At 70.8% G+C, this 54,634-nt stretch carries 54 protein-coding genes (1 of these 54 cut by a window edge); 32 read left to right on the top strand and 22 right to left on the bottom strand.

What is annotated here, in order from left to right; genetic code table 11:
- Nucleotides 1-204 precede the first annotated feature (204 nt).
- Nucleotides 205-762 carry a dihydrofolate reductase family protein gene (locus Apa02nite_RS21925; protein ID WP_203826644.1) on the bottom strand — a complete coding sequence of 186 codons (558 nt, stop codon included), beginning with the start codon at nt 760-762 and terminating at the stop codon, nt 205-207.
- Nucleotides 763-830: 68 nt separating this feature from the next.
- Between Apa02nite_RS21925 and Apa02nite_RS21920 the strand changes: the two genes are divergently transcribed.
- From Apa02nite_RS21920 to Apa02nite_RS21910, 3 genes are read left to right on the top strand one after another with little or no spacing between them, the layout of a single operon-like run.
- On the top strand, nt 831-1,949 hold the full coding sequence (locus tag Apa02nite_RS21920) for a phosphotransferase (RefSeq protein ID WP_203826643.1): 1,119 nt from the start codon (nt 831-833) through the stop codon (nt 1,947-1,949).
- Between the two features lie 41 nt (nt 1,950-1,990).
- A complete protein-coding gene (locus Apa02nite_RS21915) occupies nt 1,991-2,755 on the top strand; it encodes an ABC transporter ATP-binding protein (RefSeq protein WP_239164462.1) in 765 nt (254 codons plus the stop codon).
- Nucleotides 2,740-4,566, top strand: coding sequence for a hypothetical protein (locus Apa02nite_RS21910; RefSeq protein ID WP_203826641.1), 1,827 nt, complete (start codon nt 2,740-2,742; stop codon nt 4,564-4,566). The genes Apa02nite_RS21915 and Apa02nite_RS21910 overlap by 16 nt, the downstream gene beginning before the upstream one ends.
- Before the next feature lie 10 nt (nt 4,567-4,576).
- Here Apa02nite_RS21910 and Apa02nite_RS21905 read toward each other — a convergent pair whose 3' ends face one another.
- Entirely contained in the window at nt 4,577-4,831 is a 255-nt protein-coding gene (locus Apa02nite_RS21905) for a hypothetical protein (protein ID WP_203826640.1), read from the bottom strand.
- 294 nt (nt 4,832-5,125) lie between these two features.
- Between Apa02nite_RS21905 and Apa02nite_RS21900 the strand changes: the two genes are divergently transcribed.
- Nucleotides 5,126-5,581: a GNAT family N-acetyltransferase gene (locus Apa02nite_RS21900; RefSeq protein WP_203826639.1), complete on the top strand. Its 456-nt coding sequence runs from the start codon at nt 5,126-5,128 to the stop codon at nt 5,579-5,581.
- 130 nt (nt 5,582-5,711) lie between these two features.
- Here the strand turns inward: Apa02nite_RS21900 and Apa02nite_RS21895 are convergent, their stop codons facing one another.
- Entirely contained in the window at nt 5,712-6,242 is a 531-nt protein-coding gene (locus Apa02nite_RS21895; RefSeq protein WP_203826638.1) for an RICIN domain-containing protein, read from the bottom strand.
- 102 nt (nt 6,243-6,344) lie between these two features.
- Between Apa02nite_RS21895 and Apa02nite_RS52395 the strand changes: the two genes are divergently transcribed.
- The 4 genes from Apa02nite_RS52395 (at nt 6,345) to Apa02nite_RS21875 (ending at nt 8,481) form a co-directional block, all read left to right on the top strand.
- On the top strand, nt 6,345-6,455 hold the full coding sequence (locus Apa02nite_RS52395; protein ID WP_203826657.1) for an RICIN domain-containing protein: 111 nt from the start codon (nt 6,345-6,347) through the stop codon (nt 6,453-6,455).
- Between the two features lie 209 nt (nt 6,456-6,664).
- A complete protein-coding gene (locus tag Apa02nite_RS21885; protein WP_203826637.1) occupies nt 6,665-6,916 on the top strand; it encodes a hypothetical protein in 252 nt (83 codons plus the stop codon).
- 221 nt (nt 6,917-7,137) lie between these two features.
- Nucleotides 7,138-7,863 carry a DUF6082 family protein gene (locus tag Apa02nite_RS21880; protein ID WP_203826636.1) on the top strand — a complete coding sequence of 242 codons (726 nt, stop codon included), beginning with the start codon at nt 7,138-7,140 and terminating at the stop codon, nt 7,861-7,863.
- A 147-nt stretch (nt 7,864-8,010) separates the two neighbouring features.
- Nucleotides 8,011-8,481 carry a hypothetical protein gene (locus Apa02nite_RS21875; RefSeq protein WP_203826635.1) on the top strand — a complete coding sequence of 157 codons (471 nt, stop codon included), beginning with the start codon at nt 8,011-8,013 and terminating at the stop codon, nt 8,479-8,481.
- A gap of 44 nt (nt 8,482-8,525) precedes the next feature.
- On the opposite strand, the gene Apa02nite_RS21870 is transcribed toward Apa02nite_RS21875, so the two are convergent.
- Together Apa02nite_RS21870 and Apa02nite_RS21865 are read right to left on the bottom strand one after the other, a co-directional pair.
- Nucleotides 8,526-9,365 (bottom strand): ABC transporter permease, encoded by an 840-nt coding sequence (locus tag Apa02nite_RS21870; RefSeq protein WP_203826634.1) that lies wholly within the window; start codon nt 9,363-9,365, stop codon nt 8,526-8,528.
- The gene (locus Apa02nite_RS21865; RefSeq protein WP_203826633.1) at nt 9,362-10,348 is read right to left on the bottom strand and encodes an ATP-binding cassette domain-containing protein; all 987 of its coding nucleotides are present in this window, start codon (nt 10,346-10,348) and stop codon (nt 9,362-9,364) included. The genes Apa02nite_RS21870 and Apa02nite_RS21865 overlap by 4 nt, the downstream gene beginning before the upstream one ends.
- A 49-nt stretch (nt 10,349-10,397) precedes the next feature.
- Between Apa02nite_RS21865 and Apa02nite_RS21860 the strand changes: the two genes are divergently transcribed.
- On the top strand, nt 10,398-10,940 hold the full coding sequence (locus tag Apa02nite_RS21860; RefSeq protein WP_067705652.1) for an EXLDI protein: 543 nt from the start codon (nt 10,398-10,400) through the stop codon (nt 10,938-10,940).
- A gap of 59 nt (nt 10,941-10,999) precedes the next feature.
- On the opposite strand, the gene Apa02nite_RS21855 is transcribed toward Apa02nite_RS21860, so the two are convergent.
- The 4 genes from Apa02nite_RS21855 to Apa02nite_RS21840 all read right to left on the bottom strand — a co-directional run bounded on the left by Apa02nite_RS21855 (nt 11,000) and on the right by Apa02nite_RS21840 (nt 15,539).
- Nucleotides 11,000-13,582 carry a NucA/NucB deoxyribonuclease domain-containing protein gene (locus Apa02nite_RS21855; protein WP_203826632.1) on the bottom strand — a complete coding sequence of 861 codons (2,583 nt, stop codon included), beginning with the start codon at nt 13,580-13,582 and terminating at the stop codon, nt 11,000-11,002.
- 141 nt (nt 13,583-13,723) lie between these two features.
- A complete protein-coding gene (locus Apa02nite_RS21850; protein ID WP_203826631.1) occupies nt 13,724-14,185 on the bottom strand; it encodes a hypothetical protein in 462 nt (153 codons plus the stop codon).
- A 26-nt stretch (nt 14,186-14,211) separates the two neighbouring features.
- A complete protein-coding gene (locus tag Apa02nite_RS21845; protein WP_203826630.1) occupies nt 14,212-14,652 on the bottom strand; it encodes a potassium channel family protein in 441 nt (146 codons plus the stop codon).
- Between the two features lie 32 nt (nt 14,653-14,684).
- Nucleotides 14,685-15,539, bottom strand: coding sequence for an NmrA family NAD(P)-binding protein (locus tag Apa02nite_RS21840; protein ID WP_203826629.1), 855 nt, complete (start codon nt 15,537-15,539; stop codon nt 14,685-14,687).
- 101 nt (nt 15,540-15,640) lie between these two features.
- Between Apa02nite_RS21840 and Apa02nite_RS21835 the strand changes: the two genes are divergently transcribed.
- The gene (locus Apa02nite_RS21835; protein ID WP_203826628.1) at nt 15,641-16,576 is read left to right on the top strand and encodes an AraC family transcriptional regulator; all 936 of its coding nucleotides are present in this window, start codon (nt 15,641-15,643) and stop codon (nt 16,574-16,576) included.
- A 93-nt stretch (nt 16,577-16,669) separates the two neighbouring features.
- The gene (locus Apa02nite_RS21830; protein WP_203826627.1) at nt 16,670-17,926 is read left to right on the top strand and encodes a sensor domain-containing phosphodiesterase; all 1,257 of its coding nucleotides are present in this window, start codon (nt 16,670-16,672) and stop codon (nt 17,924-17,926) included.
- 16 nt (nt 17,927-17,942) lie between these two features.
- On the opposite strand, the gene Apa02nite_RS21825 is transcribed toward Apa02nite_RS21830, so the two are convergent.
- Together Apa02nite_RS21825 and Apa02nite_RS21820 are read right to left on the bottom strand one after the other, a co-directional pair.
- Entirely contained in the window at nt 17,943-18,230 is a 288-nt protein-coding gene (locus tag Apa02nite_RS21825) for a hypothetical protein (protein ID WP_203826626.1), read from the bottom strand.
- Nucleotides 18,231-18,235: 5 nt separating this feature from the next.
- Nucleotides 18,236-18,946: a cation diffusion facilitator family transporter gene (locus Apa02nite_RS21820; protein WP_203826625.1), complete on the bottom strand. Its 711-nt coding sequence runs from the start codon at nt 18,944-18,946 to the stop codon at nt 18,236-18,238.
- A 296-nt stretch (nt 18,947-19,242) separates the two neighbouring features.
- Here Apa02nite_RS21820 and Apa02nite_RS21815 point away from each other — a divergent pair, with 296 nt between their 5' ends.
- The 7 genes from Apa02nite_RS21815 to Apa02nite_RS21785 all read left to right on the top strand — a co-directional run bounded on the left by Apa02nite_RS21815 (nt 19,243) and on the right by Apa02nite_RS21785 (nt 27,615).
- Nucleotides 19,243-20,274: a hypothetical protein gene (locus Apa02nite_RS21815; protein WP_203826624.1), complete on the top strand. Its 1,032-nt coding sequence runs from the start codon at nt 19,243-19,245 to the stop codon at nt 20,272-20,274.
- A 122-nt stretch (nt 20,275-20,396) separates the two neighbouring features.
- Nucleotides 20,397-21,047, top strand: a complete 651-nt coding sequence (locus Apa02nite_RS21810; protein ID WP_203826623.1) for a cytidylate kinase family protein — start codon at nt 20,397-20,399, stop codon at nt 21,045-21,047.
- A gap of 143 nt (nt 21,048-21,190) precedes the next feature.
- Nucleotides 21,191-23,362: a pectate lyase-like domain-containing protein gene (locus Apa02nite_RS21805; RefSeq protein ID WP_239164461.1), complete on the top strand. Its 2,172-nt coding sequence runs from the start codon at nt 21,191-21,193 to the stop codon at nt 23,360-23,362.
- A gap of 102 nt (nt 23,363-23,464) precedes the next feature.
- Nucleotides 23,465-23,680 carry a hypothetical protein gene (locus Apa02nite_RS21800; protein ID WP_203826621.1) on the top strand — a complete coding sequence of 72 codons (216 nt, stop codon included), beginning with the start codon at nt 23,465-23,467 and terminating at the stop codon, nt 23,678-23,680.
- Nucleotides 23,681-24,103: 423 nt separating this feature from the next.
- Complete coding sequence (locus tag Apa02nite_RS21795) at nt 24,104-24,379, top strand: Fic family protein (protein ID WP_203826620.1); 276 nt, start codon at nt 24,104-24,106, stop codon at nt 24,377-24,379.
- Entirely contained in the window at nt 24,376-24,759 is a 384-nt protein-coding gene (locus Apa02nite_RS21790; protein ID WP_203826619.1) for a hypothetical protein, read from the top strand. The genes Apa02nite_RS21795 and Apa02nite_RS21790 overlap by 4 nt, the downstream gene beginning before the upstream one ends.
- Nucleotides 24,760-25,002: 243 nt before the next feature.
- Complete coding sequence (locus Apa02nite_RS21785; RefSeq protein ID WP_203826618.1) at nt 25,003-27,615, top strand: S8 family serine peptidase; 2,613 nt, start codon at nt 25,003-25,005, stop codon at nt 27,613-27,615.
- A 215-nt stretch (nt 27,616-27,830) separates the two neighbouring features.
- On the opposite strand, the gene Apa02nite_RS21780 is transcribed toward Apa02nite_RS21785, so the two are convergent.
- A complete protein-coding gene (locus Apa02nite_RS21780) occupies nt 27,831-28,517 on the bottom strand; it encodes a GTP pyrophosphokinase (protein WP_232344954.1) in 687 nt (228 codons plus the stop codon).
- A 219-nt stretch (nt 28,518-28,736) separates the two neighbouring features.
- Nucleotides 28,737-29,735 carry an EamA family transporter gene (locus Apa02nite_RS21775; RefSeq protein ID WP_203826617.1) on the bottom strand — a complete coding sequence of 333 codons (999 nt, stop codon included), beginning with the start codon at nt 29,733-29,735 and terminating at the stop codon, nt 28,737-28,739.
- 39 nt (nt 29,736-29,774) lie between these two features.
- Between Apa02nite_RS21775 and Apa02nite_RS21770 the strand changes: the two genes are divergently transcribed.
- The 3 genes from Apa02nite_RS21770 (at nt 29,775) to Apa02nite_RS21760 (ending at nt 31,244) form a co-directional block, all read left to right on the top strand.
- A complete protein-coding gene (locus Apa02nite_RS21770; protein ID WP_203826616.1) occupies nt 29,775-30,275 on the top strand; it encodes a MarR family winged helix-turn-helix transcriptional regulator in 501 nt (166 codons plus the stop codon).
- 82 nt (nt 30,276-30,357) lie between these two features.
- A complete protein-coding gene (locus Apa02nite_RS21765) occupies nt 30,358-30,894 on the top strand; it encodes a hypothetical protein (RefSeq protein WP_203826615.1) in 537 nt (178 codons plus the stop codon).
- A 113-nt stretch (nt 30,895-31,007) separates the two neighbouring features.
- On the top strand, nt 31,008-31,244 hold the full coding sequence (locus Apa02nite_RS21760; RefSeq protein WP_203826614.1) for a hypothetical protein: 237 nt from the start codon (nt 31,008-31,010) through the stop codon (nt 31,242-31,244).
- 470 nt (nt 31,245-31,714) lie between these two features.
- On the opposite strand, the gene Apa02nite_RS21755 is transcribed toward Apa02nite_RS21760, so the two are convergent.
- Together Apa02nite_RS21755 and Apa02nite_RS21750 are read right to left on the bottom strand one after the other, a co-directional pair.
- Nucleotides 31,715-32,242 carry a sensor domain-containing protein gene (locus Apa02nite_RS21755; RefSeq protein ID WP_203826613.1) on the bottom strand — a complete coding sequence of 176 codons (528 nt, stop codon included), beginning with the start codon at nt 32,240-32,242 and terminating at the stop codon, nt 31,715-31,717.
- Nucleotides 32,243-32,328: 86 nt separating this feature from the next.
- Nucleotides 32,329-33,174: a hypothetical protein gene (locus Apa02nite_RS21750; RefSeq protein WP_239164460.1), complete on the bottom strand. Its 846-nt coding sequence runs from the start codon at nt 33,172-33,174 to the stop codon at nt 32,329-32,331.
- A 917-nt stretch (nt 33,175-34,091) separates the two neighbouring features.
- Between Apa02nite_RS21750 and Apa02nite_RS21745 the strand changes: the two genes are divergently transcribed.
- Nucleotides 34,092-36,350, top strand: a complete 2,259-nt coding sequence (locus Apa02nite_RS21745; protein WP_507762491.1) for a HelD family protein — start codon at nt 34,092-34,094, stop codon at nt 36,348-36,350.
- Here Apa02nite_RS21745 and Apa02nite_RS21740 read toward each other — a convergent pair.
- Nucleotides 36,337-37,152, bottom strand: a complete 816-nt coding sequence (locus Apa02nite_RS21740) for a TetR/AcrR family transcriptional regulator (protein ID WP_203826611.1) — start codon at nt 37,150-37,152, stop codon at nt 36,337-36,339. The genes Apa02nite_RS21745 and Apa02nite_RS21740 overlap by 14 nt on opposite strands.
- Before the next feature lie 95 nt (nt 37,153-37,247).
- On the opposite strand from Apa02nite_RS21740, the gene Apa02nite_RS21735 reads away from it, so the two are divergent.
- Nucleotides 37,248-38,159 carry an SDR family oxidoreductase gene (locus tag Apa02nite_RS21735; protein ID WP_203826610.1) on the top strand — a complete coding sequence of 304 codons (912 nt, stop codon included), beginning with the start codon at nt 37,248-37,250 and terminating at the stop codon, nt 38,157-38,159.
- Between the two features lie 61 nt (nt 38,160-38,220).
- Here the strand turns inward: Apa02nite_RS21735 and Apa02nite_RS21730 are convergent, their stop codons facing one another.
- Nucleotides 38,221-39,288: a DUF2855 family protein gene (locus tag Apa02nite_RS21730; protein WP_203826609.1), complete on the bottom strand. Its 1,068-nt coding sequence runs from the start codon at nt 39,286-39,288 to the stop codon at nt 38,221-38,223.
- A gap of 169 nt (nt 39,289-39,457) precedes the next feature.
- Between Apa02nite_RS21730 and Apa02nite_RS21725 the strand changes: the two genes are divergently transcribed.
- The 3 genes from Apa02nite_RS21725 (at nt 39,458) to Apa02nite_RS21720 (ending at nt 40,818) form a co-directional block, all read left to right on the top strand.
- Entirely contained in the window at nt 39,458-40,360 is a 903-nt protein-coding gene (locus tag Apa02nite_RS21725; RefSeq protein ID WP_203826608.1) for a class I fructose-bisphosphate aldolase, read from the top strand.
- Between the two features lie 81 nt (nt 40,361-40,441).
- Nucleotides 40,442-40,573 (top strand): hypothetical protein, encoded by a 132-nt coding sequence (locus Apa02nite_RS51940; protein WP_275412504.1) that lies wholly within the window; start codon nt 40,442-40,444, stop codon nt 40,571-40,573.
- Between the two features lie 47 nt (nt 40,574-40,620).
- Nucleotides 40,621-40,818, top strand: a complete 198-nt coding sequence (locus Apa02nite_RS21720; protein WP_203826607.1) for a hypothetical protein — start codon at nt 40,621-40,623, stop codon at nt 40,816-40,818.
- Between the two features lie 30 nt (nt 40,819-40,848).
- Here Apa02nite_RS21720 and Apa02nite_RS21715 read toward each other — a convergent pair whose 3' ends face one another.
- Nucleotides 40,849-41,061, bottom strand: coding sequence for a DUF1918 domain-containing protein (locus tag Apa02nite_RS21715; RefSeq protein ID WP_203826606.1), 213 nt, complete (start codon nt 41,059-41,061; stop codon nt 40,849-40,851).
- A gap of 243 nt (nt 41,062-41,304) precedes the next feature.
- Here Apa02nite_RS21715 and Apa02nite_RS21710 point away from each other — a divergent pair, with 243 nt between their 5' ends.
- Nucleotides 41,305-42,063, top strand: a complete 759-nt coding sequence (locus tag Apa02nite_RS21710) for a 2,3-bisphosphoglycerate-dependent phosphoglycerate mutase (RefSeq protein WP_203826605.1) — start codon at nt 41,305-41,307, stop codon at nt 42,061-42,063.
- Between the two features lie 19 nt (nt 42,064-42,082).
- Here Apa02nite_RS21710 and Apa02nite_RS21705 read toward each other — a convergent pair whose 3' ends face one another.
- Entirely contained in the window at nt 42,083-42,823 is a 741-nt protein-coding gene (locus Apa02nite_RS21705; RefSeq protein ID WP_203826604.1) for an SDR family NAD(P)-dependent oxidoreductase, read from the bottom strand.
- A 239-nt stretch (nt 42,824-43,062) separates the two neighbouring features.
- Between Apa02nite_RS21705 and Apa02nite_RS21700 the strand changes: the two genes are divergently transcribed.
- From Apa02nite_RS21700 to Apa02nite_RS21690, 3 genes are all read left to right on the top strand, one after another.
- Nucleotides 43,063-44,700, top strand: a complete 1,638-nt coding sequence (locus Apa02nite_RS21700) for an NAD(P)-binding protein (RefSeq protein ID WP_275412503.1) — start codon at nt 43,063-43,065, stop codon at nt 44,698-44,700.
- On the top strand, nt 44,697-48,236 hold the full coding sequence (nifJ, locus tag Apa02nite_RS21695; RefSeq protein ID WP_203826602.1) for a pyruvate:ferredoxin (flavodoxin) oxidoreductase: 3,540 nt from the start codon (nt 44,697-44,699) through the stop codon (nt 48,234-48,236). The genes Apa02nite_RS21700 and nifJ overlap by 4 nt, the downstream gene beginning before the upstream one ends.
- 333 nt (nt 48,237-48,569) lie before the next feature.
- Entirely contained in the window at nt 48,570-49,442 is an 873-nt protein-coding gene (locus Apa02nite_RS21690) for a universal stress protein (protein WP_203826601.1), read from the top strand.
- 20 nt (nt 49,443-49,462) lie between these two features.
- Here the strand turns inward: Apa02nite_RS21690 and Apa02nite_RS21685 are convergent, their stop codons facing one another.
- The 3 genes from Apa02nite_RS21685 to Apa02nite_RS21675 all read right to left on the bottom strand — a co-directional run bounded on the left by Apa02nite_RS21685 (nt 49,463) and on the right by Apa02nite_RS21675 (nt 52,778).
- Entirely contained in the window at nt 49,463-50,362 is a 900-nt protein-coding gene (locus Apa02nite_RS21685; protein WP_203826600.1) for a universal stress protein, read from the bottom strand.
- Nucleotides 50,363-50,523: 161 nt separating this feature from the next.
- Nucleotides 50,524-51,996: a glycerol kinase GlpK gene (gene glpK, locus Apa02nite_RS21680; protein ID WP_203826599.1), complete on the bottom strand. Its 1,473-nt coding sequence runs from the start codon at nt 51,994-51,996 to the stop codon at nt 50,524-50,526.
- Complete coding sequence (locus tag Apa02nite_RS21675; RefSeq protein ID WP_203826598.1) at nt 51,993-52,778, bottom strand: IclR family transcriptional regulator; 786 nt, start codon at nt 52,776-52,778, stop codon at nt 51,993-51,995. The genes glpK (Apa02nite_RS21680) and Apa02nite_RS21675 overlap by 4 nt, the downstream gene beginning before the upstream one ends.
- A 98-nt stretch (nt 52,779-52,876) precedes the next feature.
- On the opposite strand from Apa02nite_RS21675, the gene glpK (Apa02nite_RS21670) reads away from it, so the two are divergent.
- Nucleotides 52,877-54,340 (top strand): glycerol kinase GlpK, encoded by a 1,464-nt coding sequence (gene glpK, locus Apa02nite_RS21670; protein WP_203826597.1) that lies wholly within the window; start codon nt 52,877-52,879, stop codon nt 54,338-54,340.
- 22 nt (nt 54,341-54,362) lie between these two features.
- Nucleotides 54,363-54,634, top strand: partial view of a glycerol-3-phosphate dehydrogenase/oxidase gene (locus Apa02nite_RS21665; protein WP_203826596.1) — the 5' end (the start) only. It continues 1,453 nt past the right edge of the window; only the first 272 of its 1,725 coding nucleotides appear in the window; its start codon is at nt 54,363-54,365; its stop codon lies beyond the right edge, outside the window.

Here is a 54,634-nt window from a genome sequence, read left to right as displayed (position 1 = left end):
CGTGCTTGCTAAAACGCACTGAGAGGTAACGGCTCCGCGATCACCTGCTCACCACCACCGGGTAGGCCGAGCAGGTCGAGTTCGGCGTACCACTCGCGCATCCGCTGCTTCGACCGTAGCGGCGCCGCACCTCCCGCGCCGTGGTCGACTTGCCGGAGCCGGAGTTGCCGCGGATCACCACGAGGGTCGGGACGCGGCCGGGGGTCACTGTCCGAGCGGGCGGTACCGCAGGCGCACCACGCCGTTGCTGAACCGGCGCTCGTCGATCAGTTCGGCGCGCATGCCGGCCGGCAGCCCTGGTTTGCCGGCGCCGACGACGATCGGCTGGATGAACAGCTGGCACTCGTCGATCAGCCCGGCCTGGTACGCCTGCCTCGCGAGGTCGGCGCCGCCCACGGCGAGATCGCTGCCGGCCGTGGCCTTCAGTTCACGCACCGCGGCGGGGTCGAAACGGCGTTCGATCCGGGTGCCGGCGGTTTTCACCGTGTCGAGGGTGGTGGAGTAGACGATCTTGTCGGCCGCCTGCCAGGCGCTCGCGAAGTCGGCCCGGAGCTCGGACTGCGCGCCCAGCGACGGGTCGGTCTCCCAGAGGGACATCGCCTCGTAGAGGCGCCGGCCATAGAGGAACGTGCCCACCGACCGCACGTGCTCGGTGTGACACACGAACACCTCGTCGTCGACCGGGAACCAGTTGAACGAGCCGTGTTCGTCCTCGATGTAGCCGTCGAGCGACACGTTCGTCACGTAGATCAGCTTTGCCATGCCTCTCCCCTCAGTTGACCAACATGCTAAACGTCGTGGGACGCGGCGGAGCCCCGTACAGTCGCACGGTGAACGACGAGCTAGATCATCTCCGGAGGCTGCTTCCGGGCGTACGGCTGGACGACCTCGGCCTGCTGACCGGCAGCAACAGATCACGGGTACGCCGTGTGCGCGCCGATTCCCGCACTGTGATCGTCAAAGAATTCGTCACCGCCGGTACGGGCTGGGCACGAGAGACCGCGGCGTTGGCGGTCATTCCTCCCGCGGTGCGGGCCCCGCGCCTGGTGGCGGCGGGCAGCAATCCCCCGATCGTGGTGATGACCGACGCCGGACCGGGTACGAGTGTCGCCGGCGCGCTGCTCGGCGCCGACCCGGCCGTGGCGACCTCGGCGGTGGTGGCCTGGGCCTCGGCCATCGGTGAGCTGCACCGCGAGACGACCGGTTCACGGGCGGCGTTCCGGGCGGCGCTGCACGCGCGGGCGGGCGACCAGCCGGTGCCGGAGTCGACGATGCCGGCCTTCCTCGACGACGCGGCCGACGTGATCGCCCGTGCCTCCGCAGATCTCGCCGTGGAGGTTCCGGCGGGCGCGTGGGAGGAGCTACGCACCCTGAACGATCGGCTCGGGGTCGCCGCGCTCACCCCCTCGGACGCCTGCCCGGACAACAACGTGTGCACCGACGACGGCCTGGTGCTGATCGACTTCGAGGGCGCGCAGTGGCGGCCGGTGGCCTGGGACCTCGCCTACCTGACCGTGCCGTGGCCGTCGTGCTGGTGCTCGTGGCGTATCCCGGCCGCCGTCACGGAACGCGCCGTCGACGCCTATCGGGCGGCGTTCCCCGGCAGTGGCGCCGACCCGGCCGCGTTCCGCCGGGACGTCGAGGCGGCCGCGACCGGCTGGGCGTACCTGTCGGCATCGTGGTTCCTGCCGCGTGCTCTGCTGGACGACCCGCCGGGCGCCAACCCCGATCGGCCGCGACCGGGCTACCGCGCCATGATCCTGGACCGGTTCGGTTCGGCCCGCGAGGCGGCCGGCGCCGGGACACCGGCACTGGCCGAGCTCGCCGGGCGTCTGCACGACGCGCTCACTGTCCGATGGGGATCCGTCGTTCTGCCGTACGCCCCCGCCTTCTCCCGCGGAGAAATGGGGCAGCGGGCGCGCGGCCGATCGGGTGAAAATGAACCATGAACGAAGCGACCATTCAGTCCGCCGGATTAGACGATGGCGATGTGGAGGGTCGGACAGCAGCCTTGCGACTGACCGGGCTGCACAAGCAATTCGGTACGAAGACAGCGGTCGATCACGTCGACCTCGTGGTGCCGCAGGGTTCGTTCTTCGGGCTGGTCGGCCCGAACGGCGCGGGCAAGACCACCCTGCTGTCCATGGCCGTCGGGCTGCTGCGCCCGGATGCCGGCGACTCGCGGGTCTTCGGTGCCGGCGTCTGGACCGATCCGGCTGAGGCGAAAGCGCTGACCGGGGTGCTCCCCGACGGGCTGTCGATGCCGGAGCGGCTGACCGGGCGGGAGCTGCTGACGTTCATCGGCGAGCTGCGCGGCATCAACGCCGGCGTGCTGGCCGGGCGGGTGCAGGAGCTGCTCGACGTGATGGAACTCGGATCGGCCGAGCGGACCCTCGTGGTCGACTACTCCACCGGCATGCGCAAGAAGATCGGGCTGGCCACGGCGTTGCTGCACGGGCCGCGGCTGCTGGTGCTGGACGAGCCGTTCGAGGCGGTGGACCCGGTGTCGGCGGCGGCACTCAAGGCGATCCTGAACGGGTTCGTGGCCGGCGGCGGTTCGGTGGTGCTGTCCAGCCACGTGATGCCGCTGGTCGAGCAGCTCTGCGACACGGTGGCGATCATGGCGCGGGGCCAGGTGGTCGCGGCGGGCCCGCTCGGCCAGGTCCGCGGTGACGCGACGTTGGAGCAGACTTTCGTACGACTGGTCGGCGGCGACGAGCATGCCCGGAAGGGGCTGTCGTGGCTGGCGTCCTGATCCGGATGAAACTGGCGGTCATCAAGAACTCGATGACCGGTGGCCGGGCCGCGTGGATGCTGGTCGGTGCCGTGTTCGGGCTGCTGTTCGCGGCGGCCACCATCGGGCTGACGCTCGCCGACGGACCCCATAGATCGGTGGTGGGCGATCTGCTGGCCTGCGTGTTCGTGATGTGGACGCTCGGCTGGCTGATCGGGCCGCTGTGGGGTGGCTCGGCGGTGCTGCGTGCCGACCACTTCGCCCTGTTGCCGGTGCCGCGGCGCAAGCTCGCCGTGGGGTTGCTGGCGGCGGCGTTCGTCGGCATCACCACCGCGGTGACCGCGATCGGGTTCCTGGCCCTGGTCACCTACGGCGCCCGGCAGGGTGTCGTCCCGGCGCTGGTCGCGGTGCCGGCCGCGGCCCTGCAACTGGTGTTCGTGGTGCTGCTGTCCCGGGTGGCCTACGGGCTGTTCGGGATGGTCGCGGCGTCGCGGGCCGGCGCGGCGATCACCGGCGTGCTGTTCGCGGCGATGCTGGTGCTCACCCAGTCCGGCTGGATGATCGTCGTCGCGATCATGTACTCCGACATCCTCACCACCGGCTTCTCCTCCTCGATGACGACCACGTTGCGGGCGATCCCGTCGAGCTGGGGTGTGGTCGCGGTGGACGCTGCCGGGCGCGGTGACTGGCCGCTCGCGATCGGCGCGCCGGCCGGGCTGGCCGTGCTCTGCGGGTTGCTACTGCTCATCTGGTCGGCCGAGCTGGGCAATCCCCGCCGCGCCCGCGTCACCATCCGCGGCAGCGAGAACCATCTTCCCGCTCACGGTGGTCCGTTGTCCGGGCCGACGACCGCGATCGTACGCAAGGAGCTGCGCACCTGGTGGCGCGATCCGCTGCGCACCACCACCGCCGTCGTGCCGATCGTGTGGGCGCTGGGCACCGTACTGTTGCCACTGACCTTCGACGCCCGGGTCCTGCTGCCCTGGGCCGGCCCGGCGCTCGCCCTGTTCGCCATCACCTCGGCCTGCAACCTGTACAGCCAGGACGGCACGGCGCTCTGGCAGACGCTGACGATCGGCACCGAACGCGCCGACGTCCGCGGGCGGCAGTGGGCGTACCTGATCGTCTTCGGTCCCCTCGCGATCGCCCTGAGCGTCGGCTTCACCTGGTGGAGCGGTTACACCTGGGCCTGGCCGTGGGTGGCCGCGCTCGTGCCGGCCCTGCTCGGCGGCGGCGCCGGCCTGATCGTCTACTCGTCGGTGTTCGGCCTGGTCCCCGGCCCGGACGCGCACAAACGCCCGAGCAACCCGCTCGAACGCGCCGACACCACCGGCCAGTCCACCGTGCTGTTCTGGGTCGGTTTGCTGCCCGCGGTGCCCGCGGTCGCCGTGGTGCTGCTCGGCGAGCGCCTGGACCTGCCGTGGCTGACCTGGGTGGGGCTGCCGGTCAGCGTGGTGACCGGCGTGCTCGTCGGCCGGCTGCTGGGCAGTCTGGCCATCGGCCGGCTCACCAGCCACGGACCCGACCTGCTGCACACCATGCGCAGCGGCCGGCCCACCGCCGCCGCCCGCAAGGCCGGTGCGCCGAAGAAGGGTGGCCTGGTCGCCGGGTTGTACTGGACCTTCGGCCCGATCCTGCTGCTCCCGCAGGGGCTGATCCCGCTGGTCTTCATCCTGACCGGCGTCGACGCCAAGTCCTGGTTCCTGGCCATGTACCTGCCACCGGCGTACGGCGTCACGGTCGCCGTGACCAGCATGCTCGGCGGCCTCTACCTGCTGGCCCGCGCCCTGCGGACCACGGTGAACGACCGCGCCGAGGCCGCGTCCGCCTGACCGACGACGGTCACGGTGCACTGCGGTCCAGCGCGCCCGGTGGCAGGCTCGGCAGCGGCCACTCGGCGGGCACCTGCCACGTCGACCAATCCTGCGACAGCGGGCCGGAGCGTGTCTCGACGAACGCGACGGCCCGCTCCCGGGCCTGCTCCACCCGGCGGTGACCGGCGTCGGTGATCATGCCGAGGCGCCGGGCCTGCGCATACGAGCTCCCCGCGCCCGGCGGCCAGGTCGGGAACGGATTGCTCGCGGCTGGCCTCGGCACCGGTCCGGAGCCAGGCGATCCATGAGGTCAGCGCGTAGGTGACGACCCCGGGCCAGGAGACCAGCGTGAGGCGGTCACCGTCGTCGTCGAGGGCGCGGTGCGCGGTCACACCCCAGACGCGGCCGTCCAGCACGTCCCGGCGCACCACCGTCGCGCCGGGCGCAAAGATCGGCACACTCATGGCATCTCCGTTTCAGTGGTCCGAAGGAGCCGCCGGGCAAGGTTGACGAGATCCGGTACGGCGGTGCTGCGACGACCGTTGAAGGAGGAACCCGCAAGGAGCAGGATGACGGCGTGTTGGACATCAGGCTCCTGGTTGACAACGATCACGCCGAGTGGGAGTCGCTGACCCGCCGATACAACGAACACTTCGGCACCGAGGTCAGCGACGAACTCTACAACCGAACCTGGCGACGGCTGGTCGCCCGCGACGAGATACGAGGGATCGCCGCGCGGCTCGACGGTGCAATGGTCGGCCTCGCCCACTACTACTTCCACACCAGTCTCTGGAAAGCCGGCCGCTGCTACATGGCGGATCTGTTCGTGGCTCCGGAGGCGCGCCGGCGGGGCGTCGCCACGGCCATCCTCCACTGGGTGGCCCGCGACGGCCAGGAACACGACGCGCCCCGCTTCTACTGGAACACGACGGTGGACAACGCGGATGGCCGCGCGCTGTATGACACCGTTGCCGACTACAACGGCTTCATCGTCTACAACTACCGCCGCGACGACGAGCCGGGTATTCCATAGCAAGAGCGACTACGCCGCCGGTCGCCGGCGTGCGGCAGCCTCACCCAGCGCGGACTGTCCGGATCCGATCAGCAGGACACCCTGACCGACGCACGAGGCGGCCCGGTGCCGGGCCGCCCGTGTCACGTCACTACCAGAACCAGGACTGGTTGGTGCCGCCGTTGCAGGTGAACTGGAGCAGCGTCGAGCCGTTGGCCGTGCCGCGGTTCTTCACCGTGAGGCATTTACGGCTCTTGTGGTTGATGATCTCGTAATAGCCGGCCGTCTGACCGGAGCGGTGATTGACGTACCACTCCTCGTTGTCGCCGCTGTTGCAGTCGAACTGGATGATGGCGGCGTTGTCCGCAGTCGATGCGTTCAGCACGGTGAGGCACTTCTCGACGGCACCGTAGAGCGTGAAGAGATGGTAGTAACCGGGCTCGCTCTCGGTCTCCCACCACAGCTGATTCGGCACCTGCGGGTACTGACAGGTGTAGATGGTCATGACGACGTTGTTGGCCGGGTTGGCGTGCGGGACGTCGATGCACTTCTTCGACTGCTCCCCCATGTACATGTACGGCCCGAAGACGACGCCGGCAGCGGCCGGCGACGGCACGAGGATCACGCCGGCGACGAACGTGATCAGAGCGGTCATGGCCTGCAACAGATGTCTGCGACGCATGGCAGATTCCTCCGAAGTCAACGATCCCGCCCCAGCCTCGCAAACGTTGGCCCATAGAGGAAGAGCGATGCCCCGGGCGCCGTACTCCCGAGCGTCTACACCCTGCGGAACCGCCACAGCGGCAGGTGCCTGGCCATCGGCGGCGGCTCGGCGGCCGGCGGCGAACAGGCCACCGAATGGACCTGCGAGTCGAACCACCCGGAACAGCAGTGACGCATCATCAACGACCGCTAAACGGTCACCACGACTGTCAGCGGCCAACAACGCCTTCAGAGAACATAAAAACCTATTTTGTACGGATCGACGACCCGAAAACCGGTAGTCCCATCAAGATTTGACTCCGCTGTCAACCGTCTTCATGATCTTGGTTCCCTGATACCAAGGCAGATCAGCCGCGTTCTCGTGGAGATAAAAGTATGGCTATGAGTAGCAGTCCCACGAATCCGCTGTGGAACGGCGTGGTGAGCGCCGTGGTCCCGTTCGCCGGCGTTGGCGTTTTCGCCCTGTGGCGGGACGCGGGCTTCCACTTCTGGATCTGGGCGGCGCCCATGTGCGTGGTGGGCGGCATCTTCTCCGCCGTCTCCCAGGCGCGCCGCAACCAGCGGCTCGACCGCATGGTCAAGCAAGCCCACGAGTGGGACAGCAGATCAGAGGCCGAACAGACCGCACACTGAACCGCCGGACGCCGCGTGGGCGGTGGCGGTCGAGCGGGCTGCTGTGATCAGTCCGCTGGTCCAGGCCGATCGGGTGACCGTCGAGGCCGCAGATCTCGCCGCGGCGGAGCTCAGGACTTCCCGGCGCCGAAAAATCATGTACCGCGAGCTGAACCACCCGTAGCAGGCCGGTGTGTTACCCCATAGATAGAACGCCCCCTGGCAGCCGGCTGGAGGAACCAATGGAAAGCACCACCAAAGCCATCACAGGTTGGCTTGTAGCCGCTTTTGTTGCAGCCGGCTTGCTACTGGTCGTCGCGTTCCTCCTTTCCGCGCCGCACGGCAATAACTGGGAAAAACTTGCTGACATCGGCCAACTCCTGGGCGCAGTCGTCTCCGCGGCGGCTTTTCTCTTCCTCGCGGTAAGTGTCTTCTACCAGATTCGCGAGCAGCGCTTCGCGAACATGTTCAACCTGCTCAACGCCACCAGGGAGATCAACAAGCTGGTCGACGACAAGCCCGCGCTTTATGGAGGGATCATCGTCCCGCGGGATTTCGCGGAAAATTCCACGCACCGGGAGGACGACATCCGCGTCTTCCTTGCGGTTGACATGATCTACCGGCTTCTCGCCACGGGGTACGAGACCAAGACTATTAAAGCAAGCGATCTCTATGGAAGTCCGCAGGTGCAGAGTTTCCTCCAGAGCCCCCAGACCCGCGACTATCTGGCCTACATGGAGAAAGAGTGGCGGGGCCAGAATTTCCCTCGCCCGGGTCGCAAGTTCGCCGAAATCATGATGCAGATCGGCCGGCCGCGGCCGCAGACTGCAACTGAGTCCGCGGGGCTCCGAATGGAGACCGCAGTCGGCGACGACATCATCGGTGGCGAGCAACACCCGCACTCACCGATGGTTGCCGCGTCGACGGGGCCGGCAGGGAAACCCGAGGTCAAACCCGCGGCAGCGTGATGATGTCCAGGTACCGGACGCCAGGATCACCAGCGCCACAACGAAGGCGAGCGTAAGGGCGCGGCGCGGTAGACGCGCGACCGAACGCGCGATGTGCGACATCTCCCTGGTCAGCGCCGATTCGCGGAGTGTCGTTACGCTGAACTCATGCTGATCGCCCGACAGAAGAGCATGTGGCGTGGCAACTACGCGATCGAGTCGGACGGCCGGCCCGTCACCGACTGGGATGCGTCCTGGTGGCGCAGCGGCGGGGACTTCGAGATCGACGGGCAGCGGTTTCAGGTCCGGGCCAAGGGCTGGGGTACGACGTACCGGATGGTCGACGCGGCCGGGACCGAGGTCGCCCGGGTCGAACACGCCGGCCGTAAGCACTGGAGCGTGCAGGCCGACGGCCGTACCTATGATTTCCGCCGCGCCTCCTTCTTCGGCAACCGGCAGGAACTGCTGATCGGTGGCGTGCCCGCCGGCTCGCTGCGCCGCACCAGTGCCTGGTCCGGCGCCATCGAGGCCGACCTGCCCGGTCTGCCGCTGCCGGTGCAGGTCTTCGTCGTCGGCGTGCAGATCGCCCGCTGGCAGGCCCAGCAGGCCGCCGCCGCCTCCTCCAGCGGCGGTTCCTGACTCACGATCCGGCGTGGCGGAGAAAGCTGTCACAAACCCCCGGGTCAGGCGCGGCGGAAGGCCCGCACCGCCAGCGGTACGAAGATGAGCAGCAGCCCGGCGAGCCAGATCAGTGCCTGAACGGTCGGACGGCCGGGCGGGGGCGCCCCGATGGTCAGCCCGCGCACGGCGTTGACGACCAGCGTGACCGGGTTGTGCTCGGCGAACGCGCGGACCGGACCGGGCATCGTGCTGGTGGGCACGAACGCCGACGACGCGAACGTCAGCGGGAACACCCAGATGAAGCCGGCCGACTGGGCCGTCTCCGGGTTGCGCACGGACAGCCCGATCCACGCGCTGATCCAGGAGAAGACGTACGAGAACGCGAGCACCAGCAGGAACGCCGCGCCGAGCTGCCACGCCGGCTGGGTGGGGCGGAACCCGACCAGCAGCCCGACCACGGTCATCACGAGCAGCGTGAACACGTTGACGACCAGGTCGGCGGCGGTCCGCCCGATCAGGACCGCGGATCTGGCGATCGGCAGCGACCGGAGCCGGTCCACCACGCCGGAGCTGAGATCCTCGGTCAGGCCCAGTCCGGTGACGAGAGCGCCGAAGATCGCGGTCTGCACGATGATCCCGGGCATCAGGAAGTTCACGTACGAGGTCGCGCCGGTGTCGATGGCCCCGCCGAAGATGTAGCGGAACAGCAGCACGAAGATGACCGGCTGCACGAACGAGAAAATGATGTAGGTCGGGCGGCGCAGGGTCTTGCGCAGTTGCCGGGCGGCCAGCACCCCGCCGTCGGTCAGCACCGCGCCGGCCGAGAGCCGATGCCGGCCGTTGCGGGTGACCAGGCCGGTCCGGGCCGTCGCCGGGGCGTCGTGCGCGGTGGCGGTGCTCATCGGGACTCCTTGGCGGGAACGCTCGTGGTGTGGCCGGTCAGCGACAGGAAGACGTCGTCGAGGCTGGGCTGGGTGAGCTGGATCGTGGCGACCCGCAGGCCGCTGCCGTCGAGGCGGCGCAGGGCTTCGGCGGAGGCGTCCGGGCGCGACACCCGGATCGCCAGCTCCCCGGTCACCGGGTCCGGCGCGACCGCGGTGCCGTCCGCGGCGAGATCCTCGAGGATGGTCGCCGCGGTGGTCAGCACGGCGGGTTCGTTCAGGCGTACGCGAAGAATGTCGGTGCCGACGCCCGCCTTGAGCTCGGCGGCCGTGCCGTCAGCGATGACGGCGCCGTCGTCGATGACGACGATCCGCTGGGCGAGCCGGTCGGCCTCCTCGAGGTACTGCGTGGTCAGCAGCACGGTGCTGCCGGACGCGCGCAGTTCGTCGACGATGGTCCACAGCTCCTGCCGCGAGCGCGGGTCGAGCCCGGTGGTCGGCTCGTCGAGCAGCAGCACCGGCGGGCGGCCGGTGAGGCTGGCGGCCAGGTCGAGCCGGCGTTTCATCCCGCCCGAGTAGGTGCCGACGCGCCGGTCGGCCGCCTCGGTCAGGTCGAAGCGGTCGAGCACCTCACCGGCTCGCCGGCGGGCCTCGGCCCGGGGCAGCCGGTAGAGCCGGCCGACCATCTCGAGGTTCTCCCGGCCGGTGAGTTCCTGGTCGACGGCGGCGAACTGGCCGGCCAGGCCGATCGCGAGGCGCACCGGCAGCGGGTCGCGGACGACGTCATGGCCCAGCACGCGCGCGGTGCCACGGTCCGGGCGCAGCAGGGTCGCGAGCACCCTGACCAGGGTGGTCTTGCCGGCCCCGTTGGGACCGAGGACGCCGATGACGGTGCCGGACGCGATGCGCAGGCTCAGACCGGTCAGGGCGGTGACCTTGCCGTAGGTGACGACGAGATCCTCGACCTCCACCGCATGGTCTTCATGATCCGTGTACGTATGCATGTACGTAGTCCTACACGTATGCGTACACTGCTGTCCAGGGGTGAGACAGATGCCGAACAAGACGATTTACATCGCCGACGACGACCTGCCGGTGCTGCAACGAGCTCAGGAACTGACCGGCGGCAACCTGTCGGGCGCCATCGTCACCGCCCTGCGGCGGCTGGTCACGATCGAGGAGGCCAAGCACGCCGGGTACGCCGAGATCACCGTGAAGGTCGGGCTCGCCAACTCCTCGATCAAACGGTTCCTCGGTGTGGCGCTGGGCGAGTGGACCGCGTCGAGCAACGACGGCGAGGAGACCTACTCGCTGTTCCGCACGGCCAAGGGCCGCTTCGCGGTGCACCACTCCCGGCCCGAGCTGCACATCCCGGCCGGCCCGAACGCCGAACGCGGCCAGAAGTGGTCCAGCGGCTGGCGCGGCTGGATCGGCGACTGGTCCCCCGACCAGGCCTGGATGCGCACGCCGGCCCAGGCCACCTTCGCCGTCGTCGACACCGTCGAGGAGCTCGAGCCGCTGCTGCCGGCCGAGCTCTACCGGCTGGCGCTGCAGACCATCCACGACGAGCCCGAAGTCGAAGACCTCGACATCTGACCCACCCGGCCGCCGCACGGACCTGTGGTCCAGGCGGCGGCCGCGGCGTCAGGCCGTTGTCACGGCCACTGGATCAAAACATTTCCGGTACGGATGGACAGCGGGTCGGCCACGTCGACGTCATAACCGGCCGACGCGCGACTGTCGTAGAGGACGTCCCCGGTCGGATAGTCACCCTTCGACAGCGGCCACACCACGGTACGAACCCGGTCCGGGCCGATCTGGCACGCGCCGGCCCGGGTCGCGCCCGTGCAGCTCTCGTACGCGTAAAGGACGATGCCGTACCGCTCGGAACTGCCGGCCAGCGTGCCGGTCGTCTTGGCCGCGATCTTGCCGTCCGGGGTGACCACCAGCCACTCCAGGGTGCCGCCGCTGATGTCGTACCGGTACGGGCTGCCCGGCGCCAGCCAGTTGCGGGCCGCTCCGACCGGGGTGCTCTTGTCCTGCGGGTAGTAGTGGCCGGTCAGGTGCAGCCAGCCCTCGGCGCTCACCGTGGGGGCGGCGGGCAGCGCGCCGGCCGGTGAGTCGTACGAGCCGTCCACGTTGGCCCAGCCGCCGTCCGGGTCGTAGACGATCACCATGACCGTGGAGGGGCTGGCGATGCCGCCGTCGTCGTCGGTGACTCCGGTGCTGATCGTGAACATCCCGGGCCGGGTGTAGGTGTGCTCGCGGACGCACTTCCGCCCGTACGAAATGAAGGTCTGTGTTGTGCCGTCGTCCCAGTTGGTCGCGCAGATGTGCGTGTCGTTGAGGCCCGGGTCGGTGAAGTCGGCGGCGAGTTTCACCGGGGTGCCGATCCGGAACACCTGCCACGGTGTGGGTGTGGTGATGCCGGCCGCGGCGACCCGGGCGGTCGGGGTGGGCTGCGGCGTGACCGAGGGCGCCACGTTGTAGACGGTGACCGTCGCACTGTCGCTGACCGAGCCGTTGACCCCGTCGTTGGCCGTCAGCCACACCGTGTAGAGGCCGTCGTCGGTGCAGGTGATGCCGGTGCTGAGGCTGCCCTCGGCGGTGAAGCTGCAGGAGGCGCCCGGGTCGGTGCCGGCACCCGGCGCATACGTCCAGCCGGTCGACGGCGTGCCCTCGGCGTCGGCCGCACTGCCGGTCAGGGTGATGACCGAGCCCTCGTCACCCTCGACGTTCGCACCGGCGTCGACGGTCGGCGGCAGGTCGGTGACCTCACCCTCGTCCGGTTCGTCGACGCACTCGCCGGGCGGGCTGGTGTCCGGCGTGTCGGTGATGTGCACGTAGAACTCGTCCTGCGAGGCGTCCGGGATGCTCGGCTGCCACACCAGGATCCGGTCGTCGCGGTAGTACGCCTTCAGCCCGATCCCGGCGCACCGGTTGTCGGCGGCCGTCACCCCGAGCACCGAGAAGTTCCAGTCCCCGACGCCGGCGCCCTCCTTGGTCGAGGCGAACGGGAACTCGTCGCACTGCTGCACCGGCGGGTTGTACAGCGCCGGCGGCAGCCCGTCGGTGAGGTACGGCGTCCCCTGCTGGCAGGCCTGATCCTTCTGATAGCTGTTCTTCGCGTAGTACGTCACGCCGTCGGGATGGGTCGGCGTCTTGTCGGTGATCCGGTGCAGGCCGGGCGCGTCGCGGTCGTCGACGAACTTGCCCGGGACCTGCTTGCCGGCCTTCAACGGGTACGACGTGCACGAGGTGTCGAGCGCGCACTGGATGTGCCGGGCCACCTCGCCGTGCTTCGCGCTGACCGCCGAGTACTGCAGGTGCGGGATGACGTCGTCGAACACGCACGCCTTGGACCGGCTCTTGGCGAAACCGACGGTCGCCGAGTCACATCGGATGGTGTGCGACTCCGCGAACTTCTGCGCCGGCACGCCGGGCATCGCGTACGAGAACACGCTCGACTTGAAGTGCCACAGGTGCCGGCTGACCAGGTACGGCCCGGTGCCGCTGGTGTCGGACGAGGCCACCGTCCAGGAGCTCCAGCTCCCGTCGGTGTCCCAGTCGTTCATCGTCTTGCCGGCGGTCGCGCCACCGGCGGTGCAGCCGCTGACGTAGTCGTCGCAGTCCACCCAGATGTGCAGCAGGGCGCTGCGCAGCTCGGCCTGGTCCCACGGCCAGCCACCCTCGTACACCGCCGAGCCGGGTTCGGAGCGCAGGAAGACCCGCACGTCGCGGCTGCCGTCGTCCCGGCCGTACGCGGCGGCCCGGAAGATCACGCTGACCCGGCCCACCTCGTCGCCGTCCTCGTCCTTCACGATGCCGCCGATGCGACCGCGCTGGCACCAGTGGAACCGGTTGTAGACCCGGCCGTACTCGCCGCGGCCGCCGTCGCTGTCCCAGCACGGGCCGAGGTAGCTCTCGTCCGGGCTGGCCGGCGGCTTGCGCGCGGAACTGGCCGCGAGCGCCGCGGTCCCCTCACCGGCGCCGGAGTACGACTTGTCGCCCAGCTTCTCGGCCAGGGCGCGGGCGTCCTCCGCGGTCGGCTCGCGCTCCTCCGCCGGCGCGAGTGACCGCCGTACGGCGTCGGGTACCGCATCGCCGTCGGCTTCGATCGGCGAGTAGAACGGCTGGATGGTCCCCGTGCCGACGGACACTTTTTCCGGTGCCGCCGCGGGTGGCGGCGCCAGCCCGGCGATCGCCAGCGTGGCTGCCAGCAGGACATGAGGTATCAACTCTTGCTCCCTTCGAGCGCCGTCTCATTGACGGCTATAGATCCGAAGGGGCAAATTAACGTGAACGAGGGCGATCGCACCGCCCCGCCGTGACCGGGTTGCTTCGGTAACTACCGCTTTGCCGCCGGAAGTTCCAACTCGCTATGGGAGCGATTCCACGGCCGGCCAGAACTGGAACAGGAACGACTCCACCCCGCGCAGCTCGTCGATCCCGGCGCGCGGGGTCAGCTCGGCGATGCGGGACCGCCCGGCGGTATAGACCCGCAGCTCATACCGGCCGGGCGGGCCGATCCGCAGCACGTGCGTGTCGGTCGGCTGGATCTCCAGGTAGCCGCTGTCCAGCCGGACCCGGGCCGCCTTGCCGCTCTCCCAGCCGGCGGCCGGCGGCGGCGCCGCGTCCCAGACCTCGACGATCACCCGGGCATAGTGGTCGGTGGCGCCGGCACTGATCGCGACCACGCAGTTCGGGGTGACCGACAACCAGCCCCGCTCGGCCAGCCCGTAGTCGCCGGCGTCGTCGAGGAGCACGATCATGCCCTGCGTGACGAGGATTTCGGTGTCCAGCCGGGTCAGGACCCGCCCACTCGTGGGAGCGCTGCTCATGCCGGCCACCCTATGACACCGATCGATCAGTCCGGGGCCGCCGGGTCATCGGGGAGGACAACCCCTTCTCGTACGGCCAGCTCCTCCAGCAGCTGCCGGACCCGGCGCAGGTTCTGCTTCAGCTCCTCCTGCTCCTCGTGCCGGAACGCGTCGTGGTCGACGATCAGCTTGCTCGCGAAGTGAGCCGTGATCAGCGGGATGACCAGCAGCACCATCACCGAGATGAGCAGCACCGCCAGGATCCGGGCCGGTGTGTTGTGCGGGGAGATGTCGCCGTACCCGACCGTGGACGCGGTGATGACCGCCCACCAGAGCGAATCGCCGATCGACGCGCTCTCGAACCACGAGTAGAGCCCGCCGCAGACGACGATCAGGATCAGGTACGCGAGCGCCAGCGTCCTCGGCGAGTTCGCCAGCCAGACCACGGCGCGGTACACCGCCCGCGACAACCTGATCAGCGTGTACATGCCGTCATCGTGCCGGACCGACCCCACACACGTCAGCCCGTCAACGCGTCCTCCGCTGCGGGGAACGCCCGCCGGGCGAAGTCCGCCAGGCTGGTCGGCTGCCGGCCGGTCACCCGGTGGACGTCGCCGGTGGGCCGGGAGCCGTTACCGGTGGCGATCGACGCGGTCTGCCAGTCGAGCACCACGCCGTAGTCGGCCGGCACGAACCCGGTCGCGACCACGGCCCGGACCCAGGTGTCACGGTCGATGTCCTGATAGGTGACAGGCCGGCCGGTCACCGCACCGATCGTCCGGGCGACCTGGTCGAACGTGAGTGCCTCGGTGCCGGTCAGCACGTAGCGGCGCCCGGCGTGCGCGGCCGGATCGATCAGGGTCTCGACGGCCACCGCGGCGATGTCGGCCGCGTCCACGAACGCCTCCGCGCCGGCCCCGGCCGGCACGGTGAGAGTGTCGTCGATGATCGGCACGTGGTGGTCGGCGAAGTTCTGCATCACCCAGCCGGGCTGCAGAATCGTGTGCGTGAATGCGGTCCGGTCCCGCAGCTCGGCCTCGGCCGCCCGGAAGTCCATCGTCTCCGGGGCCTGCTCGCCGCGGTAGGTGCTCAGATAGGTCACGTGCCGCACGTCGGCCTCCTCGGCCAGGTCGAGGAAGGCCGCCACCTGCTGCGCGTAGCGGACCCGGGGCACCGGCGCGACCAGGTACACCCCGTCCACGCCGTCGAGCGCGGCACGCTGCGTCGCCGGATCGTCCCAGTCGAAGCGCACCTCCGCGTTGCTGCGCGCGGCGGCCCGGGCGGTCAGCCCCCGCTCCCGCAGCAGCGGCGCCACCAGCACACCGGTGCGCCCGGTCCCGCCCAGCACCAGCACTGTCTTGATCGAGTTCGTCATGCCTCCATCGTCGGTGTTCCCAGTGAGCGCCTCAATGCTTCACAAGCGCAAGATCTTTGTGTACGACGCTCGCGCGCTCCCGTCACGGTTACTCTCCACAGATGGATCTCCTACAGGACCACCTGACCCGGGCTCGCGCATCCGGTGGTGTCTTCGCCAGGACCGTGGCCACCCCGCCCTGGGGCCTGGCCCTGGCCGGCACCATCCAGCTCTCGGTGCACACCGTCGTGCAGGGTCGCGCCTGGCTGTGGTTCGACGATCCGGAGTCGGCGATCGAGCTGGCACCGGGCGAGCTGGCCCTGGTCCGTGGCGGCCGCACCCATCACATCGCCCACGAGCCCGGCGCCGACTGTCAGGAGGCTTCGGAGTTCCAGGCCGGCCGCGCACCTGTCGCCGGGCAGCGGACGACGGTGTTCCTGTGCGGGGCGTACCGGTTCTCCGGCGACATCGGCCAGGGCCTGCTCGACGCGCTGCCCGAGGTCGTGCCGCTGTCCGCCGGCGTCGGCGACCCGCTGCACGACATCGTCGCCGTGCTGTCGCACGAGCTGAGCACGACCGAGCCCGGCCAGCAGACGATCCTGGACCGGCTGCTCGACGTGCTGCTCGTGCTGGCCCTGCGCACCGGTCTGCGGCAGAGCGCCGACGCACCACCCTGGTTCCGCGCCTCCACCGACCCCCGGCTCAGCCCGGCCCTGCAGGCCATGCACCAGGACGCCACCCGCCCGTGGACGGTGCCCGACCTCGCGGCGATCAGCGGCCTGTCCCGCGCGGCCTTCGCCCGCGTGTTCACCCAGGCGCTGGGCCAGACCCCGATCCAGTACCTGACCGACTGGCGCATGTCCCTCGCCCGGGACCACCTGCGCACCACCGACCGGACCCTGGCCGAGATCGCCGGCCTGACCGGCTACGGCTCGCCGTATGCGCTGGCCGCCGCATTCCAGCGCCACCACGACATGCCACCGGGCGCCTGGCGCCGGCGGGAGCTCGCCCGCGAAGCCACCCGCCCGGCGACGACCGGCACCGTGCACATCCACTGACCCTCGACGCGGTCGAACCTCGCGGCGGGACCAGCGCCCGACAAAGCGGCTCAGCGGTGTCACCGTGCTGCCGAATAGTGGCTCATGGGGGCCATGGACACGCGCCAGACCACGGTCAGCGACACCGTGACCGTTCTCGACGACATCCTGCGTGACGGCGGCCTGCACTGCGTCTATCAACCGTTCGTCGATGTGGACACCGGGGTGGTAGTGGCCTTCGAGGCACTGCTGCGCGGGCCCGCCGGATCCCCGCTGCAGTCACCGATGGCACTGCTCGACGCGGCCCGGGCCACCGACCGGCTCGCCGACCTGGAACGGGCGTCGCTGCTGTCCTCGCTGCAGGATGCCGCGACCATGTCGCCGGCCCGGCCGGTGACGTTGTTCGTCAACCTCGAACCCAGCACGCTGACCCAGCGGCTGGACGTCGTGCTCGACGCGCTCGCCACCCGGGTCCCGCACGTTCAGGTGGTCGTCGAGATCACCGAGCGGGCGCTGGCCGAGGATGTCGCCGGGATACTGGCCGGCGCCGAGCGGCTGCGCGCCGCGGGATGCGCCATCGCCCTGGACGACGTGGGGGTGCACCCCGAATCTCTCGCGTTCATCCCGCTGCTGCGACCGGAAGTGGTCAAGCTCGACCTGAAGCTGTTGCGCACCGTCAAGGATCCCGCGACGGTGACGGTGGCCGGCGCCGTGCGCGCCTATGCCGAGCAGGCCGGCGCGGAAGTGGTCGCGGAAGGCATCGAGACCCCGGACGACCTGACCCGGGCGCTGGTGCTGGGCGCCACCCTCGGTCAGGGCTGGCTGTGGAGCCGGGGCGAACGCCAGTTCCCGCCGTCGACGTTCCGGCCGGAACGGTTCACCGCCCGGCCGATCGGCGCGGCGCTGCGCGCCACACCGTACGAATTGATCGGTGCCGGAAAGCGGATCCGGCACGCGCCCAAACATCTGCTCGTCCCGCTGTCGAAGACCCTGGAGCTGATGGCGTTGCAGGCCGCGGTGCCGCCGATGCTGCTCGCCGCGTTCGAACACGCAGATTTCTTCCGCCCGTCCACCGTCCGGCGCTACACCGAGCTCGCCGCCCGGCTGCCGTTCATCGCGGCCCTCGGCGTGGACATGGTCCCGGAGCCCGCCCCCGGCGTGCGCGGCGGCAGCCTGTCGATCCAGGATCCCCTGGCCAGCGAGTGGACCGTCGTGGTGCTGGGCGCGCACACCGCGGCGGCGCTGATGGCCCGCGACCTGGGCGACACCGGACCCGACGGCGACCGCCAGTTCGAGTTCGTGGTCACCTACGACCGCACCGTCGTCACGGCCGCCGCCCACGCCATGGCCGGCCGCCTCACCAGACCCTGACCAGGGTGGTGCGAGATCAGCGGCGGCGGAGTTGTTCATAGCCGTCGCGGGGTTCGGCGGTGAGCGGGTTGATGCCGTGGCGCCGGCACCAGATCACGTGGAAGACGGCGCCGAGCGTGGGAAGTGCGAAGATCCAGCGGAACGTCCACGGACGGCCGGCCCAGTGTCCGATCAGGCCGGTGACGGCGAGGTAGGCGAGCCAGCGGGTGACACGGGCCCACCAGGGCCGGACGGTCTCGAAGTGCCCGAATCCGGTGGTGAGCACGGCGATCAAAATCGCGCTGGTCAGCCATTCCGCAGCCATTCCGGTCACCGTCGGCTGGTGCAGCAGTCGTCGGCGCAGCCCGGCGTAACGTCTGCCGTGGCGACGGCGAGCGGGTCGGGGACGCAGCAGGTGTCTCCGCGCCAGGCTTCTCGGCCTTCCTTGATCGCGACGGCGGCGATGATCAGCCCGGCGATCGGGTCGGCCCAGCTCCAGCCGAACAGGCTGTTGACGACGAGGCCGACGAGCAGGACCGCGGACAGGTAGGTGCAGAGCAGCGTCTGTTTCGAGTCGGCGACCGCGGTCCGGGAGCCGAGCTCGTGGCCGGCGCGACGCTGGGCGTAGGACAGTCCGGGCATGATCGTCAGGGACACCGCCGCGAGGATGATCCCGACGGTGGAGTGTTCGGCTTCGGCGCCGCCGAGCAGGGCGCGCACTGATTCGGCGGTGACGTAGGCGGCGAGCGCGAAGAACGAGATCGCGATGATCCGCAGGGCGGTCTTCTCCCGCTTCTCGGGGTCGCGGGCGGTGAACTGCCAGGCGACCGCGGCGGCCGAGGAGACCTCGATGACCGAGTCGAGGCCGAACCCGATCAGCGCGGTCGAGTCCGCGGCGGCGCCGGCGCTGATCGCGATGACGGCCTCGATCACGTTGTAGGTGATGGTCGCGGCGACCAGCAGCCGGATCAGGCGTGCGAGCTGGACCCGGCGCTGGGCGGTCGGCACGGCCGGGGCGAGGGGGGTCAGTGGCAGGTTCATCAGCAGCAGCCTTGTCGGCGGCGTCGGGGCAGGCGGCCGGGTCGACGGCTAGGACGAGGCCGAGCAGGTCGTCGAGGGCGTGCCGGATCCGGGTGTCGGCGAGTTCGTAGCGGCGTCCCGCCACGCACGCTCCGGAGCACCCGCCTGGTCGACCTCGTCAACACCCTCGATCCGAAACTCGTCGCCGCGGCACTCGGCCTCGGCCCACAGGCCCCACTGATCTATCTCGCAGACCGGCTCCATCCCTGGCCAGTCGATGGCTCCGGCGCATCCTCCTGAGGTCGTATCCTGCGGCGATGCGTCCCAGTTTGATCAACGAGGTGCGGCTGGACGGACTTCATCGAGTCCTCCCAGCGGCAGGCTTAGGTTGGCTGGTCACCGAGTCGGCCACCGACACCGTCAGCCTGCTCGACCACGATCTGCAACTGGTGCGACGAGTCTCGCTGCCATTCACCGTCCCACGCCTCAACGCCAGCGCGACAAGCCGGTTCGTCGCGATCGCCGATAGTCACGAACTCGTCGTTCTCGACAGTACCGGGGACATCAGCTGGCGACGCCCGTGGCACCGATTCGGAGCCGATCCCACCGACACCGATGTCCCGTTTCATATCGACACTGACGGCATCCTCTGGATCCGCGTGGCCACCACCCGGGTACTCGTAGCTCTTGACGCCGCAACTGGCGCGGAGATCGACCGTGTGACGCTGACCGGCCCTGACGCCGCCTGGTTCGTACACCGACCAGCCGACACCTCCACCGGTCTCGGGCTCCTGCACCCGGACCCTTCACCCAGCGCCCTGATCAGGCTGGATAGCGGTCGCATTGCGCTACGACCACTGCACGGCCTTGATCTCGCTGACTTCAGCCCCGACGGATCGCGCTACCTCACCATGAGCATCGACGGTTTTCTTTCCGTCCGAGAACTCGTCACCGACAGCGTGCTGGCCCAGCGACACGTCGACGACCTGCCCGACTTGCCATCCCGCATTCGGTTCGACAACTGGAGCTTCGAATATCCAGCGCTGTTCCTGACCGACGAAATCATCATGGTGACCCTCGCTCCTCGGGACTACTCGAGCGACGACGAGCACCTTCTGCTCTCGGCACGAAGTCTCCGGTACCGCGCTCGAACGGACTACCCGACCCGGCGATGGCCCGGCCCTCTCGTCAGCGCGGAGAGATCTGGCCGCTGGCTCACTCACGATCACGAGGAAGGCATGCTACGGCTCTGGCAGATCGGGAACACCACGCCGCCGCCAGCGAGCCCGCGGGCGGAATCGACGCCTCTCGACGACGAGCCCATGCCCGGCCAGATCGCATTTTTCTGAACAGCAACGTCGCAGCGGCCCCAATCCCCCACCCGGGTGGGGCCAGAACCCACGGGAGAGCGTCAGAACCAGCCGGCGCAGCCGCGCACTAAGGTCCACTCGATACGGCAGAACGGGATGGCATGCGCACCGAGATGATCAGCCGGCTGGCCGAGGCCGTCGCGTCCGTCCGCGTCGCGCACCCGACCCGGGTCGCCATCGACGGGCCGCCAGCCGCCGGCAAGACCACCCTCGCCGACGAACTCGCCGACGTGCTGCGCGGTCAGGGCCGCGACATCATCCGCGCGAGCATCGACGATTTCCTCGTTCCTCGAGCCCAGCGTTATGCGCGCGGCGAGTACTCGGCCGAGGGCTGCTACTTCGACGCCCACGACCACCCCGCGCTGAACCGGGTGCTGCTCGATCCGCTCGGACCTGGCGGCGACCGGCGGTTTCAGCGCGCGCTCTACGACCACCACACGGACCCGCCGGTCACCACGGCCGCCGCCGACGCCGTGCTGCTCTTCGACGGCGTCTTCCTGATGCGCCCGGAGCTGGTCGATCGCTGGGAGCTGCGCGTCCTGGTGTCGACGGCGCTGGAGAAGACCGTGGAGCGCGCGGTGGTCCGGGAGCGCCAGGTCTCCTCGCGGTCCGCCGTGGAACGGCGCTGGCGCGAACGCTACCTGCCGGCCCAGCGGCTCTATTTCGCCACGGCCCGTCCGGCCGAGCACGCCGACGTCATCGTCCACAACGACGACCCCCGATTTCCGCGCCTGGAGCACCGATCCCCTTAGATCGACGCTTGACACAGTCGTCACCCGAGGAAACACTAAAGAAACATTTCTGAGAGCGCTCTCTCAGTGAGGCCTGGGCAGCCAACGAAAGTAGGACGCACATGAGAGTTGTCCCTCGACGGCGCCGCCGCGGATTGATCGCGATGCTCGCGCTCGTACTGACGGTCGCCGGGCTCGGTGCGGCCGGCGGCCAACCCGCCCTGGCCGCCGCGATCACCGGCAACACCATCGCCGCCCCCGGCGCCAAATGTGTTGACGTCGCCGGCGACGACACCGGTGTCAACGGCACCGCGATCCAGCTCTGGGACTGCCAGACCGCCAGCGCGGACCAGCACTGGACCTGGAGCGGCACCGCGCTGACCACCATCGGCCGCTGCCTCGACGTGGCGAGCGCCGGCACCGCCAACGGCACCCTGCTGCAGCTCTGGGACTGCAACGGCACCGGCGCGCAGCAGTGGACCCAGCAGGCCGACGGCAGTCTGAAGAACCCGTCGTCCGGGCGCTGCATGGACTCGCCGAGCGGCGCCACCGCCAACGGGACCCGGCTGCAGATCTGGGACTGCAACGGCAGCGGCGCGCAGAAGTTCACCGTCACGACGACGCCGACCAACCCCGGCACCTGCCCGACCTACTCCGACACCCCGGACTTCGGGCCGAACGTTCACATCTACGACCACTCGATGTCGGACGCCGCCATCCAGTCGTCGTTGGACAGCGTGTTCAACGCGACCAAGGACACCCTCTCCGCGCAGTTCGGCACCCGGCGTGACGCGCTGGTGTTCAAGCCGAGCACCACGCCGTACAACGTGGGTGCCAACATCGGTTTCAACACCTCGATCCTCGGCCTCGGGCAGAACCCCGACGACGTACGGATCAACGGCGCCGTCACCGTCGACGCGTTCAACGCCAGCGACGCCGGCAACGCGACGCAGAACTTCTGGCGCTCCGCCGAGAACATGTCGATCAACACGAACGGCGGCACGAACCGGTGGGCCGTCGCGCAGGCCGCGCCGTACCGCCGGATGCACGTGATCGGCGGGCTCAACCTCTTCCCGGCCAGCTACGGCTGGGCCAGCGGCGGGTACATCTCCGACTCCAAGATCGACGGCACCGCGGAGTCGGCCTCCCAGCAGCAGTGGTACACCAAGGACAGCACGCTGGGCGCCTGGAGCGGCTCGAACTGGAACATGGTGTTCTCCGGCACGAACGGCGCGCCGGCGACGAACTTCAACACCGACCCGAATGCCGGACCCCGCTACACCACCCTGGCGACCACGCCGGTCTCCCGGGACGTGCCGTACCTCTACCTCGACGCGGCCGGTAAGTACCGGGTCTTCCTGCCGTCGCTGCGCACCAACGCCACCGGGCCGAGCTGGGCCGGCGGCAGCACGCCGGGCACCTCGGTGCCGATGAGCACGTTCTTCGTCGCGCGGCCCAGCGACTCGGCCGCCACGATCAACACCGCGCTCGCCAACGGGTGCAACGTGTTCTTCACGCCGGGCATCTACCACGTGAACCAGACGCTGCACGTGACCAAGGCGAACACCACGGTGCTCGGCATCGGCTACCCGACGATCGTGCCGGACAACGGTGTGAACGCGATGGACGTGGCCGACGTCGACGGCGTACGCCTCAAGGGTCTGCTCTTCGATGCCGGGACCACCAACAGCGACACGTTGCTCAAGGTCGGCCTGGCCAAGTCCGGGGTGTCGCACGCGGGCAACCCGACCACCGTGCAGGACGTGTTCTTCCGGATCGGTGGCATGGTCGCCGGCAAGGCCACCAACAGCCTGGTGGTCAACACCAACAACACGATCATCGACCACACCTGGGCGTGGCGCGCCGACCACGGCGCCGGGATCGGCTGGACGGTGAACACCGCGGACAACGGCCTGACCGTCAACGGCGACAACGTCCTGGCGACCGGCCTGTTCGTCGAGCACTACCAGAAGAACGAGGTCATCTGGAACGGCGCCAACGGCAAGGTCGTCTTCTTCCAAAACGAGATGCCGTATGACCCGCCGAACCAGGCCGCCTGGATGAACGGCTCGCAGAACGGCTACCCGGCCCTGAAGGTCGCCAGCGGTGTCACCGCGTTCGAGGCGTGGGGCTTGGGCAGCTACTGCTTCTTCAACGTCAACAACTCGGTGTCCTCGGCGCGCGCCTTCGAGGTCCCCGCCGTCGCCGGCGTCAAGCTCCACGACATGGCGGCCGTCTCGCTCGGCGGCATCGGCACCATCTCGCACATCGTCAACAACACCGGCGCAGCCGCGAACCCCAGCTACAACAACTCCTACCTGGTCAATTTCCCTTAAAAACCGATTTTGTACGGACGGAAGCCGGGCCCGAGTGATCGGGTCCGGCCCGGCCGGTAATCGGATCGCCTCTGGGCGAGCCCCGTGGCACGATGGCCGGCGATGACGATCGATCCTTACGACCCGCGCCTGCAGTCGCGCAATCTCACCTGGGCCGACGTCGACCCGGACCGGCACCCGTTCGACCCGGCCACCGCGCTCGACACGGTGCGGGCACTGGCCCCGGCCGGCGGCGTCCCGATCCCCATCGGTACCACCCCGCGAGCGGCTACGGTCAGGCCGCGGAGGACGCGCGCTGGGACTGGCAGCGGGAGTTGACATCTCCCCCAGCTGAAGCAGGGGGATTCCACCCTCGCGGGTTGAGCTTTCTGCTTCACCGATCGCTGCCGACCCGGACTACCGGCGAGGGACGGTGGACCGCCCATCGGTCTTCTGCAATCTCCACAGACGTAACTTCCCGCCAGCCCGGCGGTAGGCCCGACCGGCTTGGTTATCACCGGCCGGGCCGGAAGAAATTAGCACACCTGTTCACTCGCGCACCACGGTTGTCCGACGCCGGATTCGCCCTGGCGGCGAACCGGCTGCCCCTGCCCTGCTTCGCAGGGAATCCGTTTCCTCTCCGGCCTGAAGGCCGGAGTATCCACGGAGGTATCCGATGACCGTCGCCCTCGTCGAGCACTACGGCTCCTGGGCCTGCGGCTGGAGCAGCCAGACGGCCGGCCGGCCGACGGCGTGCTGATCGTGCGAGGGAGCGGTGTTCGAGGCGTCTCGCCGAGGCCACCGACCCGGCCGTCCCGGGCCGCGCGGGTCTACCTCGACGTGCTGCACTTCCACCCGTTCGTCGACGGCAACGCGCGGTCGGCGGCGCTCGCGCTGTACTTCGTCCTGGCACGCGAGGACGTGGTGCTGGACCGCGCCGCCCCGCTGCTGATGACCCGCTGGCCGGCTGCCGACCCCCGCAGCGCCGAAGGCCTGGCCGGCTTCATCGCCGTGCTCATCAGACAGACCCGCCGATGACGTCGGTGGATGACGTGTACGAAAGGGCGGTCGACTTCGGAGCTGATGGCGAGGTGCCGGCGGGTACGCCGATCGGTACGGCGCACCTGTCGCACGTCATGCGGGTCTACAACTCCATCCTCGGCGGCGGTTTGGGTTCGGCGGTGGCGGTCGTCGAGCCGGACGAGTTCGAGCGTGCCGTGGCAGGGTTCCGCTACCTTGGCCTGCGTGAGATCGCTGACCTGCTCGCGCGGTTGGTCGAGAGTTACGGCCGACCTGAGCACGACTTCCGGGAACAACGCGGGCTGGAAGAGCTGCTCAGCTCCGGCGATCCGGTGAGCGACGCTTTCGCGACAAAGGCGGCTGAGATTCCATCGGACTTCGGGCTCACAAGCTCGTGACGGGACTGATCGGCCTGGCCCTTGCCCTCGTGATGGCCGAAAAGGGGCACGGCGCCTCGTCGGCGACCAAATGTCCCCGGAGGACTTCCAGAAGAAATACGGCTGCGACTGAGCAACGGCCCGGTCACCACGTCCATCCGGTCCGCGTGACGGGAGCGTAGGCCTGACACAACGGGGAGTGTCGCTGGTTGACACTGCGGGTGACGATGGCGGTCCATCGTGGACTTCGCGGGAGGCATCGGCATGGCTCGACGTTGGATGGCGGTTTTCCTGGCAATACTTCTCGCTGGGCTGGCTGCTCCGGCGCCGGCCGGGGCGGCCGCCGGGACCGACCGGTATGTGGTGCGACTCAAGGCTGCTAGCGAGGTCGGGCGGTTGGCCGGGGTGGCCGGTGGGGTGGTGCACCGGCGGTTTGCGCGGGCGATTCCTGGGTTCAGCGCCGACCTCACGCCTGCCGCAGCGGCCAGGCTGCGGCGGGATCCGGCCGTCGCCGCGGTGGACGCGGTGCGACGGGTACGGATCAGTGACACGCAGAGCGGCGCGGGGTGGGGCCTGGACCGAGCCGACCAGCGCGCGCTGCCACTGGACGGGAAGTACACCTGGAGCGGTGGCGGGGCCGGGGTGACCGTCTACGTGGTGGACACCGGGGTGATGGTGACGCACACCGAGTTCCAGGGGCGGGCCAGCGCGCCGATCAGCACGGTCGGTGACGCGTTCGGCACCACCGACTGTCATGGGCACGGCACGCACGTGGCCGGCACGGTCGGCGGGGCCACCTACGGCGTCGCCAAGAAGGCCACCATCGTCGGGGTGCGGGTGCTGGACTGCTTCGGCGAGGGCACCGACGAGGCGGTGGTCGCCGGGCTGGACTGGGTGATCGCCAACCACGTCAGCGGGCCGGCCGTGGTCAACCTGAGCCTCGGCGGGGACCCCTCGCCCGTGCTCGAACAGGCGGTGAACGCGACCGTCGCGGACGGGATCACCGTGGTCGCGGCGGCCGGCAACGACAGCGGCGACGCCTGCCGGCACAGCCCGGCCCGGGTGCCGGCCGCGGTGACCGTGGGCGCGACTGCCAAGGACGACACCCTGGCGAGCTTCTCCAACCGCGGGCCGTGCATCGACCTGCTCGCGCCCGGCGACGGCATCCTCTCCGCCACCAACTGGTCCGCCACCGCCAGCACCACGATGTCCGGCACGTCGATGGCCGCGCCGCACGTGGCCGGTGCGGCGGCGCTGCTGCTCGGGCGGGAGCCGACGCTGACCCCGGCGGTGGTGGCCGCGCGGCTCACCTCGTCGGCGACGCCCGGCACGATCCGCCCGCTGCCCGGTGACACCGCGAACCTGCTGGTCAGCACGCTGGTCACGCCACTGCCGCTGAGCACTCCGGCCGCCCGGCGACTGCCGGATCCGCTGGTCGGGCGGGCGTACGCGGCGACGTTGCAGGCGACCGGCGGGGTGGGGCCGTACACGTGGAGCGTCACCGGCGGCACCCTGCCGGCCGGGTTGACCCTGACCGCGGCGGGCCGGCTCAGCGGCACGCCCACGGCCGCCGCGGGTGCGGGGACTCTTTCGGTACGCGTACGCGACAGTGCCGCCGCCACCGTGAACGCGACGATCACGCTGGCCGTCCGTACCCCTGGGTTGCCTCTTGCCGGTGAGTCGGTGCCTGCCGTGCGCGCGCCCAGCGGCGGCCAGCCCTCCGCGGACGCCGGCGCGGTGTCGGTGAGCGCCGACGGCCGCTATGTCGCGTTCGTCTCCGACGCCGCGGACCTCGTCGCGGGCGACACCAACGGGGTCGCCGACGTCTTCGTCACCGACCTGGCCACCGCCACCACCACGCTGGTCAGCCGGCCCGCCGCGGGCACGGTCGCGGCCGCGGCGAGCTGGCAGCCGGACATCTCGCCGGACGGCCGGTGGGTGGCGTTCACCTCGTCGGCCCGGCTCTCCGCCGACGACGCCAACGACAGCACCGACGTCTATCTCACCGACCGGACCACCGGCGCGGTACGCCTGGTCAGCCGCCTCGCGGGCAAACCGGCCGCCGGCGGCAGCGACTCCCCGTCGGTCAGCGCGAACGGCACCCGGGTCGCCTACGTCTCGTCCGCGCCGGCGCTGTGGGGCGGCGCCGAGCCGGGCGTGATCGACCAGGTGCTGGCCGCGACGATCGCCACCGGCGCGCAGACCGTGGTCAGCGTGACCACGGCCGGCGCGGCCGGGGGCGACCACAGCGGCGACCCGGTGATCTCCGATGACGGTCGGTACGTCGGCTTCACGTCCAGCGCGGGCGGGCTGAGCGGCACGGCGAGCAGTGCCTACACCGCGCACGCGTATCGCCGGGACCTGACCGCCGGCACCACCCGGATGGTGTCGAACCGGGCCGACGGCGCGGCGGACACCTGGGGCGAGCTGCTCGACATGTCCGCGGACGGCCGGTACGTGCTGCTCACCTCGATGGACCAGCTGGCCGGGGAGATCGGGGTGTACACCACACAGGTGTACTGGCGGGACCTGACCACCGGGACCACCCGGGTGGCCAGCCGGGACCCGGGCGCCGTGGCCACCGCGGATCGGGTGGTGGGCGGCCGGCTGTCCGGCGACGGGTCGCAGGCGGTCGTGTCGGTGCAGCGCGGTGACGTGCTGGGCCTGCTGCTGGTGACGCCGTCGACCGGAGTGTCGCGGCGGGTGGGTGGTTGGTATGCGGCGCTGCCGCCGGACTACACCGGGAGCCGGCGGGTGACCGACGGCGCGGTGCTGTCCCGGGACGGGACTTACGCGGCGCTAGCCACCACGGACGGGTCGGCGGTGCCGGGCTACCTGGCCGGGCCGCTGACCGCGGTGGTGACCCGGCTGCGCTGACCGGTCCCGGTTGTCGGCTGGCGCTCAGGGGTGCCTCCGCAGCGCGGAGGCACCCCTGAGGCCCAGCCGGGACCTGGGGGCGCGCTGCGGTCTGGAGTGGGCCGCAGTCGCGCGCGGGGCCACCACGGGACGTGGCTTCTAGCCTGCGGCGGGGCGCTCGGTAGTCGTACCGAAGAAGGGGTGACCGGAAGTGGACAGCCGGCCTGGGGCTGGGGTCACTGGCGGGGGCCGTGGATCTCGTGGTGCAGGCGTTGCATGCGTTCGTCGAGGCGGGCGGCGTCCTCCGCGGCGGCGGCCAGCTCGGCGCGCAGGGCCGCCGGGACGTCCGCGTCGTGCTTGTAGTAGATCTTGTGTTCGAGGCTGGCCCAGAAGTCCATCGCCACGGTGCGCAGCTGGACCTCGACCGGGACCGCGACGACCTGGTCGGAGAGGAAGACCGGGATCTCGACGATCAGGTGCAGGCTGCGGTAGCCGTTCGGTTTGGGCTGGGCGATGTAGTCCTTCGTCACGACCAGGTGCACGTCGGGCTGGCGGGTCAGCATCCGGGCGACCGTGTAGACGTCCGGGACGAAACCGCAGACGATCCGGATCCCGGCGATGTCGCGGATCCGGGCGCGCATGTCGTCGAAGGTGAGCGGGCACTCGATCCGGCGCGCCTTCGCGGTGATGCTGGCCGGGGTCTTGAGACGCGGGCTGACGTGCTCGATCGGGTTGCCGCGGCCGCGGTGCGCCAGCTCCTCGGCCAGAATGTTGATCTTCGTGCCGATCTCCGCCAGACCGAATTTGTACACCATCAGGAACTTGTTCACGTCGGCGAACCCGTATGCACCGAACGGCCCGGTGACGTTGTCGTCGGGCGTACGCCGAGCGAGTTCCCCCAGCCCGGACTGCTCGGTCGTCACGATCAACTACTCCTCGGCGCGTCCGGTGACTTCCTCCACCGGACAATCGGCATTTCCGCACCGCACGGTAGCCGACTGCCGCTCGACCCGGACGAAAAGGTCAGCCGTTCTCACCCCACCTCCGGCGGAACCAGCGTCGCGGCGGTCCGGGTGAGGGCGCAACGGGCGGGGTGACCGGACCTGACGCGGGCGGGGTCGGCGCTGGTGACCGGGCTGCATTCACCCTGATGGGTGACGGAGCGTCGGCACCCGCGGGTGGTCACCGGTCGGATCCGGGGACGGGAGGCGGCTCCCCGTCGTACCCAAGGAATGCCTTTGATCTTCCATTCTTCGCCCGCGACCTGTGGCGCGTCGGCGCTGGGCCGGCTTCCTGTCCAGTCGACGCTGGCCCAGCAGGACGCCGGCCAGGACCAGGGCCAGGCCGCAGACCTGGCGGGCGCCGAGGGTCTCGCCGGAGACGGCCGTGCCGAGCAGGACGCCGGTCACCGGGTTGAGCAGGCCGATCAGGCCGACCGTGCCGGCGCTGAGGTGACGCAGACCGGTGAACCATGCCGCGAAGGCCACCGCGGTCGCCACCACCGTGACATAGGTGAACGCCACCGCCTCCCGCGCGTCCAGGACCGGCGGCGCGCCCTCGACCAGCACCGCGGCCGGGAGCAGGATCAGCCCGCCCGCGATCAGCTGCCACGAGGTCAGCGAGAACACGTCGAGGCCGGCGCTCCACTTCTTCGCCAGGACGTAGCCGAGCGACGACATGGTCATCGCGGCGACCGAGGCGAGCACGCCGCGGGCATCGACGGCGACCGGGCCGGTGAACAACATCAGGCACACGCCGGCGACCCCGATCCCGGCGCCGGCCAGGTGGGCGGCCTGGGGCCGTTCGGAGAGCGCCGCCCAGGCCATCAGCATCAGCCCGACCGGCGACGTCGCCATGATCGTCGAGGCCACGCTGGTCGGGAGCAGCTGCGCGGCCAGGTAGATCAGCGCGAAGAACGCGCCCATGTTCAGGCTGCCCAGCACCAGCGAACGCCACCACCATTCACCGGAGGGCAGACGGCGGCGGACCAGCAGGAGCAGCAGGCCGGCCGGGAGCGCGCGGATCGCGGCGCCGTAGAGCGGGTAGTCGGCGGGGAGGTAGCGGTGGGTGACGAAGTAGGTCGTACCGAACGCGATCGGGGCGAACGCGGTGATCAACGGCCACCGCAAGTTAGCTTCCATGGAAGACAATATAGCTTCCAGGGAAGCTATATTGGCAAGATGAGTGAGACGTCCGACCACGTCGCCCGGATTCAGCAGGCTTGGGCCCGAGAAAGGCCAGACCTAGACGTACGACCACAGGGCGTCATCGGCCGCCTGCACCGCCTCGCCGGGCACCTCAACGAGGAGCTGCGCCTGGTCTACCGGCGGTACGGGCTCGGCGAGGGCGAGTTCGACGTGCTCGCCGCCCTGCGCCGGGCCGGCGCGCCGTTCGAACGTGCGCCCGGTGAACTCGCCACGCACACCATGGTCACCACCGGGGCGATGACCAAGCGCATCGACCGGCTGGAGCGGGACGGGCTGGTCACGCGGCGGCGCAGCTCGGGTGACGGGCGGTCGCGGGTGGTCGCGCTGACCGAGGCCGGGCGCGACCTGATCGACCGGGCGTTCACCGAGCACATGCGCAACGAGCGGCGCCTGCTCGACATGCTGGCGGCGGAGGACACGGAACGCCTGGAGGCGATCCTGGCGACCTGGCTGGCAGGTTTCGAGTCCCCCTGAGCTTCCCGGCCCCGTCGCTTCGGGACCACTGGGCCGGGCGTCCTTTGTGCATACTTCAGGTCCTTGAGCGACGGGGGCGGAAATGCACGCGGAATACCTCCGGGACGCGGCGATGACTGCGGCGATCTTCGGTTTCTTCACGATGAACTGGTTCGGCTGGGCGTTGGAGGGGCCCCCGGTGTCCTGGCGGCGGTGGCTGATCGGTGGGCTGGTGCTCGCTGGGCTGACCTGTGCGGCCGGGGTGGTGGTGGCGGTCCTGCACTGGTCGGACGGGACCGTTTTTGATCCGGATACCGGGCGGGTGTTCGGGATCGTGGTGGGGGTGGAGTTCGCGGTGGCCGGGATCGGGGCCGCGGTGCTGGGGTGGCAACGGCGCGCGGCGTGGATTCCGGTGTGGATCGCGTTCGTGGTGGGGGTGCATCTGTTCCCGGTGGCGGCGATCCTGCACTACCCGGTGATCCACGTGGTGGGGGTGCTGGTCACGGCGGCTTCGGTGGCGGCGATTCCGGTGGCTCGGCGGCGAGGGCTGCTGCCCAGTGCGGTTGTCGGGGCGGGCACCGGGGTTCCGCTGGTGGCGGGCGGCGTCTATTCGCTGGTCAGTGCGGTGGTGGCGTTCTGAGCCCGCTTGCGGGGTGCGCTGTTGGTGTTGCGTGGGGATTTTGGGTGCGCAGCGCACCACAACTTCACACGCAACGCCGCTCCGGGCAAACGAGGACCGGCGGTTGTGGGGTAGTGGAGCAGCGGTCGCGCCGCACTTCCTTTTCTCCCGCTGCGCTGGATGTGGCCGCAGCCCAGACCGAGGGGATGACCGCCTCTTTCATCAAGGAACTGGTACGCCGCGCCGTGCTGATCGCCGCGGAGGCCGAGCAGGATGCCGGCGACGACGACCTCGACCACGCCACCCGGGAAATGCTTGATGAAGCTCAGAACATCACCCGGTCGCTGCTGGGCTCCATCACGGACCGATGACTGGTGCCGTCACCTGATGCAGTGCACTTTCTTCGGCATCAGTGCAGGTCGTCAGCTCGCTGAATCGTGAGGTCTCTTCCCTGGATGGGTACCAGACGACGACCCCATGGCATGGAGTTCTCTCCCCGCGATGGTCGCCGCCCGGCGCTCCGACGGTTCGCACGGCGAGCGCGCCGATGAGCGACGAGTCAGCCCTGGTAGATCGCGTCTCGGCAGGACCGGGTCGCGGTAGGCGGTGGCCAGAGTGATCCAGGACGAAACCACCACAGCCGCCGCACAGCGCGATGCCGCTGTCACCGGTCGATGCGTCGTTGCGTCCAACGTGGACCTCGTGTGGTAGAAGTCTTAGTGTGACAAGGAGATCCGCTGAGGACGGGCGGCGAAATCCGGCTCCGCGCAAGGACTTGATAGAGCGTTCAGCGCCCTTCCTGCCGCCCGGTAGCGTGATCAAGCAGGCTTTTATCTACCAGTCAGCGCCAAGTTTCCGCTATTTCCTGCTCACCTATACACTCGGGATTGTTCACTGGAACAAATATGGCTGCGTGGCAATCACCGATGAAGCCATTTTCGTGCTGGAGAGCGCCAAGTCGTCTGCCGGTGCGCGGCCGGAGCGGCTGCTTGGGCAACTGCCGCGACCGACCCGGATCGGACCAGTGTCCGGCCGTTGGGCGGAGCTGGACATCCTCCGCCCGATCGCCGGAGGGCGTTGCTGGGTGCACAAGCGCTTCTTCGACCAGATCACGGCCACCGACCACGCGGCTGGCTTCAGCGAATAGAAATGTCGGGACAGCGGCCTCGGCCATCCGCCGTCGCACCCACGCCCAGCCGCTCGCAGGCGTGGGTGGGTACGGGTCGGGGACCGCCATCGGCTCCATGAAGCCGAGCCGGTGGCGCTCCAGCGCCCCGAGCGGCATGCCGACGAGCAGCAGCAGCGGAACCAGCAACAGTGGAACGACGGCCAGCCAGGTGATCGCGACGACCGCCACGCTGGCGGTCACAGAGGCCAGGCTGCGCCATGGTCAGTGCGACAGCACGAATCGGACGGGGTTGCCCGCCATCGCCCGCCACAAGCTCGTCACCACGGTCACGACCCTATGACACCGAGCAGCCAGGTGGCGGGGTCCAGCGCCGAGAGTGCACTGGCCACTGCCATGAGCAGCAGCAGACATGCGGTCAGGGCCGTGATGACACCGAGGGTGCTGTGCATGAATCTGACGCGGGCGCTCAGGTCGCCGCCGGCACGCCGCTTCCAGACATGGACGCTCGCCAGGGCGGCCGCCACCATCAGCGTGGCGGCAACCGCCACCGTGACCCAGTGGTATCGCTCGACCTCGCCGAGCAGTGCCGTCAGCGCGGGAGAGCCGGCGTGCGGGCTTGCCGATGCCGCCAGCCCGTCACGCATCTCACTCACCGTCTGTGCTAATTGCCCGTCGGTGGTCCGACCGGGTAGCAGCGGCAGCAAGGCGACCAGCGGGACGGCCGTGGCCTGGATGTTCAGCAACAGCACTCCGGTGGCGAGAACCGTCGACACCGTTGCGGCCGTGGCAACCACCGCGTACCACGGCCGGACTCGCAGGTATCGCCGCCACAGCGCGGTGGCGAGCAGGGCGAAGACAACGACCGACGCCGTGCTGATCACCACTTTGATGGCATGCCATTGGAACCAGTAGTCGACCAGCGTCGTCAGGTCGGCGGGGAACGCGGTGGTTCCGCTTCGCCAATACTCGACGAGAGCACGCCCGAGGGCGTCCTGCCGTGTCGCGTCATTGTTGTAAGCCCCGAAGGCCGGCTCCAGCAGGGCGGCGGGGGCGAGCACGAATGCTGTCCCCAGAGCTGCGCCGGCCACCAGCAGCAACCCGATCACTGATGTCGAATGCAGTCGAAGGTTTCGGCGGTCGGAACCCGTTGCCGTGATCGGTGGAAATCGCATGGTGCGACGGTAGAGAAGGGACCGCTTGGAGCGCGATGGTGCTGGAGATAGCACCGTCGGGTGGGGTTGCCCTACCCCTGCGGTGTAGCTAGCTCTACCCCAGGGCGAGTTTCACCGTTGCCCTATGATCGGCCGGCCGGGGCGCGGGTGGGTCCGCACTCGCGTCGAGGGCTACAACAGCGCACTCGGGGAAGGCCCCTGCGCGGATTCCACGATCACGTGGCTGAGCGCGTCCTGGGCCGGTATTCCCCTCGCCACTGGAGCATGATCATTGCGTCGGCGGAGCCGCTTGTGGCTGCCCGGGGCGATCGAGATCTCCATGACCTGCCGCAGGAACTGCAGCTCAGCTCGACGCATCGCCTGGTTGATCTCCTCGAGGAATACGCAGCCCGGAGCCGAGACGCCTGATCCGGACTGCTGACTGCGCAACCAGCAGGCGGAGGATCCACTGATCTGCGGGTGCCCCTCGGCCGGTCGGTCAGGGAGGCGGGGCTGGTTCTGGCGGCCGTTGTGGAGGGCCGCACCCGAGTGCGGTCGCGGCAGGCGCCCAGGACCGCGACCCGGCGACCGCCCCGCGTGGCAGCCGACCGCGGGTCCCCAGCGCCCGTGGGCCGGTGACGGCCGTGGCATGCGCCGCGCGGACCGGGCGTCTGGGCACCGGCAGCGACGCGTGGCATGCCGACGGGCTCGGCGGGATGCCATTTCCCGGAGCGACCATTGGATAGCGAGGCCAGGTTTTCGCGGAATAGTCAATAGGGAAATTCGGCGACGTAGACAGCACGGTTCCGGTAAAGGCAAGCTCGTGAGAGGTCTATCGCTTAACCGGGTGTTTTTGCTTGTCCGGGTGGCAGCCGGGCGGAGGGTCGCTTTATTGTTCCGGCTACCGAAGCTACTTACTCCGATAGGGGACTTTTCTTATGCTCCCGGGTTCTCTGACTGACGCGGAAACTGAGGCGATCGCGGAGGAGCAGCGATTTCTCGATCAGGCCGTGGCGCGGCGTGATCGGCTGACCGAGCACCTGCGGGGCGAGCTCGAGGCCGCCGTCGCGGACGAGCTGGGGGTGGCGCGGCAGCGGATGCTGCGGCAGCAGCACGGGGAACTGGTGCGGGCGCGGGACGGGCTGGTGTTCGGGCGGCTCGACGCGCTGGACGGGACCGTCCGGCACGTGGGCCGGGTCGGGCTGCGCGACGAGGACGAGACCGCTGATCCGCTGCTGCTCGACTGGCGGGCGCCGGCGGCCCGGCCGTTCTACACGGCGACGCCGATCGATCCGCAGGGGCAGGCGCGGCGCCGGCACGTGCGTACCGCCGGGGCGGTGGTCACCGGGGTGAACGACGAACCGCTGGACGGCGCCGGAGACACCGGGCTGGTCGGGGAGGGAGCACTGCTCGCGGCGCTGGACGAGCGGCGGACCGGGCGGATGTCGACCGCGATCGCCACGCTGCAGCGCGAGCAGGACGACATCGTGCGGGCCGAGGCGACCGGGCCGCTGATCGTGCAGGGTGGTCCGGGCACCGGCAAGACCGTGGTGGCGCTGCACCGGGTGGCGTACCTGCTCTTCACTCACCGGCAGATGGCCGAGCAGGCGGTGCTGGTGCTCGGGCCGTCGGCACGGTTCCTGGAATACATCGGGCAGGTGTTGCCGGCGCTCGGTGAGACGGCCGTGGTGTCGGCGACCTGCGACACGCTGGTTCCCGGGGTCGTGGTGGGGCGTGAGGAGGACCGCGCGGTGTCCGAGATCAAGGGGCGGGCGCTGTGGCAGTCCGTTCTTGATCGGTACGTGGGGGCGATGGTGCCGCGCGCCCGGGATCTGCGGCTGCGCTGGGCGGGTGAGGACTACGTGATCGGCGGGGCCGTGGTCACGCAGATCGTGGCGTCGGCGACGCAGGGGCGTTCGTACCATCGGGCCCGTGCGGTCTTCGCCGAACAACTACATCTGGTTCTCGCGGAGGCGGTCGCCGAGCAGCGCGAAGCGATGCTCGCGGCGATGGAGGAGGGATTCGAGGACATCCTGGCGCGGGTCGACCGGGGGCTGCCGGGCGGGCACGTCGGGGCGAGCGCCAGTGACGTGGACGGGCTGCTCTCCGAGGAGGAGATCGAGGAGCTGCGGGAACGGATCGCGGAGGATGCGGCGATCGCCCGGTTCGTCGAGTTCTGGTGGCCGAGCCGGGAGCCCGCGGCCGCGCTGCGGGAGTTGCTGAGCGACCCGGCCGAGCTGAGGCGGTTCGCACCGGAGCTGTCCCCCGAGGAAATCGCGCAGGTGGTGGCCGACCAGGCGCCGGTCGCGGCGGACGAAGCGCAGGTGGTGGCCGACCAGGCGCTGGTCGTGGCAGACAAAGGGCCGGCGCCGCGAGCCGCCGCCGGCACCTCGACGGAAGCGGCCGGCCAGGCGTCGGCGGCGGACACCGATGACCCGCTGGGGACCGGCGAGCCCAGGCCGTGGGCGGCTGGGGACATCCCGCTGCTCGACGCGCTCGCCGATCTGCTGGGCGAGTCCGGCCCGGAGACCCCGCCGCCGGGTGGGTCGGTGGCGGAGCACGCCCGGCGGCAGCGCGGGTGGGTCTATGGGCACATCGTCGTCGACGAGGCGCAGGAGCTGTCCGAGATGCAGTGGCAGATGGTGCTGCGGCGCTGCCCGACCCGGTCGATCACCGCGGTCGGTGACATCGACCAGGCCGAGGCGTCGCACCGGCACACCAGTTGGGCGCAGGCGGTGCAGGCGACCCTCGGTGAACGCTGGACGGCTGCCGAGCTGACCATCTGCTATCGCACGCCGCGCGAGGTGATGGCGCTGACCGGCCCGGTTCTGGAGCGGGCCGGCAGCCACAACACTCCCCCGCAGGCGGTCCGCTCGGCCGGCATCGCGCCGTGGGAGCTGGCGGTCACCCCGCAGACGCTCCTCGAGACCGCGGAGCAATCCGTGGCAGCGCTCCGGCAGCGGTGGGCCGGCGGGACGGTCGGGGTGGTCGCTCCGGTCAGCCGGGTGGGTGCGCTGCGGGTGGCGCTGCCGGACGTACCGGTGCTGACCGCGACCCAGGCCAAGGGCCTGGAGTGGGATGCCACCCTGGTCGTCGACCCGCAGGGGATTGCGGCGGAGCCGCGCGGCTGGAACGGCCTCTATGTCGCGCTGACCCGCTGCACCCAGGAATTGGGACAGCTGATCATCGGCCGCTGACGGGGCCGAACGGCAGATTCTCGCCGCGGACCAGGAGGCCGGAGACGCTGACCGCGATCGTCTGGCGCAGCAGGTCGGTGAAGTCCACCTGCATGGCGGCCACCTCCGGGTCCGCGGCGTAGGCCGCCCGCAGCGCCTCGGAGGGCTGGCAGGCCGGCCAAGCCGCCGCGATGGTCAGCACGATGGTGGCCACCAGCCGGGTGGCGTCGTGCTGGCCGAGCTCCGGCAGGCAGCGCTGGATCAGCCCGATCTGGCGAACGAGCGCGCGGGCGGTGGCGCGCTTGTATTCCAGGGCGACCGCGGCGGAGACGTTGTGCTCCAGGACGGTGGCCTGCGCGCTCCATAAATCGCACAACACCGGCCGGCGGGAGACGGTCTCGGCGAGCACGGCGGCGAGGCGGTCGCCGCGTTCGCGAGGGCTGCCGAAATCCGCGATGTCGGGCAGGCCGGCGCCGGGCCGAGCCGAGCCGTCGGCAGCGCCGGTGCCGGCGTCGCCGCCGGAGGAGGAAGCGGCGGCCGAGGCGGAGGCGGCCGAGGCGGAGGAGGAGGCCGCGGGTGGCAAGAGCCGGTCGAGCTCGGTCAGCCAGGCCCGGGACTCGGCGTCGAGCAGCTCGAGCAGGATCGCCTCGCGCGACTCGAAATACCGCAGCACGTTCGATTTGGCCAGCCCGACCCGGCGGCTCAGCTCGTTGAGGCTGAGTTTCGCGACCGGCATCTCGGTCAGCATCACGGCCGTGGCGTCCAGGATCTGCCGCCGCCGCTCGCTGCGCTGCTCCTCCGTGTGCGCGCGCTTGAAATCCACGCACCGCATCCTACAGACCACCAGTCTCTTGCGTAAAGAACCGTCGGTCTGTTAGCTTTGCCGAGCAACAGACCACCGGTCTTTAAGGAGATGTCATGTACCAGGTGCCCAGCATGCGAGGAAAGTTCGCCGTGGTGACCGGCGCGAACAGCGGCACCGGCCGGGTCGCCGCGCAGGCGCTGGCCGCAGCCGGCGCCGACGTGATCCTCGCGGTCCGCACTCCGGAGAAGGGCGAGCGGGCCCGCGCCGAGATCCTCGCCGCGCACTCCCGGGCCGACCTGCGGGTCCGCCGTGTCGACCTGGCCGACCTGTCCTCGGTGCGCGAGTTCGCCGACGGCCTGATCGCCGACGGCCGGCCGATCGACCTGCTGGTGAACAACGCCGGCGTGATGATGCCGCCGCACCGGATCGAGACGGTCGACGGCTTCGAACTGCAGCTGGCCAGCAACTACCTCGGCCCGTTCGCGCTGACCGGGCGGGTGCTGCCGCTGCTGCTCGCCGCGCCGGCCGCCCGGGTCGCCACGATGAGCAGCGGGGTCGCCGCCCGGGGCCGGATCACCTTCGACGACCTGCAGTCGACCCGGTCCTACAACCCGACCGGCGCCTACGCCCAGTCGAAGCTGGCCGACCTGATGTTCACGCTCCAACTGAGCGACATCGCGGCCGAGCAGGGCTGGGCGCTGCGGTCCACCGGCGCGCACCCGGGTTATGCCCGCACCAACCTGCTGACCTCGGGCCCGACCCTCGGCGGGCGGCTCGGCCCGGTGATGCGGATCGCCACGAAGCTGATCCCGTCCCAGTCGGCCGAGCGCGGCACCGAGCCGCTGCTGTTCGCGGCGACCAGCCCGGACGCGACGCCGGGCGGGTACTACGGCCCGCGCTGGAACCTGGTCGGCCCGTCCGCGAAGGCCGCCGTCCCCAGCCGCGCCCGCGACGCGGCAGTCCGCGCCAGGCTGTGGGCCGAATCGGAGCGCCTGACCGGTGTCACCATGCCGATCACCGTCTGAAACCAGCGCCCGGCCTGCGGAAGAGGCAGCCGGGGAAGCGGTCGGCCGCAGGAAAAGGCGATCAGAATTGGACGATGCGGCCCTCGCGCGGCGGGGTCCGACCGCCCAGCACGTCAAGCCACGCCTGCCGCAGATCGGCCGGCCCGGTGCCGGCCCGCACGTCCAGCCACTCCCCCACCACCGCTGCGAACCGCTGCCACGCCTCGGCGAACCGCTGGTCCAGGCCGTCCCGGCCCCAGTCCTCGCGCCGCTTGCGCATCTGCACCGGCGCGAAGAACACCTCACCGGCGGCGTCCGCGTTCGGAATCTGGTTGGTCAGGCCGACCGCCACGTCCCGGACCAGCCGATCCCCGAGGTGCTGCCGCAGCGCGGCACGGTTGTCCGGTGCGCCGGACAGGTCCAGATAGGCGGTGGGCACGACCGCCAGAGAACCGATCTCACCGTACGACAGCACGTCGTCATAACAGCCCAACGCCTTGGTGAAGTCCACGTTGCCGGGCGAGGTGAGCCCGATCAGCCGCGGCCCGCGCCCGTGCAGCTCGAACGCGGCGGCGTACGCGGTCTTGCTCGACGCCGACGAGAGCACCAAACTCTCCGCGCCGTAGTAGTCGTTGTCAGCCACCTGGTCGGCGAGCATGAACGAGGTGAAGAACAGCGGCCGGAACAGCACCAGCAGGTCCTCCTGATCGGCCCGGTACGCCGGGTCCCCCACCGTCGACCGGTACGCGTTGTACGGCGACGGCAGCGTGGCCCGGTGCGCGCTGGCGTCCCGGAACCCGGTGGCGTCCACCCGCTCCGGCCGGACCACCAGGTGACCGGCCGGTGGCAGGTAGCCGTACACCCGCTGGCCCGCCTCGACACCGGCCACCGTGGACGCGATCACCTCGGCGAAACCCCACAGCGGCGGCAGCCCCCACTCCGCTCCGAGCCCGCGCGGCCAGCCCGGGAAGAACTCCCAGTACCGCATCGCCTCGCCGAGCACCGCGTAGGTGACGTTGTTGGCGGTGAGCCCGACCCGGTCCACCCGCAGCAGCGCTTCCCCGTCGGCGAGCACCGGCGTCGCTCCATCGACGACGAGGGTCCGGGATAGATCGTCCCGACCGACGGCGAACGTCCACGAATCAGCCATGCTGCGACGCTAGATTCCCTGGCCGGACCAGACAAGTGCACTACGAGTGCAAAATCTCACCGATGTCTCGTCCGGCAACGGCGCATCGGCGCCGGTCGACGGGACGATCGGCCCTGACCGCGACGCCCGGCCCGCTCGATGGTGGAAGGTGAGAGAGGGGAGGTTCGCGATGACCACGCGACCACGGCTTTCGCAGTGCGGGCTGAGCGCGGGCAAACGGGCCCGGCTGCACCGCATCCTCCACCAGCACGGGCTGGGCAACGGCACGGCCCTGTTCCTGCCCTACGACCAGGGCCTGGAGCACGGGCCACGGGACTTCTTCCCGGATCCGGCCGCCGCCGACCCCCGCTACATCATCAAGCTGGCCCTGGAGGGCGGGTTCAACGGGATCGCCGTCCAGATCGGCCTGGCCGAAAAGTTCTACTGGGACTACGCCGGAGAGGTGCCGTTGATCCTCAAGCTCAACGGCAAGACCGACATCCCGTCGGACCGCGATGCCCTGTCACCGCTGCACGCCTCGGTCGAGGACGCGGTACGGCTGGGCGCCGACGCGGTGGGCTACACCCTCTACGTCGGATCCCCGGCCCAGGTGCCCGACTACGGCCAGCTGCACGAGGTGCGGCGTGACGCGCAACGGTTCGGCATGCCGCTGGTCGTCTGGGCCTACCCGCGGGGTGCGGCGATCGAGCAGAAGGGTGGCAAGGACTCGTTCTACGCCGTGCACTACGCGGCCCGGGTGGCCAGCGAGCTCGGCGCCGACGTCGTCAAGGTCAACTTTCCGCACCCGGAGAAACAACAGGACGTCCCGGATCCGTACCACACGGCGTTCACCGCGCAGCAGGCCATGGACGCTGTGGTCCGCGCCGCCAACCGCACCCTGGTGCTGGTCTCCGGCGGCAGCCGCGCGGGCGACGAGGCCATGCTGGAGAAGGCCGAGGAGTCGATGGCGGCCGGCGCGACCGGACTCATCTTCGGCCGCAACGTGTGGCAGCGCGAGCACAGCGCATCGCTGCGCCTGGTCGAACAGCTGCGCCAGATCCTGGCGAAGTACCCCACCACGCCGAAGGTCTGACCGGCGACCCTGCGCCGCCGCGGCGTGCGCCCAACGGCTCAGCGTCGCTGAGCGGGGCGGACCGGCCCGGTCCTGCTCGGGGTGAACGGATCGGTCACGCAGACGCTGCTCCACCACGGCCGGGGACCGATCGTCGTCGTCCGCCGCCGGACCGGGCCGCCGGCCGCCGGGGATCACACCGCGCGCTCGGTGCTCGGCGGCGCCGGGACCTGACCGATGACGGCTTTCGCTCCGGCGACACCGAGGAAAGGAGGCACACGATGAACGAGAACAAGTCCCGCCGCTACGGGCCCGGTGCCGGCGGTGGTGGGGCGATCTACGGGCTCGGGCTGATCGGGGCCCTGGTCTACTACCTCGGGACGGCCGAAAGCTTCGGCAACGGCGTGCTCGGCGTCCTCAAGTCCCTGGTCTGGCCCGCCTTCGTCGTCCACGACCTGCTGCGGCTGCTCGGGAGTTGACCACCGGCCGGCTGACCGGGCCGGTGGCGGTCAGCCGGCCGGCGTCGGCTCACCGCCACCGGCCGGCTCGACCCGCGCTTCGACACCGGGGAAGAACACGCTGGTATGACCGTCGTTCAACCAGCGGACCTGGTACGGCGGGCTGCCGTCGTCATGGGTGAGGGCGGTGACGATCCCGATCCGCCGCGAGTCGCCCAGGTGGACTCCTTCGACGATGATGCGGTCGCCGATCTGAGCCTTCATCGTGTTCTCCCCTCCGGAGACACCCCGTCTCCTCGATGTCCTGGCTCGGATCCAGGATGTCCCGCCCGTCGGCATCCGTCCCAGGGTCGAAGGTCCCACAACCGGGCGGCCCGGCGCTCGGGACCTTCGGCACTGCCGGACCGGCCCGGCGTACCCGATGGTGGAACGGCGCCCGGCCGGACCGGCTCGTCGCGATCGGCCGGGCCGTCCGCGGGGTGACCGGGCGAGGGCCGGAGGACGAGGATGGGTGAGGGCGGGGCGTTGCTGCTCCTGCGGCACGGCCAGAGCGTGAGCAACGCGGCCGACGTCTTCACCGGCTGGGACGACGCGCCGCTGAGTGACCTCGGCGTGGCACAGGCCCACGGTGCCGCGGCGGCGTTGCTCCGCCTCGGCGTGCGACCGACCGGCGTGCACACCTCGCTGCTGCGGAGATCGATCACCACCGCGGAGATCGTGACGAGCGTGCTGGGCCGCGAGTGGATACCGGTACGACGATCCTGGCGGCTCAACGAACGGCACTACGGCGCCCTGACCGGACGGGACAAACGCGCGGTCGCCGCGGAGGCCGGCGACGCGCGCTTCCGTGCCTGGCGGCGATCGTTCGCGGTCGCACCGCCCGCGATGGACGAGGACGCGGCCGCGGTGATGTACGCCGACGCCCGGTACGCGGGCCTGCCGCCCGAGGCACTGCCGCGCACCGAGAGCCTCGCCGGCGTCTGGCGACGGACCCTGCCGTACTGGACCGACGTACTGTTCCCGCAGCTACGGTCCGGCGGCACACCGCTGGTGGTCGGGCACGGCAACAGTCTGCGGGCGTTCGTGATGCACCTCGAGGGGATGAGCCCGGCCGACGTGGAACGCCTGGACATCCCGACCGCGGTGCCGATGCGGTACCGGCTCGACCGGCACGGCGCCCCGGTGCCGGAGCCGGGTGGGCGCTATCTCGATCCCGTCGGGGCCGGGGACCCGGTACGGATCGGCCCGGCCCGCGGCAGCCGCTGACACCGGGCGCCCCGGCCGGTCATCGCGCGGTGTAGCCGCCATCGGTCACGAAGTACGACCCGGTGATGTTCGACGCCCGGTCCGAGACCAGGAACGCGACGAGCTCGGCGACCTCCTCGGAACGGCCCAGCCGGCCGATCGGGTGCAGCGCGCTGACCCCGGCGATCACGTCGGGATCGGCGGCGGCGAGCAACGGCGTGTCGATGAACCCGGGTCCGACACTGTTGATCCGGATGCCCTGCTGGGCGTACTCGATCGCCGCGGACTTGGTCATCCCGACCACCCCGTGTTTGGCGGCCACGTAGGCGACCGCCATGCCGAAACCGACCGAGCCCAGGATGGAGGCCATGTTGACGACGGCCCCGCCGCCTGAGGCCAGCATGGCCGGGATCTCGGCGCGCATGCTGTAGAAGACACCGCTCAGGTTCACGCCGATGACCCGGTCCCAGCCGTCGAGCGGATACTCGCCGGTGGGCGCCTGCGGACCACCGATCCCGGCGTTGTTGACCGCGATGTCGAGCCGGCCGTACGCCGCCAGGGCGGCCTGCACCATCGCGGCGCATCCCGGCGGATCCGAGACGTCCACGGCGAAGGACAGGCCGTCGCCGACCTGCTTGGCCACCCGCTCGGCGGCCTCCACGTCCCAGTCGGCGACCACCACCCGGGCGCCGCGCCGCGCCAGCAGCACCGCGGTCGCCTCACCTATCCCCGAGCCGCCGCCGGTCACGATGGCGACCTTGCCGGCGAGGTCCTGTTCCATCTCAGCCTCCTCAGATCGGTCTCCCCACGACTGTCATCCCGCGACAGGGGCGCCGATACGGCCTTGGGTCCCACCGCACCGGGCCACTCGGCACTGGCCGCTCGTCCTCGGTGCTGCCGCGGGGCGGACCGCGGTGGCAGGTGCGGGTCATCCGGCCCGGGGCGGCCGGACCTTTCCCTCTGGGCCGGGCCCGCCGGGCGTGCGTGCCATGGAGGGGGACACGCCGGAGGGAGCCGGACATGAATCGGAAAGGGCATGACATGACGCCCCTGCCCGACCTGGTGCACGACCGGGCGCGGGTGGGCCCGGTCCGGGATCGCCGGCCGGTCTATCGCGACCTGCTGCCGCCGTGCAACGCCGGTTGCCCCGCAGGGGAGAACATCCAGGCCTGGCTCGCGCACGCGCAGGCGGGCGAGTACGAGCCGGCCTGGCGGGTGCTGACCGCCGACAATCCGCTGCCGGCGGTGCACGGCCGGGTCTGCTATCACCCGTGCGAGTCGGTGTGCAACCGCACCCAACTGGACAGCGCGGTCTCCATCCACGGCGTCGAGCGCTTCCTCGGCGACCTGGCCCTGGACCGGGGCTGGGCGTTCGCGCCACCGCCGGCGCCCACCGGACGGCGGGTCCTGGTCGTCGGGGCCGGGCCGTCCGGGCTCTCCGCCGCCTACCAGCTCGCCCGGCTCGGTCATCACGTGGAGATCTACGACGCGGGTGATCAGCCCGGCGGGATGATGCGGTACGGCATCCCCGCCTACCGGCTGCCCCGCGACGTCCTGGCGGCCGAGATCGCCCGGATCACCGCCCTCGGTGTGGTGATCGAGACCGGGCACCCGGTGCACGATCTGGCGGCGGAGCGCCGGGCGGGCCGGTTCGACGCCGTCTTCGTGGCCGTCGGGGCGCACCTGTCCCGGCGCGTCGACATCCCGGCCCGCGAGGCCGGGCGCATCGTCGACGCGGTCGGCCTGCTGCGCCGGGTCGCCTCCGGCGAGCGCCCGGTGATCGGCCGGCGGGTGGCGGTCTACGGCGGCGGCAACACCGCCATGGACGCGGCCCGGGTCGTCAAGCGGCTCGGCGCCGAGGAGGCGCTGATCGTCTACCGGCGGACCCGGGAGCAGATGCCCGCGCACGCCGAGGAGGCGGACGAGGCCGAACGCGAGGGCGTGAAGATCAACTGGTTGCGGACCATCCAGGCGTTCGACGGTCCGGAGCTGACCGTCGAGGTGATGGAGTTGGACCCGGCCGGCCGGCCGGCGCCTACCGGGCGCACCGAGACCCTGGCCGCCGACACCGTGGTCCTCGCGCTCGGGCAGCGCGCCGACACCGCGTTCCTGCACGGCGTGCCGGGTGTCGAGTTCGGGCCGGACGGCACGGTGCTGGTGTCGCCGGAGTTCATGACCGGTTGCCCGGGCGTGTTCGCCGGCGGTGACATGGTGCCCGCCGAGCGCACGGTCACCGTCGGGGTCGGGCACGGCCGCAAAGCCGCCCGGCACATCCACGCCTATCTGAACGCGACCGCCGCGCCCGCGCCCGTCAAGCACCCGGTCGCGGATTTCGGCCTGCTGCACCCGTGGTACTTCGGTGACGCGCACCGCCGCGTCCAACCGGAACGCGATCCCGCGGCCCGGGTCGCCGACTTCACCGAGGTGGTCGCCGGGCTGGACGAGAGGGCCGCCCGGTTCGAGGCCGGCCGTTGCCTCTCCTGCGGCAACTGCTTCGAGTGCGACGGCTGCCTGGGCGCCTGCCCGGAGGACGCGGTGATCAAGCTCGGGCCGGGCAACCGCTATCGCTTCGACTACGACCGCTGCACCGGCTGCGGCACGTGCTTCGCGCAGTGCCCGGTGCATGCGATCGAGCTGATTCCGGAGGACCCGCGATGACTCGTACGATCGTGGACGGCAACGAGGCCGCAGCGTCGGTCGCGTACCGGTTGAACGAGATCTGCTGCATCTACCCGATCACCCCGTCCTCCCCGATGGCGGAGCTGGCCGACCAGTGGTCGGTCGCCGGTCGTCGCAACGTCTGGGGTTCGGTGCCGGTCGTGGTCGAGATGCAGAGCGAGGGTGGCGCGGCCGGCGCCCTGCACGGCGCGTTGCAGAGCGGCGCGCTGACCACGACGTTCACCGCGTCGCAGGGCCTGCTGCTGATGATCCCGAACATGTACAAGATCGCCGGTGAGCTGACGCCGGCAGTGCTGCACGTCGCCGCCCGGTCGCTGGCCACCCAGGGACTGTCCATCTTCGGCGACCACTCCGACGTGATGGCGGTCCGGGCCACCGGCTTCGCCATGCTCGCCGCCGCCTCGGTGCAGGAGGCTCACGACCTCGCCCTGGTGGCCCAGGCGGCGTCGCTGCGCACCCGGGTGCCGTTCGTGCACTTCTTCGACGGGTTCCGCACCTCGCACGAGCTCGCCACCATCGACGCGCTGGACGACGACGACCTGCGCGCGCTGATCCCGGAGGAGCTGATCCGGGCGCACCGGGCCCGGTCGCTGTCACCGGAGCGGCCGGTGATCCGGGGTACGGCGCAGAACCCGGACGTGTACTTCCAGAGTCGCGAGACGGTCAACCCGTACCACGCCCGGGTGCCGGACGCGGTGCAGTCCGCCATGGACCAGCTGGCCGCGCGCACCGGGCGCCGGTACCGCACGGTCGAGTACCACGGCGCCCCGGACGCCGAACGGGTCGTCGTGCTGATGGGCTCGGGGGCCGAGACGGCGCGGGAGACGGTCACGTACCTGACCGGGCGCGGCGAGCGGGTCGGCGTCGTCCAGGTGCGGCTGTTCCGGCCGTTCCCGGCCGACGCCCTGGTCGAGGCGATGCCGGCCACGGTCACCCGGGTGGCCGTGCTCGATCGCACCAAGGAGCCAGGTTCCGCCGGTGAGCCGCTGCACCTGGACGTGGTGGCGGCGCTGGCCGCCACCGGCCACTCGATGCCGGCCGTGATCGGCGGCCGGTACGGTCTCGGCTCCAAGGAGTTCACCCCGGGCATGGTCGCCGGTGTCTTCGCCGAGCTGGCGGCGGACCGCCCCCGGCCGCGTTTCACCGTCGGTATCGTCGACGACGTCTCCGGGACCAGCCTGCCCTGGACCGAACGGGACATCGAACCGACGGAGACCGATCGGGCGGTGTTCTTCGGGATCGCCTCGGACGGCACGGTCGGCGCCAACAAGAACACCATCAAGATTCTCGCTGACCGGCCGGGCACCCACGCCCAGGGCTACTTCGTCTACGACTCCAAGAAGTCCGGCGGTCTCACCGTCTCCCACCTGCGGTTCGGGCCGGCCCCGATCCACGCGCCGTATCTGATCACCCAGGCCGGGTTCGTCGGATGCCACCACGCCGCCCTGCTGGACCGGGTGGACGTGCTGGACCGGGCCGCGTCCGGTGCCACCCTGCTGCTCAACAGCGCCGCCGCGGACGTGTGGGCGACGCTGTCCCGCCCGGTGCAGGAGCAGATCATCGCCAAGGGCCTGGCGCTGTACGCGATCGACGCCGACGCGGTGGCCGCCACGGCCGGGCTGCCCGGGCGGAGCAACACCGTGCTGCAGACCTGCTACTTCGCCATCTCCGGGGTGCTGCCCCGGGACGAGGCGCTCACCCGGGTCAAGGCCGCGATCACCAGGACGTACGCGAAACGCGGTCCGGAGGTCGTCGCCCGCAACCACGCTGCCGTGGACGCCGCGATCGCCGGGTTGCGCCGGATCGTCGTACCGGAGCAGGCGACCGCCACCCGGCAACCACCGCAAGCGGTCCCGGTCACCGCGCCGCCCTTCGTCCGTGAGGTCACCGCGGCGATGCTGGCCGGGCGCGGCGATCAGCTGCCGGTCAGCGCGTTGCCGGTCGACGGCACCTATCCCGGTGGCACCACCGCCTATGAGAAGCGCAACCTCGCCGACTTGGTCGCCACCTGGGACCCGCAGACCTGCGTCCAGTGCGGCACCTGCGCGTTCGTGTGCCCGCACAGCGTCATCCGGTCCAAGCTGCTCGATCTGAAGGAGCTGGCCGGGGCGCCGGACGGTTTCCCGCACGCGCCGCTGAACGCCCGCGGCCTGCCGGACACCGAGTTCACCCTGCAGGTCTACCTGGAGGACTGCACCGGCTGCGGGCTCTGTGTGCAGGCCTGCCCGATCGGGACCCCGGACCGGAAGGCGATCAACCTGGCGCCGCGCGCACCGCAGCTGGAGTCCGGGCGCGCCGCGATCGGCTTCTTCGAGACCCTGCCGTACGCCGACCGGTCGCGGGTCGACTTCGGCACCGTCCGCGGCGCCCAGTTCCTCCAGCCGTTGTTCGAGTTCTCGCTCGCCTGCACCGGCTGCGGGGAGACCCCGTACCTCAAGGTGCTCTCCCAGCTGTTCGGGGACCGGCTGATGGTCGCCAACGCCACCGGCTGCTCCTCCATCTACGGCGGCAACCTGCCCACCACCCCGTGGACCAGCAACGCGCAGGGGCGCGGCCCGGCCTGGTCGAACTCCCTGTTCGAGGACGACGCCGAGTTCGGGCTCGGTTTCCGGCTCGCCGCCGACCTGCACCGCCGGCTCGCCGAGGACCGGCTGCGGGACCTGCGCGACCGGCTCGGCCCGGAGCTTGTCGACGCGGTGGTGTCCGCGCCGCAGCGCCGCGAGTCCGAGTTCGCCGCGCAGCGCGAGCGGCTGGCCGAGCTGGACCGCCGGCTGGCCGGCCTGCCGGACCGCGACCCGGCCGTCGCCGACCTGCGCAGCGTGCTGGACCACCTGGTCCGCCGCAGCGTGTGGATCGTCGGCGGCGACGGCTGGGCGTACGACATCGGAGCGGCCGGGCTCGACCACGTGCTGGCCGGTGGCCGCGACGTCAACGTGCTGGTGCTCGACACCGAGGTGTACTCCAACACCGGTGGCCAGATGTCCAAGGCGACCCCGCTGTCCGCGGTGGCCCGGTTCGCCGCCGGTGGCAAGACCACCCCGAAAAAGGACCTGGCGCTGCAGGCCATCGCGTACGGCAACGTCTACGTGGCCCGGGTCGCGATGGGCGCCGACCCGCAGCAGACCCTGCAGGCGCTGCGCGAGGCCGAAGCCTACGACGGGCCGTCGCTGGTGATCGCGTACGCCCACTGTGTCGCCCACGGCATCGACCTGCGCGACGGCCTGGACCAGCAGCACCTCGCGGTGGCCACCGGCTACTGGCCGCTGATCCGCTACGACCCGCTGCTGCGCGCCGCCGGCGCCAACCCGTTCCTGCTCGACTCGCCGCGGCCCCGGCTGCCGCTGGCCCGGTTCACCGAGCGGGAGCTGCGGTTCCGGCAACTGCGCGACACCGACCCGGCCGAGGCCGAGCGGCTCGCCGGGCTCGCCCAGGCGGCGGTCGACCAACGCTGGCAGGTGTATGAGGAGATGGCGGCACACGGCCCGGACCGCTTCCCCGCGGACGCCCGTCGCTGACCGGTCCGGGTGCCGTGCGGTGGCTGGACCGGATCGGACGATAGGCCCACAACCAGGCTTGTGGTGCCGCGCCCGGCGGCGTTGGGTGGACCGGGGCGCGGGACCGTACCGGGCTGCGCGTGGTGGGGGCGACGGCGGCGCACTGGGGCGTGACGAAAATCCTCACGGGAAGATCGTCTGGGCGCTGTTGCTGGCATATCGCTACTGACGACACCGGCTCCGCTGTCGAGGGCAGGACGGCCCGCCCGGCCCGGCCGTCCTGCCCTGCCCGCCGGCCCGGGGCGGGGCGAGTGTGGAGACGAGCGCGATCGAGACCGGAAGGATGCCGCAGCCATGAGCCAGCAGAAGATCATCGTGGGCTACGACGGATCACCCGACGCCCGCGCCGCGGCGACCTGGGCGCTGGACCACGCGGCCCGGACCGCGGCCACGGTCACCTTCCTCTACGCCTACGAGGAACCGTTCTGGATGCCGGCGGCGAGCATGGTGCCGACCCCGGCCGTACGCCCGCCGGAGGACCCGCAGCGGACCGTGACCACCATGTTGGCGCAGGTCACCACGGCCGCCGCGCGAACACATCCCACGGTGACGACCGAGACGAGGACCGTGATCGCGTTCGCCGGGCCGGCCCTGATCGCCGGCTCCGCTCAGGCGGAGACGGTCGTCGTCGGCAGTCGCGGGCACAGCGCGGTGGCCGGGCTGCTCGGCTCGGTGAGCGTCGCGGTGAGCGCCCACGCGCACTGCCCGGTCGTGGTGGTCCGCGGCGAGGCACCGGAGGGCGCACCGGTGGTGGCCGGCGTCGACGGTTCGGCCGCCTCGGCGGCAGTGCTGGCCTTCGCCGCCGGCCAGGCCGCCGACCGCCGGGCGCCGTTGCGGGTGCTCGGTGCGTGGCCACCGGTGACCGGCCTGTGGGAGACCGGCCCGGTCATCACCCGGTCCGTGACCGCCGAGGAGCGCAAGCCGTTCGACGATCTCGTCGGTGAGGTGCGCGAGGCGCACCCGGAGCTGGAGGTCGTCGCGGACGCGGTGGTGGAGCATCCGGCCGCCGCACTGGTCCGGGCCAGCGCCTCCGCGCAGCTGCTCGTCGTCGGCAGCCGGGGACGCGGCCCGGTGCGCGGGCTGCTGCTGGGGTCGGTCGGTCAGCACCTGTTGCGTCACTCGTCCTGCACGGTCGCGGTGGTTCACGAGACACGGCAGGACCAGTGACGTCGCCCGGCGACCGCCGCTCAGCCGACCAGGAAGATCGGGCAGTGCGCCCGATGCAGGACCGCGCGGTTCACCGAGCCCAGCCGCTGACGCCCGGCGTCGCGCCCGACCACGATCGCGGCGGCGTGTTCGGAGGCAGCGACGAGTTCGGTCACCGGGTCACCGACCACGGTGTGGTTGCGGACCGAGACCCCACCGCGCCGGTCGGTCCAGTCGGGTACCTCACTCGGTTCACCGACGGCGTGCAGCAGGACGACGTCGCAGCCACGGACCCGGGCCTCCTCGACGGCGAACTCGGCCGCCCGGGTGGCGGCCGCCGTCCCGTTCACGCCGACCACCAGGGGCCGGGCCGGCGACTCAGGGCCGGTCGGCCAGCCGGGTGCCCGGACCACCAGGACCGGCCCGGTGTGCCGGGCCGCCACCTGGTCGGCGACGCTGCGCCGCAGCGAGCCCCGAGCGGCACCGTGGCGGTGCCCGACCACGATCAGATCATCGGCGGTGGCTTCCGCCAGCAGCATCTCGGCGGGTCCCATCCCGGCCGTGACCCGGGTGGAGACCGCGACCTCCGGTGCGAAACGCCGGACCCGCTCGGCGAGCCGGTCCAGCGCCGGCCTGGTGCGCGGCGACGAGCCGGCGTGCACGATCCGCAGCGGGGTTCCGCGCAGCCCGGCCTCGATGGCGGCCAGGTCGACCGCGAGGTGGGCGGTCGGCAGCTCGTCCGCCCCCACGATCACCCGGCCGGCCGGGTGAGGCTTCGCGGCCGGATCCGGCGGCGGCGCGGGTGCCGGGACGTACGGATCGACGTACGAGAAGGCGTTGAGGTAGCGGTTGACCACCTCGCTGTACGGCGTGGCCCGGTGCGGGGCGCCCGCCCGTTGCCGCGCCTCGTGTTCCACTCTGAGTCTGTCGAGGTCGTTCATGGTCGTCTCCCCACCGCGCACGGTGTGCGCCGGAACCGGCACGGCACCCCCGCATCGGCGGGGGTGCCGATGAGCCTCCGTACTTCCAGGTGACCTCGGCGGCGCCCGTTCGCCCAGTGCCGTCCTGCCCTGGGCATCGGCCCGATGGTCACCTCGTCCGGTCAGGGCGAGCTGAAGAGCACGGCCGCGGCGATGGCGCGGCGCCAGGTGGCATGTTCGGTGGCGCGTTTCGCCGGGTCCATGGTGGGCAGCCAGCGGCCGGCCCGGTGCCGGTTGGCCCGCAGGTCACGCGGGTCGGACCAGTAGCCGACGGCCAGGCCCGCGGCGTACGCGGCGCCCAGCGAGACCGTCTCGGCGACCATCGGGCGGGCCACCGGCACGTCGAGCACGTCCGCGACGATCTGCATCAGCAGGTTGTCGGCGGTCATCCCGCCGTCCACGTTGAGCGTGGTCAGCGCCAGGCCGGAGTCCGCGTTCATCGCGTCCACCACGTCGCGGGTCTGCCAGGCGGTCGCCTCGAGCACCGCCCGGGCCAGGTGCGCCTTGGTGACGTACGAGGTCAGCCCCACGATCACGCCCCGGGTGTCGCTGCGCCAGTGCGGCGCGAACAATCCGGAGAAGGCCGGCACGATGTAACAGCCCCCGTTGTCGGTCACGGTGGCCGCCAGGGTCTCGATCTCGGCGGCCGTGCCGATCAGGCCGAGCCCGTCGCGCATCCACTGGACCAGTGAGCCGGCGATCGCGATCGACCCCTCCAGGGCGAAGACCGGCGGCTGCGAGCCGATCCGGTACCCGACCGTGGTGATCAGCCCGTGTGCCGACCGGACCGGGGTGGTGCCCGTGTTGAGCAGCAGGAACCCGCCGGTGCCGTACGTACACTTGGCGTCGCCCGGCTCGAAGCAGGTCTGGCCGAACAGCGCGGCCTGCTGGTCACCGATCGCCGCGGCGATCGGCACGCCGAGACCGTCGGCCGTCCCGTAGACCTCGGCCGACGAGCGGATCTCCGGCAGCATCGCGCGCGGGATGGCGAACATCTCCAGCAACACCGGGTCCCAGTCCAGGGTGGCCAGGTTCATCAGCTGGGTGCGGCTCGCGTTGGTCACGTCGGTGACGTGCAGCCCGCCGGTCAGGTTCCAGATCAGCCAACTGTCCATCGTCCCGAACAGCACCTCACCGCGGTCCGCTTTTGATCGCAGCCCGGGGATGCTGTCGAGCAGCCAGCGCACCTTCGTCGCGGAGAAGTAGGTGGCCGGCGGCAGCCCGGTGCGTTCCCGCAGCACGTCCGGGTCCAGGCCGTCGAGCAGCGGCGCGGTCCGGGTGTCCTGCCAGACGATCGCCGGCGCCACCGGCCGGCCGGTCGCGCGCTCCCAGACCACCGTCGTCTCGCGCTGGTTGGCGATGCCGATGGCCGCGATCTTGTCCGCGGTCAGGCCCGCGTCGCGCAGTGCCCGGGTGATGAGTTTGCGCACGTCGCGCCAGACTCGGGCGGCGTCGTGCTCGACCCAGCCGGGCTGCGGATAGGACTGCGGATGCTCCGCGCGGGCCAGGGCCACCACGGTGGCTCGCCGATCGAAGACGATGCATCGGCTCGACGTGGTGCCCTGGTCGATGGCGAGGATGTAGCGGTCGGTCACGGCTGCGGGCCGCTCAGGTCGCGGGAGATCGCCCGGCCGGCCGCGACCACGTGCTCGACCAGGGCCGGGCGGGCCTGCCGGCGGGTGTCGCAGAGCCGTTCGACCGGGCCGCTGATCCCGATCGCGCCGACCACCAGGCCGCCGAAGGTGCGCACCGGCGCGGCGATCCCGGCCCTCCCGGCCTGCCATTCCTCGACCGATAAAGCCCACCCTTGGGCGCGGGTCGCGGCGAGCGTCCGGGTGAGAGCTTGCCGGGTGGTCACGGTTCCTCTGGTGTACGCCATGAGCCCGGCCGCCAGCACGTCCTCGGCCGCCGCCACCCGATATGCCAGCAGCACCTGGCCCAGCGCGGTGGCGTGCGCCGGCAGCACCCGGCCGGTGTTCATCGACTGCGCCGAGTCGTCCGGCCGGAACACGTGGTGCACCACCAGCAGCTCAGGGCCCTGACCGGCGGGACCGGCGCGCAGCGCGCCCACGTACACCTCCTCGCCGCTGCGCGAGGCCAGCGCGTCGGCCCAGTTCAGCGTGTGCGCGCGCAGCTCGTTCGCGTCGAGCCCGGTGGAGCTCAGGTCGAGCAGGGCGCGGCCGAGCCGGTACCGCGCGGTCCGCGGGTCCTGCTCGGCGAACCCGATGTGGGTCAGCGTGCGCAGGATGCTCTGCGCGGTCGACTTGGGCAGGTCGAGCGCATCGGCGATCTGTTTGACCCGCAGGCGGCCGGGACCGTCCGCGAGCAGGCGCAGCACCGCGGAGGAGCGTTCGATGGACTGAATGAGACCGGGCATCGTGCGACATTGTCGCACGCTCGTCGTTGCCGCGGATCTTTTCGCTTCCTAACGTCGCGCTTGTCAAGGGCAAGCGGGCCCATCGGGCGGGAGGCACAGTGGCGCAGTTCATCGGCGCGATCGATCAGGGCACCACCAGCACGCGCTTCATGATCTTCGACCGTGGCGGGGTGGAGATCGGCCGGAGCCAGATCGAGCACCGGCAGATCCTGCCGGCGGCCGGCCTGGTCGAGCACGACGCGCGGGAGATCTGGGAGAACGTCCGCAAGACGATCGACGCGGCCCTGAGCGGCGCCGGGCTGGTGGCCTCGGACCTGGCCGCGATCGGCATCGCCAACCAGCGCGAGACCACGGTGATCTGGGACCGGGCCACCGGCGACCCGGTCGCACCGGCCATCGTCTGGCAGGACACCCGGACCGCGCCGCAGCTGGCCGGCCTGGACGCGGACCTGCTGCGGGAACGCACCGGGCTGCCGCCGGCCACCTACTTCTCCGCGACCAAGGCGCGCTGGCTGCTCGACACCGTGACCGGGCTGCGGGAGCGGGCCGAGCGCGGCGAGGTGCTGTTCGGCACGATGGACAGCTGGCTGATCTGGAACCTGACCGGCGGGCTGCACCTGACCGACGTGACCAACGCCAGCCGCACCCAGCTGATGAACCTGGCCACCCTGGACTGGGACCCGGTGCTGCTGGACATCTTCGCCATCCCGCGCGCGATGCTGCCGGAGATCCGTTCGTCGGCCGAGGTCTACGGGACGGCCGACGGTCTCGGCGTGCCGATCGCCGCGGCGATCGGTGACCAGCAGGCCGCATTGTTCGGCCAGACCTGCTTCGAGCCGGGCGACGCCAAGTGCACGTACGGCACCGGGAACTTCGTGCTGCTCAACACCGGCACCACCCCGGTCCGCTCCACCCACGGTCTGCTCACCACGGTGGCCTACCGGTTCGGCGACCAGCCGCCGGTGTTCGCCCTGGAGGGCTCGGTGGCGGCGAGCGGCTCGGCCATTCAGTGGCTGCGCGACCAGCTCGGCATCCTGGAGTCCGCGTCCGACAGCGAGACCCTGGCCGGGCAGGTCGAGGACACCGCCGGGGTGTACTTCGTACCGGCGTTCTCCGGGCTGTTCGCGCCGTACTGGCGGCCGGACGCGCGGGCCGCGATCGTCGGGTTGTCCCGCTACCACACCGCGGCGCACCTGACCCGGGCCGCGCTCGAGGCGATCTGCTACCAGACCCGTGACGTGGTGGTGGCGATGGCGCAGGACTCCGGCACCGAGCTGGACTGCCTGCAGGTGGACGGCGGGGTGACCGCCAACGCCCTGTGCATGCAGCTGCAGGCGGACATCCTCGGCGTGCCGGTGAGCCGCCCGGCGGTGGCCGAGACCACGGCACTGGGCGCGGCGTACGCGGCCGGGCTCGCGGTCGGGTTCTGGACGTCGCTCGACGAGTTGCGCGCCAACCGGCACGAGGACCGGCGATGGCAGCCGGCGTGGACCGAGTCACGACGTACCGAAGGCACCACCCGGTGGCGCATGGCCATCGACCGCACCCTCGATTGGGCTTAGGCCGTACCCGAAAGGAATTTGAATGAACACCGGAGTGATCTCCTCACGGTCGCGTGCGGCCGCCCTCGCCGCGATGGCGAGCGGCGAAGAACTTGACGTGCTCGTGGTCGGCGCGGGTGTGGTCGGGGCCGGCGCGGCGCTGGACGCGGCGACCCGCGGGCTGTCGGTCGGGCTGCTGGAGGCACGCGACTTCGCCAGCGGCACGTCCAGCCGGAGCAGCAAACTGATCCACGGTGGCCTGCGCTACCTGGAGATGCTCGACTTCGCCCTGGTCCGCGAGGCGCTCAAGGAGCG

Origin of the sequence: Actinoplanes palleronii (assembly GCF_016862315.1) — a bacterium.
In the GTDB taxonomy this organism is placed as follows: domain Bacteria; phylum Actinomycetota; class Actinomycetes; order Mycobacteriales; family Micromonosporaceae; genus Actinoplanes; species Actinoplanes palleronii.
Note: the sequence above shows the minus strand (reverse complement) of the source record. Positions and strands in the feature narration are given on the sequence as shown.

Coding starts and splice junctions, on each gene's coding strand:
- Apa02nite_RS21925 (WP_203826644.1), bottom strand. CDS start 762: ATGGCAAAGCTGATCTACGTGACGAACGTGTCGCTCGACGGCTACATC.
- Apa02nite_RS21895 (WP_203826638.1), bottom strand. CDS start 6,242: ATGCGTCGCAGACATCTGTTGCAGGCCATGACCGCTCTGATCACGTTC.
- Apa02nite_RS21885 (WP_203826637.1), top strand. CDS start 6,665: ATGAGTAGCAGTCCCACGAATCCGCTGTGGAACGGCGTGGTGAGCGCC.
- Apa02nite_RS21880 (WP_203826636.1), top strand. CDS start 7,138: ATGGAAAGCACCACCAAAGCCATCACAGGTTGGCTTGTAGCCGCTTTT.
- Apa02nite_RS21875 (WP_203826635.1), top strand. CDS start 8,011: ATGCTGATCGCCCGACAGAAGAGCATGTGGCGTGGCAACTACGCGATC.
- Apa02nite_RS21870 (WP_203826634.1), bottom strand. CDS start 9,365: ATGAGCACCGCCACCGCGCACGACGCCCCGGCGACGGCCCGGACCGGC.
- Apa02nite_RS21865 (WP_203826633.1), bottom strand. CDS start 10,348: ATGCATACGTACACGGATCATGAAGACCATGCGGTGGAGGTCGAGGAT.
- Apa02nite_RS21860 (WP_067705652.1), top strand. CDS start 10,398: ATGCCGAACAAGACGATTTACATCGCCGACGACGACCTGCCGGTGCTG.
- Apa02nite_RS21850 (WP_203826631.1), bottom strand. CDS start 14,185: ATGAGCAGCGCTCCCACGAGTGGGCGGGTCCTGACCCGGCTGGACACC.
- Apa02nite_RS21845 (WP_203826630.1), bottom strand. CDS start 14,652: ATGTACACGCTGATCAGGTTGTCGCGGGCGGTGTACCGCGCCGTGGTC.
- Apa02nite_RS21840 (WP_203826629.1), bottom strand. CDS start 15,539: ATGACGAACTCGATCAAGACAGTGCTGGTGCTGGGCGGGACCGGGCGC.
- Apa02nite_RS21835 (WP_203826628.1), top strand. CDS start 15,641: ATGGATCTCCTACAGGACCACCTGACCCGGGCTCGCGCATCCGGTGGT.
- Apa02nite_RS21830 (WP_203826627.1), top strand. CDS start 16,670: ATGGACACGCGCCAGACCACGGTCAGCGACACCGTGACCGTTCTCGAC.
- Apa02nite_RS21825 (WP_203826626.1), bottom strand. CDS start 18,230: ATGGCTGCGGAATGGCTGACCAGCGCGATTTTGATCGCCGTGCTCACC.
- Apa02nite_RS21820 (WP_203826625.1), bottom strand. CDS start 18,946: ATGAACCTGCCACTGACCCCCCTCGCCCCGGCCGTGCCGACCGCCCAG.
- Apa02nite_RS21815 (WP_203826624.1), top strand. CDS start 19,243: ATGCGTCCCAGTTTGATCAACGAGGTGCGGCTGGACGGACTTCATCGA.
- Apa02nite_RS21810 (WP_203826623.1), top strand. CDS start 20,397: ATGCGCACCGAGATGATCAGCCGGCTGGCCGAGGCCGTCGCGTCCGTC.
- Apa02nite_RS21805 (WP_239164461.1), top strand. CDS start 21,191: ATGCTCGCGCTCGTACTGACGGTCGCCGGGCTCGGTGCGGCCGGCGGC.
- Apa02nite_RS21800 (WP_203826621.1), top strand. CDS start 23,465: ATGACGATCGATCCTTACGACCCGCGCCTGCAGTCGCGCAATCTCACC.
- Apa02nite_RS21790 (WP_203826619.1), top strand. CDS start 24,376: ATGACGTCGGTGGATGACGTGTACGAAAGGGCGGTCGACTTCGGAGCT.
- Apa02nite_RS21785 (WP_203826618.1), top strand. CDS start 25,003: ATGGCTCGACGTTGGATGGCGGTTTTCCTGGCAATACTTCTCGCTGGG.
- Apa02nite_RS21775 (WP_203826617.1), bottom strand. CDS start 29,735: ATGGAAGCTAACTTGCGGTGGCCGTTGATCACCGCGTTCGCCCCGATC.
- Apa02nite_RS21770 (WP_203826616.1), top strand. CDS start 29,775: ATGAGTGAGACGTCCGACCACGTCGCCCGGATTCAGCAGGCTTGGGCC.
- Apa02nite_RS21765 (WP_203826615.1), top strand. CDS start 30,358: ATGCACGCGGAATACCTCCGGGACGCGGCGATGACTGCGGCGATCTTC.
- Apa02nite_RS21750 (WP_239164460.1), bottom strand. CDS start 33,174: ATGCGATTTCCACCGATCACGGCAACGGGTTCCGACCGCCGAAACCTT.
- Apa02nite_RS21745 (WP_507762491.1), top strand. CDS start 34,092: ATGCTCCCGGGTTCTCTGACTGACGCGGAAACTGAGGCGATCGCGGAG.
- Apa02nite_RS21735 (WP_203826610.1), top strand. CDS start 37,248: ATGTACCAGGTGCCCAGCATGCGAGGAAAGTTCGCCGTGGTGACCGGC.
- Apa02nite_RS21730 (WP_203826609.1), bottom strand. CDS start 39,288: ATGGCTGATTCGTGGACGTTCGCCGTCGGTCGGGACGATCTATCCCGG.
- Apa02nite_RS21725 (WP_203826608.1), top strand. CDS start 39,458: ATGACCACGCGACCACGGCTTTCGCAGTGCGGGCTGAGCGCGGGCAAA.
- Apa02nite_RS21720 (WP_203826607.1), top strand. CDS start 40,621: ATGAACGAGAACAAGTCCCGCCGCTACGGGCCCGGTGCCGGCGGTGGT.
- Apa02nite_RS21715 (WP_203826606.1), bottom strand. CDS start 41,061: ATGAAGGCTCAGATCGGCGACCGCATCATCGTCGAAGGAGTCCACCTG.
- Apa02nite_RS21710 (WP_203826605.1), top strand. CDS start 41,305: ATGGGTGAGGGCGGGGCGTTGCTGCTCCTGCGGCACGGCCAGAGCGTG.
- Apa02nite_RS21705 (WP_203826604.1), bottom strand. CDS start 42,823: ATGGAACAGGACCTCGCCGGCAAGGTCGCCATCGTGACCGGCGGCGGC.
- Apa02nite_RS21700 (WP_275412503.1), top strand. CDS start 43,063: ATGAATCGGAAAGGGCATGACATGACGCCCCTGCCCGACCTGGTGCAC.
- nifJ (WP_203826602.1), top strand. CDS start 44,697: ATGACTCGTACGATCGTGGACGGCAACGAGGCCGCAGCGTCGGTCGCG.
- Apa02nite_RS21690 (WP_203826601.1), top strand. CDS start 48,570: ATGAGCCAGCAGAAGATCATCGTGGGCTACGACGGATCACCCGACGCC.
- Apa02nite_RS21685 (WP_203826600.1), bottom strand. CDS start 50,362: ATGAACGACCTCGACAGACTCAGAGTGGAACACGAGGCGCGGCAACGG.
- Apa02nite_RS21675 (WP_203826598.1), bottom strand. CDS start 52,778: ATGCCCGGTCTCATTCAGTCCATCGAACGCTCCTCCGCGGTGCTGCGC.